The 49347-nt window shown below is 72.1% G+C and carries 59 protein-coding genes; 44 read left to right on the forward strand and 15 right to left on the reverse strand.

Features of this window, described 5'->3' with window-relative positions:
- Window positions 1–423: 423 nt before the first annotated feature.
- Entirely contained in the window at window positions 424–1527 is a 1104-nt protein-coding gene (locus ABT095_RS33565) for a replication-relaxation family protein (protein ID WP_350533344.1), read from the forward strand.
- Between the two features lie 290 nt (window positions 1528–1817).
- Here ABT095_RS33565 and ABT095_RS33570 read toward each other — a convergent pair whose 3' ends face one another.
- The 6 genes from ABT095_RS33570 to ABT095_RS33595 form a co-directional block, all read right to left on the reverse strand.
- Window positions 1818–2699: a hypothetical protein gene (locus tag ABT095_RS33570; RefSeq protein ID WP_350533345.1), complete on the reverse strand. Its 882-nt coding sequence runs from the start codon at window positions 2697–2699 to the stop codon at window positions 1818–1820.
- Window positions 2700–2876: 177 nt separating this feature from the next.
- A complete protein-coding gene (gene dnaB, locus ABT095_RS33575) occupies window positions 2877–4319 on the reverse strand; it encodes a replicative DNA helicase (RefSeq protein WP_350533346.1) in 1443 nt (480 codons plus the stop codon).
- Between the two features lie 91 nt (window positions 4320–4410).
- On the reverse strand, window positions 4411–5676 hold the full coding sequence (locus ABT095_RS33580) for a hypothetical protein (RefSeq protein ID WP_350533347.1): 1266 nt from the start codon (window positions 5674–5676) through the stop codon (window positions 4411–4413).
- Window positions 5677–6072: 396 nt separating this feature from the next.
- Window positions 6073–6336: a helix-turn-helix transcriptional regulator gene (locus ABT095_RS33585; protein ID WP_350533348.1), complete on the reverse strand. Its 264-nt coding sequence runs from the start codon at window positions 6334–6336 to the stop codon at window positions 6073–6075.
- A 41-nt stretch (window positions 6337–6377) separates the two neighbouring features.
- Window positions 6378–7256, reverse strand: a complete 879-nt coding sequence (locus ABT095_RS33590; RefSeq protein WP_350533349.1) for a GNAT family N-acetyltransferase — start codon at window positions 7254–7256, stop codon at window positions 6378–6380.
- Window positions 7257–8072 (reverse strand): GntR family transcriptional regulator, encoded by an 816-nt coding sequence (locus tag ABT095_RS33595; RefSeq protein WP_350533350.1) that lies wholly within the window; start codon window positions 8070–8072, stop codon window positions 7257–7259.
- A gap of 334 nt (window positions 8073–8406) precedes the next feature.
- Between ABT095_RS33595 and ABT095_RS33600 the strand changes: the two genes are divergently transcribed.
- From ABT095_RS33600 to ABT095_RS33780, 37 genes are all read left to right on the forward strand, one after another.
- Complete coding sequence (locus ABT095_RS33600; RefSeq protein ID WP_350533351.1) at window positions 8407–8892, forward strand: hypothetical protein; 486 nt, start codon at window positions 8407–8409, stop codon at window positions 8890–8892.
- On the forward strand, window positions 8889–9134 hold the full coding sequence (locus tag ABT095_RS33605) for a hypothetical protein (protein ID WP_350533352.1): 246 nt from the start codon (window positions 8889–8891) through the stop codon (window positions 9132–9134). The genes ABT095_RS33600 and ABT095_RS33605 overlap by 4 nt, the downstream gene beginning before the upstream one ends.
- Complete coding sequence (locus ABT095_RS33610; RefSeq protein ID WP_350533353.1) at window positions 9131–9463, forward strand: hypothetical protein; 333 nt, start codon at window positions 9131–9133, stop codon at window positions 9461–9463. Before ABT095_RS33605 ends, ABT095_RS33610 begins: the two co-directional genes overlap by 4 nt.
- Window positions 9460–9663, forward strand: a complete 204-nt coding sequence (locus ABT095_RS33615; RefSeq protein WP_350533354.1) for a hypothetical protein — start codon at window positions 9460–9462, stop codon at window positions 9661–9663. The genes ABT095_RS33610 and ABT095_RS33615 overlap by 4 nt, the downstream gene beginning before the upstream one ends.
- Window positions 9663–11066: a hypothetical protein gene (locus ABT095_RS33620; protein ID WP_350533355.1), complete on the forward strand. Its 1404-nt coding sequence runs from the start codon at window positions 9663–9665 to the stop codon at window positions 11064–11066. The genes ABT095_RS33615 and ABT095_RS33620 overlap by 1 nt, the downstream gene beginning before the upstream one ends.
- On the forward strand, window positions 11063–11458 hold the full coding sequence (locus tag ABT095_RS33625) for an RRQRL motif-containing zinc-binding protein (RefSeq protein ID WP_350533356.1): 396 nt from the start codon (window positions 11063–11065) through the stop codon (window positions 11456–11458). The genes ABT095_RS33620 and ABT095_RS33625 overlap by 4 nt, the downstream gene beginning before the upstream one ends.
- 97 nt (window positions 11459–11555) lie before the next feature.
- Window positions 11556–14204: a DNA translocase FtsK gene (locus ABT095_RS33630; protein WP_350533357.1), complete on the forward strand. Its 2649-nt coding sequence runs from the start codon at window positions 11556–11558 to the stop codon at window positions 14202–14204.
- A 208-nt stretch (window positions 14205–14412) separates the two neighbouring features.
- Window positions 14413–15429 (forward strand): hypothetical protein, encoded by a 1017-nt coding sequence (locus ABT095_RS33635; protein ID WP_350533358.1) that lies wholly within the window; start codon window positions 14413–14415, stop codon window positions 15427–15429.
- A 6-nt stretch (window positions 15430–15435) separates the two neighbouring features.
- Complete coding sequence (locus ABT095_RS33640; RefSeq protein ID WP_350533359.1) at window positions 15436–15690, forward strand: hypothetical protein; 255 nt, start codon at window positions 15436–15438, stop codon at window positions 15688–15690.
- 24 nt (window positions 15691–15714) lie between these two features.
- Entirely contained in the window at window positions 15715–16020 is a 306-nt protein-coding gene (locus ABT095_RS33645) for a hypothetical protein (RefSeq protein WP_350533360.1), read from the forward strand.
- A gap of 25 nt (window positions 16021–16045) precedes the next feature.
- Complete coding sequence (locus ABT095_RS33650; RefSeq protein WP_350533361.1) at window positions 16046–16237, forward strand: hypothetical protein; 192 nt, start codon at window positions 16046–16048, stop codon at window positions 16235–16237.
- Window positions 16238–16356: 119 nt separating this feature from the next.
- Window positions 16357–16566 carry a hypothetical protein gene (locus ABT095_RS33655; protein ID WP_350533362.1) on the forward strand — a complete coding sequence of 70 codons (210 nt, stop codon included), beginning with the start codon at window positions 16357–16359 and terminating at the stop codon, window positions 16564–16566.
- A 120-nt stretch (window positions 16567–16686) separates the two neighbouring features.
- Window positions 16687–16926 (forward strand): hypothetical protein, encoded by a 240-nt coding sequence (locus ABT095_RS33660; RefSeq protein ID WP_350533363.1) that lies wholly within the window; start codon window positions 16687–16689, stop codon window positions 16924–16926.
- 14 nt (window positions 16927–16940) lie between these two features.
- A complete protein-coding gene (locus tag ABT095_RS33665; protein ID WP_350533364.1) occupies window positions 16941–17153 on the forward strand; it encodes a hypothetical protein in 213 nt (70 codons plus the stop codon).
- A 103-nt stretch (window positions 17154–17256) separates the two neighbouring features.
- Entirely contained in the window at window positions 17257–17835 is a 579-nt protein-coding gene (locus ABT095_RS33670) for a hypothetical protein (RefSeq protein ID WP_350533365.1), read from the forward strand.
- A gap of 91 nt (window positions 17836–17926) precedes the next feature.
- Window positions 17927–18367: a DUF6251 family protein gene (locus tag ABT095_RS33675; RefSeq protein WP_350533366.1), complete on the forward strand. Its 441-nt coding sequence runs from the start codon at window positions 17927–17929 to the stop codon at window positions 18365–18367.
- Between the two features lie 91 nt (window positions 18368–18458).
- A complete protein-coding gene (locus ABT095_RS33680) occupies window positions 18459–19172 on the forward strand; it encodes a hypothetical protein (RefSeq protein ID WP_350533367.1) in 714 nt (237 codons plus the stop codon).
- A gap of 90 nt (window positions 19173–19262) precedes the next feature.
- Entirely contained in the window at window positions 19263–19799 is a 537-nt protein-coding gene (locus tag ABT095_RS33685) for a hypothetical protein (RefSeq protein WP_350533368.1), read from the forward strand.
- A gap of 77 nt (window positions 19800–19876) precedes the next feature.
- A complete protein-coding gene (locus ABT095_RS33690) occupies window positions 19877–20074 on the forward strand; it encodes a hypothetical protein (protein WP_350533369.1) in 198 nt (65 codons plus the stop codon).
- Window positions 20075–20277: 203 nt separating this feature from the next.
- Entirely contained in the window at window positions 20278–20859 is a 582-nt protein-coding gene (locus ABT095_RS33695; RefSeq protein WP_350533370.1) for a hypothetical protein, read from the forward strand.
- 73 nt (window positions 20860–20932) lie between these two features.
- Window positions 20933–21895 (forward strand): DUF6919 domain-containing protein, encoded by a 963-nt coding sequence (locus ABT095_RS33700; RefSeq protein WP_350533371.1) that lies wholly within the window; start codon window positions 20933–20935, stop codon window positions 21893–21895.
- A 99-nt stretch (window positions 21896–21994) separates the two neighbouring features.
- Window positions 21995–22696 carry a GGDEF domain-containing protein gene (locus ABT095_RS33705; RefSeq protein WP_350533372.1) on the forward strand — a complete coding sequence of 234 codons (702 nt, stop codon included), beginning with the start codon at window positions 21995–21997 and terminating at the stop codon, window positions 22694–22696.
- Window positions 22696–23520 carry an Lsr2 family DNA-binding protein gene (locus tag ABT095_RS33710; protein ID WP_350533373.1) on the forward strand — a complete coding sequence of 275 codons (825 nt, stop codon included), beginning with the start codon at window positions 22696–22698 and terminating at the stop codon, window positions 23518–23520. Before ABT095_RS33705 ends, ABT095_RS33710 begins: the two co-directional genes overlap by 1 nt.
- Before the next feature lie 16 nt (window positions 23521–23536).
- On the forward strand, window positions 23537–23890 hold the full coding sequence (locus ABT095_RS33715) for a hypothetical protein (protein WP_350533374.1): 354 nt from the start codon (window positions 23537–23539) through the stop codon (window positions 23888–23890).
- A gap of 10 nt (window positions 23891–23900) precedes the next feature.
- On the forward strand, window positions 23901–24254 hold the full coding sequence (locus tag ABT095_RS33720) for a hypothetical protein (protein WP_350533375.1): 354 nt from the start codon (window positions 23901–23903) through the stop codon (window positions 24252–24254).
- Between the two features lie 138 nt (window positions 24255–24392).
- Complete coding sequence (locus tag ABT095_RS33725; protein ID WP_350533376.1) at window positions 24393–24929, forward strand: hypothetical protein; 537 nt, start codon at window positions 24393–24395, stop codon at window positions 24927–24929.
- A gap of 9 nt (window positions 24930–24938) precedes the next feature.
- On the forward strand, window positions 24939–25499 hold the full coding sequence (locus ABT095_RS33730) for a hypothetical protein (protein ID WP_350533377.1): 561 nt from the start codon (window positions 24939–24941) through the stop codon (window positions 25497–25499).
- A 73-nt stretch (window positions 25500–25572) separates the two neighbouring features.
- A complete protein-coding gene (locus tag ABT095_RS33735) occupies window positions 25573–25803 on the forward strand; it encodes a hypothetical protein (protein ID WP_350533378.1) in 231 nt (76 codons plus the stop codon).
- 3 nt (window positions 25804–25806) lie between these two features.
- The gene (locus ABT095_RS38930) at window positions 25807–26457 is read left to right on the forward strand and encodes a hypothetical protein (RefSeq protein ID WP_502885113.1); all 651 of its coding nucleotides are present in this window, start codon (window positions 25807–25809) and stop codon (window positions 26455–26457) included.
- 125 nt (window positions 26458–26582) lie between these two features.
- The gene (locus ABT095_RS33745) at window positions 26583–27269 is read left to right on the forward strand and encodes a hypothetical protein (RefSeq protein ID WP_350533379.1); all 687 of its coding nucleotides are present in this window, start codon (window positions 26583–26585) and stop codon (window positions 27267–27269) included.
- A gap of 13 nt (window positions 27270–27282) precedes the next feature.
- Entirely contained in the window at window positions 27283–27765 is a 483-nt protein-coding gene (locus tag ABT095_RS33750) for a hypothetical protein (RefSeq protein ID WP_350533380.1), read from the forward strand.
- Window positions 27765–28058: a hypothetical protein gene (locus ABT095_RS33755; RefSeq protein ID WP_350533381.1), complete on the forward strand. Its 294-nt coding sequence runs from the start codon at window positions 27765–27767 to the stop codon at window positions 28056–28058. The genes ABT095_RS33750 and ABT095_RS33755 overlap by 1 nt, the downstream gene beginning before the upstream one ends.
- On the forward strand, window positions 28055–28486 hold the full coding sequence (locus tag ABT095_RS33760; protein WP_350533382.1) for a hypothetical protein: 432 nt from the start codon (window positions 28055–28057) through the stop codon (window positions 28484–28486). Before ABT095_RS33755 ends, ABT095_RS33760 begins: the two co-directional genes overlap by 4 nt.
- 38 nt (window positions 28487–28524) lie before the next feature.
- Complete coding sequence (locus ABT095_RS33765; protein ID WP_350533383.1) at window positions 28525–28824, forward strand: hypothetical protein; 300 nt, start codon at window positions 28525–28527, stop codon at window positions 28822–28824.
- Window positions 28817–29083, forward strand: a complete 267-nt coding sequence (locus ABT095_RS33770; RefSeq protein WP_350533384.1) for a hypothetical protein — start codon at window positions 28817–28819, stop codon at window positions 29081–29083. Before ABT095_RS33765 ends, ABT095_RS33770 begins: the two co-directional genes overlap by 8 nt.
- 758 nt (window positions 29084–29841) lie before the next feature.
- Complete coding sequence (locus ABT095_RS33775) at window positions 29842–30774, forward strand: ParA family protein (RefSeq protein ID WP_350533385.1); 933 nt, start codon at window positions 29842–29844, stop codon at window positions 30772–30774.
- Window positions 30775–30779: 5 nt separating this feature from the next.
- A complete protein-coding gene (locus ABT095_RS33780) occupies window positions 30780–31091 on the forward strand; it encodes a ParB family protein (protein ID WP_350533401.1) in 312 nt (103 codons plus the stop codon).
- A gap of 61 nt (window positions 31092–31152) precedes the next feature.
- Here the strand turns inward: ABT095_RS33780 and ABT095_RS33785 are convergent, their stop codons facing one another.
- Window positions 31153–31887, reverse strand: a complete 735-nt coding sequence (locus tag ABT095_RS33785; RefSeq protein ID WP_350533386.1) for a hypothetical protein — start codon at window positions 31885–31887, stop codon at window positions 31153–31155.
- Window positions 31888–32046: 159 nt separating this feature from the next.
- Here ABT095_RS33785 and ABT095_RS33790 point away from each other — a divergent pair, with 159 nt between their 5' ends.
- Both ABT095_RS33790 and ABT095_RS33795 read left to right on the forward strand, forming a co-directional pair.
- On the forward strand, window positions 32047–32433 hold the full coding sequence (locus tag ABT095_RS33790) for a hypothetical protein (RefSeq protein ID WP_350533387.1): 387 nt from the start codon (window positions 32047–32049) through the stop codon (window positions 32431–32433).
- 112 nt (window positions 32434–32545) lie between these two features.
- Window positions 32546–33403: a plasmid pRiA4b ORF-3 family protein gene (locus ABT095_RS33795; RefSeq protein ID WP_350533388.1), complete on the forward strand. Its 858-nt coding sequence runs from the start codon at window positions 32546–32548 to the stop codon at window positions 33401–33403.
- Between the two features lie 168 nt (window positions 33404–33571).
- Here the strand turns inward: ABT095_RS33795 and ABT095_RS33800 are convergent, their stop codons facing one another.
- Both ABT095_RS33800 and ABT095_RS33805 read right to left on the reverse strand, forming a co-directional pair.
- Window positions 33572–33853: a hypothetical protein gene (locus tag ABT095_RS33800; protein WP_350533389.1), complete on the reverse strand. Its 282-nt coding sequence runs from the start codon at window positions 33851–33853 to the stop codon at window positions 33572–33574.
- 634 nt (window positions 33854–34487) lie between these two features.
- Entirely contained in the window at window positions 34488–35024 is a 537-nt protein-coding gene (locus ABT095_RS33805) for a hypothetical protein (RefSeq protein WP_350533390.1), read from the reverse strand.
- A 138-nt stretch (window positions 35025–35162) separates the two neighbouring features.
- Here ABT095_RS33805 and ABT095_RS33810 point away from each other — a divergent pair, with 138 nt between their 5' ends.
- The gene (locus ABT095_RS33810; protein ID WP_350533391.1) at window positions 35163–36257 is read left to right on the forward strand and encodes a tyrosine-type recombinase/integrase; all 1095 of its coding nucleotides are present in this window, start codon (window positions 35163–35165) and stop codon (window positions 36255–36257) included.
- Window positions 36258–36332: 75 nt separating this feature from the next.
- On the opposite strand, the gene ABT095_RS33815 is transcribed toward ABT095_RS33810, so the two are convergent.
- The 5 genes from ABT095_RS33815 to ABT095_RS33835 form a co-directional block, all read right to left on the reverse strand.
- Window positions 36333–36737 (reverse strand): hypothetical protein, encoded by a 405-nt coding sequence (locus ABT095_RS33815; RefSeq protein ID WP_350533392.1) that lies wholly within the window; start codon window positions 36735–36737, stop codon window positions 36333–36335.
- Between the two features lie 317 nt (window positions 36738–37054).
- On the reverse strand, window positions 37055–37783 hold the full coding sequence (locus ABT095_RS33820) for an NUDIX domain-containing protein (RefSeq protein ID WP_350533393.1): 729 nt from the start codon (window positions 37781–37783) through the stop codon (window positions 37055–37057).
- Between the two features lie 38 nt (window positions 37784–37821).
- A complete protein-coding gene (locus ABT095_RS33825; RefSeq protein ID WP_350533394.1) occupies window positions 37822–38289 on the reverse strand; it encodes a hypothetical protein in 468 nt (155 codons plus the stop codon).
- Between the two features lie 174 nt (window positions 38290–38463).
- On the reverse strand, window positions 38464–39327 hold the full coding sequence (locus ABT095_RS33830; RefSeq protein WP_350533395.1) for a phosphoadenosine phosphosulfate reductase domain-containing protein: 864 nt from the start codon (window positions 39325–39327) through the stop codon (window positions 38464–38466).
- A gap of 104 nt (window positions 39328–39431) precedes the next feature.
- Entirely contained in the window at window positions 39432–39857 is a 426-nt protein-coding gene (locus tag ABT095_RS33835) for a RapZ C-terminal domain-containing protein (RefSeq protein ID WP_350533396.1), read from the reverse strand.
- A 289-nt stretch (window positions 39858–40146) separates the two neighbouring features.
- On the opposite strand from ABT095_RS33835, the gene ABT095_RS33840 reads away from it, so the two are divergent.
- Complete coding sequence (locus tag ABT095_RS33840; protein ID WP_350533397.1) at window positions 40147–40650, forward strand: nucleoside 2-deoxyribosyltransferase domain-containing protein; 504 nt, start codon at window positions 40147–40149, stop codon at window positions 40648–40650.
- Between the two features lie 144 nt (window positions 40651–40794).
- On the opposite strand, the gene mobF is transcribed toward ABT095_RS33840, so the two are convergent.
- Window positions 40795–45621 (reverse strand): MobF family relaxase, encoded by a 4827-nt coding sequence (gene mobF, locus ABT095_RS33845; protein ID WP_350533398.1) that lies wholly within the window; start codon window positions 45619–45621, stop codon window positions 40795–40797.
- 423 nt (window positions 45622–46044) lie between these two features.
- Here mobF and ABT095_RS33850 point away from each other — a divergent pair, with 423 nt between their 5' ends.
- A complete protein-coding gene (locus tag ABT095_RS33850; protein ID WP_350533399.1) occupies window positions 46045–48093 on the forward strand; it encodes a UvrD-helicase domain-containing protein in 2049 nt (682 codons plus the stop codon).
- Window positions 48094–48683: 590 nt separating this feature from the next.
- The gene (locus ABT095_RS33855) at window positions 48684–49073 is read left to right on the forward strand and encodes a hypothetical protein (protein WP_350533400.1); all 390 of its coding nucleotides are present in this window, start codon (window positions 48684–48686) and stop codon (window positions 49071–49073) included.
- Window positions 49074–49347: the final 274 nt, after the last annotated feature.

The raw sequence follows: 49347 nt of genomic DNA on the forward strand, positions 1-49347 counted from the left end.
GGGTGCCGGGATCCCGGCACCCGGTGATCGTGGCGTCCGGCGACAGCACCCAGGAGCTCGCGCATCCGGGTCGCCCGGCCCGGCCGGGTGACCCAGCACGGTGACCCTGTTGGGTCCAACAGGTCCACTCCGCAGCCGTCCGGCCGGGCTGGTCGGCACCCCACTGCGGGTCACGATCACATAACGGGCGGCTGCCGTCGATCCGAAGGCCTGTCAAGGGGCTTGGCTTCACTGTCCATCGGTGGACAAGGGGTTTCCGCTCCCACCTTCGAAGGCCGCACCCCTTGTCCGCCCGGCTGGTCGAGACGCTGGACAAGGGGTGCCGCCTGCGGAATGTCCAGCCGACGGTCAAGGGGTGCCATGCCCTCCTGCAGGTGCGCACCGCATCCGCCGTGCGCACCGTCAAGCAGGAAGACGCGCACCATGAACGACGTCGAACACACCACCGCCCCCGGCCCGGACCGCACCAGCGCACCGTCGGCCGGCGGCGCCGAACCCCTGGACAAGGGGCGTGGACAGAGCCCGCTGGCAAGGGTCGCCCCCAGGGTCACGACCGGTACCGCGCCGCTTGCCGCGGCGGGTGGCTCCGGCGCAGGCCACAGCGGGGGAGGCCGGGGCCGCACCGGTGGTGACTCCCCTTCACCCGAACCCGGCACTGGTCCGTCGGGCTCGGCTCGCAGGATCAGGGCTCAGGTCCTGGAGGTGCTGGCGGTGGTGCGGGTCGCTCGGTCGGAGGATCTGCGCCAGGTGCTGACCCCCGGGAGCGTGACGACGAGGTACGTGAGGCGCGCGTTGCTCGACCTGCTGACGGCTGGGTTGGTCGGCCGCGCGCAGGGAGGTCGCCAGGGGTTCGTGTGGCATCTGACACGGGCCGGGCTCGCGGCGGTCGACGCCGCCGGGGACAAACTGGACATCAGGCCGCGCGAGTCGACCGGCGCGAAGGTGGCCCGCTCCGGCGTCGTCGACCACGCCCTGGCCGTCACCGCCACGGTGACCGCGATGGCCTCGCACGGCGTGGGCGGTGTGCGGGACTGGCAGCTGGAGCGCGCCCACTCCTTCGACCGCGGGCGCACCCTGATCACGGATCTGGTGCTGCAGGCGCCGCACCTGACCCCGCCGCTCGAGCTGCTGGTGGAAGTCGACCGCGACACGATGCGCTCGGCGGCGATGGCCAGGAAGGTGCAGTTGTACGCCGACTACGCCGGCTCCCGCTTCCGCATCGGCGAGCGCGGCACCCAGGGCGACAGCAAGGCGTACTGGCGCACGGTCTACCGCCGCGACCAGTTCCCGCCGCTCCTGGTCGTCGTCGACGACGTCGACCAGGCCGGACTGATCCGCCGGGCCCGGCTGCTGCACAAGGTCGCGGGCCAGGTCGAACAGAGCCGCTGGCGCGGCTGCCAGCTGAACATCGCGGTCACCTCGCTGCAGCTGCTCGCCGAGCGCGGACCGCACGAGCCGGTGTGGCTGCGGATCGGCCCCGACCACAGCGGGGAGCGCGCCGGCCTGGCCGACCTCGCCGGACGGTAGGCCGGAACCGGTGCTGTCCGCGCGAACGGCGAGGCCGGCGGGAGCCTCGAGCCGCGCCCGGGCGTCACCGGGCAAGGCTGTTGGGCCCGTTAGGTCCAACAGGGGCGGGCGCGGTGTGGCGATAAACCTATTGTGGCCGTTACGGCTCCCGACGGGCGCACGGCACGTCGCCTGGGCGTACCGGCAGAACCGAAGGGCACAGACGGCTCCCTGACGGCCTGTGGGCCCTTCTGGCGTCGAATGACCCGCCGGAAGGGCTCACAGGGGCGTACAGGGCCGTTGCTGATCGTTCACGGGTGCCGCGCGGCCGGAGCGTGACCGGCGGTTCCGCCGACGGCCCGCAGGGTCGGGCAGGGGCTCGGCACCCGGCAGACCGGGCAGAGACCGTCTTCGGCCTGGTGCAGCGCGGTCACGTCGGCGACGGCCCCGGCCAGCAGGTTCCGCTCGGCGAGCAGTCCGGCGACCACCCCGGTGAGGACGCTCTCCACCGTCCACTGCCGGTCGTGCTGCTCCATCGGTCGGCGGGTGCCGGCGGTGAGCGCCGCCGAGATCGCGGCGCGCAGCTCGTTCGCCTGGCGTGGCTGGACTGCGGGCTCCAGGAGCTCGGCCAGCAATTCGTTCGCCGCGACCGTGCACGCGCCGGAGCTCGCGCCGGGGAAGCGGCGGCGCAGCAACGCCCACAGGTCGCGGCGCACTGCGGCGGGCCCACGGGCGGGGGCGTCCGGGTCCACGGCCCACGGCACCTGGTGGCCGGCGCGTTCGGGCGGGCTCCATCCGGGGTCGCGCGGGCCGGGGCGCCGGCCGAGACCCGGGTGCGCGGCCTCGAGGTCCTCCAGGCGGTGGATGACGGCCACCAGGTCGTCGCCGAGCCCGAGGCGGCGCCGGTTCCGGTGAGCGATGTGCGCGACATCGGCCCACCGGTCCTCGGCCCAGGCCCGGCCGACCTCGGTGCGCAGCGCGACCAGGTCGTCGTGCTCGGCGAGCAGCTGCTCCTGGTCCTCGGTCAGGCTGGCGGCCCAGCGGCGGCGGTCGTCCCGGCCAGGTGGGATCGGGCCGAGCGCCTGGCGGAGCCCGGCGAGGCGGATGTCCGTGATGCCGCGCAGCGCCCGGGCGACCTGGTCGGCGTCGGTGAGAGCGGCGGTCTGGTCGAAGGCAGTCGTATCGGGGGTCAACGGGTTCTCCTCCGGGCCGTAGTGGGCGGGGCAGGGGAGTTAGGCGGATCAACCGGACAGGGTGCTCGGTTCGAGTGCCCGTGGCACGAGCCGTGCTCGATGGGCGCTCAGGTCGAGCGCCCATCGAAGTGGCACCCAGGCGCCGGCTTCGGGTAGCGGACCCGCCGCCGTGTGGGGTCAGGAGTCCTTCGTCATGTCGACGAACCGCGAATAGTGCAGTTGTGCGGCACATGAGATCGTCGCCGTCGGCCCGTTGCGGTGCTTGGCCACGATCAGGTCGACCTCGCCCGCGCGGGGGGAGTCCTTCTCGTAGGCGTCCTCACGGTGCAGCAGGATCACGACGTCGGCGTCCTGCTCGACGGCTCCGGACTCGCGCAGGTCGCTGACCATCGGCTTCTTGTCGGTACGGGACTCGGGGCCGCGGTTGAGCTGCGACAGCGCGATGACCGGGACCTTGAGCTCCTTGGCGAGCAGCTTGAGGGCACGGCTGATCTTCGAGACCTCGACCTGGCGGGTCTCGGCGGACTTGCCGCCGTACTCCACCAGCTGCAGGTAGTCCACGATGATCAGCTTCAGGTCGGACTTCTGGGCGAGCTTGCGCGACTTGGTGCGGATCTCCATGGCGGTCAGCGTGGGCGAGTCGTCCAGGAACAGCGGCGCCTCGGAGATCTGCGGCATCACCCGGCCCATCCGGGTCCAGTCGTCCTCGGTCATGTGACCGGACCGCAGGTGGTGGAGCGCGATCTTGCCCTCTGCCGAGACGAGCCGCATCTGCAGTTCCTCCCGGCCCATCTCAAGGCTGAAAAACACGCTGGTCATGCCGTTGGCGATCGAGCAGGCACGGGCGAAATCGAGGGCAAGGGTGCTCTTGCCGATGGCTGGCCGGGCCGCGACGACGATCAGCTGGCCGGGCTGGAAGCCCCGGGTGAGGTTGTCCAGGTCCGCCAAGCCGGTCGGGACGCCGGTCAGGGGGTTGCCCTGCTGGCCGAGGGCTTCGACCTTGTCGGCCATCAGGTCCAGGCCGAAGCCGGCGGGCCGCATGGTGTCGCCGTTCTGCTGGACGGCGACCTCGAAGACCTTCGTCTGGGCGGCGTTCACGATCTCGTCGACGTCGCCCTCGGCGGCGTACCCCATGCCCGCGATGTCGGTGCCGGCGGACACCAGGCGTCGCAGGATGGCGCGCTCCTGGACGATCCCGGCGTAGTACTCGGCGTTGGCTGCGGTGGGGACCTTCTCCACCAGGGTGTGGAGGTAGCTGGCGCCGCCCACACGGGCCAGCTCGCCGCGCTTGGTGAGCTCGGCCGCGACGGTGATCGGGTCGGCGGGCTCGCCCGCCGCGTACAGGTCGAGGATCGCGGCGTAGATCGTCTCGTGAGCGGGCCGGTAGAAGTCGGGGCCCTTGAGGCCGAGGCCGACCACGTCACCGATGGCGTCCTTGGACAGCAGCATGCCGCCGAGGGTCGACTGCTCCGCCGGGACGTCCTGCGGGGGGACGCGCTCGAACTGGCTGTTGTCGGAGCGTCCCCGGCCCGGCCGTCCGGGGACGAGGTCTTCCGGATTCTCGTCCGGGACCCAAGGCAGCTCGTCTTCACTGACGGTCTGCGGAGGGGTTACGGTCATGGCGGATCTCCTGTTCCGGGAGGTTGACTGCTGCGGCGGCCGGGCCTTACCAGGGGCTCCCGGCCGCCGCGCTTCGTTGCGGTGGATGCGATCAGGCTGCAGTGAGCGCGGCCCGGGGGTGGCAGGCCGGGCAGAACACGTCCCGGCCGTCCTCGAGTTCCAGCAGACGCATCGCCGGGGAGCTGGGCTCCTCGCCCCGGTTGCACTTGCCGCACCAGTCCGGCAGGGAGGACCGCTGGCCGGGCACCGTGACGGCCGCGCGCCCGTAGTGCTTCTCCAGGTCGAGCCAGTTGACGACCTTGCCCAGGTCTGCGGCGACCGCGACCAGGCGGGCCGGGTCGGCCGGCTCGTCGGAGCGGGTCAGCATCGACTCCGCGGTGGCGCTGATCCTGGCCTTGAGGTCGGAGGTCACCGGGTGGCCGGAGGACCGCCGGGCCTTCACCCAGGCCTCAACCACGGTCAGAGCCTCAGCAGACAGGCCAGCCTGAGCCTTTGGAGGTGCCGGCTGGGTCTTGGTCGGCGCAGCCTTCTTCTCTCTCGTCTTCGTGGTGTCGGTCCCCGGCGACCTGCGCTGTGAGGCACGTGGTGCGGGAGAGGAGAGAGAGCTTCTTAGGGGGGCTTCTTTGAGGGGCTCGTTTTCGCAGGTCAGCGCGAGATCCGTTCCAGGAATCTGGACCACTGTTCCAGTTTCCTGGAAAACCGTTCCAGTTTTCTGGAACGCCGAGGCCTCCTGGTCCCCTTCGCAGGGCGTTCCAGTTTTCTGGAACGGCTGCCCGTCGGTGGTGACGAGCTGGACGCGGTCGACCCGTCGGCCGTCCTCGTCTTGAGAGCCGTAGGTGGTCAGATGGGTGGGGGCCTCCGGCGGCGTGGTGCGCCAGTCCGGGGTGTAGGCGTCGAGCTTGTCCCAGACGTTCCGCCAGCCCGAGTGCGTGGCCGGGGGCAGGTCCTTGACGACGAAGCCGCGCAGGATGCCGCAGGCGGCCTTCTCCTTGCCCTTGAGCTTGGCGGCCCCGGGGGCCTCGATCTGGTCGCTGGCCACGACCAGATCGAGCTGGTCCAGGGCGGCGAGGAACCCGTACATGGCGGAGACGCTGATCGCCTTGCCCTCCGGGCCGGGCAGCAGCCAGCACAGCTGGTCGATCGTCATCCGGCGCAGGCCGCCACGGGGCCGGCCCTTGCTGTGTTCCTTGATCATGGAACGGAGCAGCAAGTACAGGCGCAGCGCGGTGTGCGACAGGCCGTGCATCAGCAGGACGTAGTCACGGATCTGGGTGTAGGACCAGTAGTCGGTGATGTCGCCCTCGAACACGAACTCTTCAGAGCCGTCGGGATCGTCGTCCGACAGGAAGACGCTCATCGGATCATCGCCGACGCGTCGGTCTCGGTGGTGCGGAGGAAGTCGGCGTCCACGGACGGGGCGCCAGTGAGGTCGAACACACCGAGGCGGGTGTTCGGGTTGCGCTGAACCACTGCGGGGGCTCCCAGATAGGTGAGGGCAGTGGAGGGCACCATCGGGACGACACGCACGTGATCACTTCGGATGAACAGATGGCCGGGTGCTGTGGTCTCAGCCCTGGGGGGTCTGGCATCCTTGGCGGTGAGGCGCGGGGGAACTGCGCTCTTCACGTGTGCGTCGGTCCCGGTGGCAGCCACCACCTGGTTTCCAGCTACACACCGCTCTCGGGCTGCCAAGCCTCCGAGCGGACCAGCTAGTCGAAGGTCGGCCTGTTACAGCAGGTCGACCTTCGGTGTTTTACGGGCTCATCAGGTGCTGCTCCCATTCGGTTACTTCGGAGATGGGGACGCGTATACCGCGTCCGGTCCGGCCGGTGCGTGCGACACGCGGGCCGGTGCCGTCGGCGATCCAGTGGTAGACGGTCGCGGGCGTTACGGAGCATCGGGCGGCCAGTTCAGCCACCGTGATCCAGTTCGCCTCGGGTACGCCTGCCTCGTTCCTTGCTGATCTCTTCTTCATGACGACAGTAGTGGCACACGGCTGTGGATAACGTCTCGTCATACCGGAGGCGAGCCAGCCGACCCGATTAAAGGCTTATCGCACTATGGGGTCTGAGATGTGCTGGATGTCGTTTCTTCCGCCCAGTGCTCGATGGGCGGCCGGGGTGCGGAGGCCCAGGCCTGGTCGAACGGTGGGGGGAACATCTGAGCTTCGTCCGCAGCATTCGTGACGTACCTGACCGCCTCACGCAAGCGGTGGTTGAGACCACCGAGGTTCTCCTCGGTGGAGTCGTAGGCCCAGCGCAGGGCGCCGTTCGCCGGCGTTGACGTGGCGCCGAAGTTACTGCAGAGCGTGGCCACCCGATCTGACAGTGCCTTGACCTCGGCCTGGATCGCCGCGAGCTGCTCGTGGAAGTCGCTCGGCAGGGGCGTGAGGATGGTCGGCAACAGGTGGTCGGGGTGTAGGACAGTGCCCGCCCGCCGTTGCCCCAGCCATCCGCTAAGGCGGTGGCTCGGGGCTTCGGTCCGCACGTGATCGAAGCCCGCCTTCTGGTAGTACCGCTGCAGGCCCTTGTTGTTGCGCCACACGTCCAGGCGTAGCCATGACTTGCCTTCGGCGGCCGCGATCAGTGATGCCCAATCGAGGATTCGACCGCCCAGTCCGTTGCCGGCCTCGGACCTGCTGACGATCAGCTTGTAGATGTAGAAGGCGGACTGCGGATCGTCGTCCTCAGTCCAGAAGTCGAGGTCCGCGTCACCGCGGCTGACGGTGGCGGCCACCCGCCCTGCGTCGTTGAGGAAGACCCAGGCCATTCCCAGATTGATCTTCTGGAGCCAGCTTTGGATGGCGCGCTCCCCGAGGTCGGGATCTGACCACTGGTCGACCCCCATCTCGGCGAGCCACTGCTCGGCCTCGGTGCGCAGCTCCATCAGGGCCGGCACATCGTCAGGCGTGGCGAGACGGACTTGGTAGGTGCTCACTTAGACCTCCAGCTCGTAGACGAGGGTGGTGCGGTCGCCAGGTGCGACGGTGATCATGACGCGGACAGGCATGTCGTCGACGCCGTAGCCGATGCGGACGTGCTCCATGACCGGGGTGCCGACCGGAATCTCCAGTCGTTGGGCCTCGCCCGGAGACGGCATGCGGACCCGGATCTCGTCTCGGGTGCGTACCTGGGGGTGGCCCAGGTACGCCAGCGCCCCGCCGGGAAGGACCAGGTCCTCGACGTGGGTGAGGAGGGGTGTGTCCTTCGCCCACTCGGGGAACCAGGAGTCGCTGAGCTGCCAGGGGCGGTCGTCCACGGCGCGTCGCCTGGAGCGGCGGACGACCGGTGAGTTCACCGGGACGCCAAGCCATCCGGCCACGGTCGCTTCGGCCATCTCAAGGCTCGGTTTGATCTCCTGGTGCGGGATTCGGCCTTGGTCTGCGACTCCGCGCGCCCAGTCGTCCATACCGGTGTTGGGATCGTCGCGACGGTCCCGACGCTCGAAGGAGTGCAGGTTCCACACCAGTGGCTCGTCGTTGCGGACTGTCCGACCCAGGCGCCCCTTGCCAGCGGTGATGAGGCCCTCTTGCTCCAGCCGGGACAGCGCACTCCTGACAGTGGATCTGGCAACACCGTGACGGTCGGCGAGGAAAACTTCGCCCGGGACCTGGTCGCCCTTCCCCAGGACGCCTCGGTCGATCTGGCCGCGGATGTCGTCATAGACGACCTGCCACCGAGCCCGTGTTTCGGCTGCCACCGTGCACCTCTCCAGCTCTCTGTCTGATCTGTACGTACAGAAGATAGCGCGCATCTGACGATATGTCGCCACTGCACGTCAGGTGTGGCGGTGGCCAGGGTGGATCCAGCTGCCATCTGAGTGAGTTTCAGAAGTGGAAACCGGGCTCTACCTGCGGTTTCCGATGGAGCGTCAAATCTGTACGTACAGAAGGCTTGCAGCCTCGCGAGATCTGTACCTACAGTACCGACATAAGCCGAACCGGTCAGCCGGGAAGGCCCGAAAGGTCCCGAGTGGGCCTAGTTTGCAACGCCCGAAATTGCACAGCCCCGGGCTTCTGCAGTGCGTCTCGTCCACGCATGCACCCGGGGCTGCTCACGGACCATCAACCCTTCAGGAGCTGATCCGCGTGTCCATCCTGCCCTCTCCCAGCCAGCAGCAGCGACCCCGCCGTTCGTTCGGCGCGATCGTCGCGGCCGAGACCGTCGCCGACGCCAGCCTCTGGATCTCCCAGGTCAGCGGCACCGAGCGGACCCGCCGCCTGGGCCTGCTCGCCGACATGCTGCTCGCCGCGAACCCCGAGACCGGGGAGACGGACGAGCTGGTCCTGGTCGCCGAGCTGATCGACGAGCCCACGCAGCCCGAGGGCCTGGTCATCGACCAGGACGTCGCCGCGGACCTCGCGGTCGAGACCCTGGTTGCCGAGCTGGTCGATCCCCGCCGTCAGCGCGACTCCGACCGCGAGGTGCGGGTCTACCCCGAAGCCTGGTACACGAAGACGGCCGAGGGCCGGGCGGTCACCGCTGCCTCGCCGTTCCGCAACGGCCCGCGCTACGTCACCCGCTCCGCCCGCACCACCGAGCTGGCCGCGGCCGGGACGGCGGTGCGGCCGTGAAGACGCTGCGCTCCCTGCGCCTGGTGGCGCCGTTGCTGGTCCGCCGCGTCCACCTGGTCCTCGCGCTCGCCGGGATGATGTGGATGCTCGGCATCACCCTGCCGGTGCCGGTCCGCCTGGTCCTGGTCCCCGTCGTCCTCGGCCTCCTCTACCTCGAGGTTGTCGCCGAGACCGGCACCGCCCCGACCATCACGGTCGCCCGCCCCTCCCGCACCGCCGGCCCGGCGGGCGGTGCCCGATGAGCGCAGCCGACCTGAGCACCACGCTCGGGATCCTGGCCTGCATCCGCCCGCTGCACGCGGTGCTGGAGGCCAGCACCACCGACACCACCGACGTACGGATCACCGCCGCCGCCTCCGGGATCTACATCGAGGTCCTGCCCGGCGTCGGCGAGGAGACCGACCGGCTGCTGCAGGTCGACCGGATCGCGGCCGAGCTGGGCATCGTGCCCGGGCTCGCCGAGGTCGGCGGCCGGCACTACTACCAGGCCGAGACCGACCCCGAGACCGACTCCCCCGTCCAGGTCTTCGCACTCCTGGCGCCCGTCGCCGACGGGGGTGAGCAGCGGTGACCCCCCGTCAGCGCGCGCTGCGCATCGCGGAGGCCGCGATGGTCCGCTTGCACGGCGACCCGCAGACCTGGCCCCAGCGGGACCTGGAGGACCGGCGGGACCTGATGGTCCGCGTCGACAACGAGCTTCGCCTGATCGAACTGACCACCTGCACCTGCGCGGCCCCGGCCGTGCCCGGCCCGGAGAGGAAGGCCGCCTGATGACGACCACCATGCCGCCGCCGCAGCTGGGCGGCTTCACCCGGACCGACGCCCGCGTCATGTCGAAGTCCGCGGCCACCGAGGCGAAGGCCCGCGCCGACGCCGCCGCCGCCGAGGCCGTCGACAAGGTCCGCCGCAACCAGCACCAGGCGAACCTCGACCAGCTGGAGCTGGCCGAGGCCCAGGCCAAGGCGCAGATCGCGCAGGCCAAGGCGAACGTCCAGATCGAGCAGATCCAGGACGGCGCGAAGCAGAAGAAGGCCGGCGCCCGCCGGGAGGCGTGGGCGCGCCGACGCGCGGCGCTGACCGCGCACGCTCCGCTGATCCTCGCCTCGGTCCTGGTCGCCGCGCTGGTGGTCATCTCGGTGTACTTCGCGTGGGACGGCCAGGCGGCCGGCTTCCGCTCGAAGATGGGCGGCGCGGCGAACCTGGTGCCGATGGTCACCGAGGGCGTCACCTGGACCATGGCCGCGCTCGCCTTCTTCGCCCACGTCAAGGGGCGGGCCACCGGCAAGTACCGGCTGGTGACGGCGATCGCCGCGATCGTCGCGGCGGCGCTGAACTACCAGCACCACCGGGCCGAGGGCACCGGCGAGGTGTACGCGATCGCCTCGCTGTCCGGCGTCTTCGTCTGGGAGCTGTTCCTCAGCCTGCTGATGAAGGCGAAGGAAGGCCGGCCGATGGCGGAGGTCCGCGCGGACCTCGCCCGCACCATCGCCCACCCGGTGATGGCGTTCGTCGCCTGGCGGATCCGGGCCATCGCGCACGGCGCGATGTCGGCCGACGCCGCGTGGGCCGAGGCCTGGGACCAGTACCACGCCCCGACCCTCGGAGTGACGGCCCGTCGGGAGAAGCGCCGGCGCCGCAACCGGGCCCGGCTGCAGGACGCGATGCTCGCCGACGTCGGTCTGGCTCTGGCCGACGACGACACCGACGAAAGCGTCACCGAGCCGGACATGACGGAACTGAGCGTCTACACCGACGAGCAGCCCGAGCAGACCCGACGCTCGGCGCTGTGGCTGCCGGGCCTGGACGGCTGGGTGGAGCCGACGGCGAAGCCGACGATCACCCCCGACGTACACGCACCGAAACCGCAGGTCAGCAAGCAGATCCCCCCTGCTGAAAAGGCCGCCGAGAAGGGGTCTGAGAAGGCCCCTGTCCGTCGGCAGTCGCCGATCGCTCGCGCGGCGGCTCGGCACACCGCGAAGAAGGCGCAGAAGGACGCCGACGCCCTCGCCGCCAAGCGGGACGCCGCGCGGGCCCGGATCGCCGAGTTGCTGAACAAGGGCGAGAAGCCGTCCCCGACCGCTATCGGCAACGCCCACGGCCTGACCGACGACTGGGGCTCGAAGCAGATCAAGGCGGTCCTGGCCGACCCGACGGCGTACGGGGTGACCCGGTGAGCCGCTCGAAGTTCTGGGACCCGACGGGCGACCGGTTCGGCATGCCGACCTGGCCGCGCAAGATGGCGCCCGACGGCTACGCGACGCGCCGTCAGCTGAGGGCGATGGGCCTGCGTCCGGGCGGTCAGCCGGTGGCCGGCCAGCTCCTGTGGCGCTCGCGCAAGGCCCGCCGCTCCGGCGGCACCGGCGCCGCCTGGCTCTACCTGGTCGAGCTGGCGCTGCCGGTGCGGCCGATGACCCCGGGCAAGCAGGCCGGGCTGGACGCGGCGATGCGCAAGCGCCGCACCTGCCCCCAGTGCGACCGGGTCCGCGACTACTGCATCCCCAAGAGCCTCGGCATCTGCGTCGAGTGCCAGTTCGCCGACGAGGACGAGTACGCCTTCGCGGCCTGACCGACCAGCACCAGCACGTCTCACCCCACTTACGGCGGGGCCGACCGCCTGCCAGCTAACCCGGCCCCGCCCACTCCCCAGAAGGAGCAGCACCAGCATGACCGAGATCCTGGAAGGCCGTGTCCTTCCCTCCGCCGACCCCGACCTGATCCGGCACGCCGTGGAGCTCGTCGTCTCCACCCAGTTCGGCTCCCCGAGCATGGTCCAGCGCAAGCTGCGCCTGGGCTGGGCGCAGGTCCAGGACCTGTTCGAGCAGATGGAGGCCGCCGGCATCGTCGGCCCCGCCGAGGGCGGCAAGGCCCGCGAACTCCTCTTCCGCACCGACGAGATCGACGAGGCGCTGGAGGCCGTCGCCGGGAGCGCCGACGCGGACGTGCTGCCCTTCCCCGGCACCCGCACCCCGGTCGACGCCGTCCCCGCCGACCGCATCCCCGTCGACCTGTTCAAGACCGACCCGGCCCCGGCCGACGACGAGGACCAGGACGACGAGTACGACGAGTACGACGAGGACGAGGAGGAGGACGAGGAGGCGCTTGAGGGCGAGGTCTACCTCGCCGAGGAGTGGGAGCTCGAGGAGGACGCGGAGGGCGACGCGCCGTGGATCAACCCGGCGCTGCTCACCTCCGAGGGCCGCCGCGCCCGCGCCCGCTACCTGATGCGCCGGGGCCGCCGCAAGCTGCGCCGCTGGGTGAAGCGGCAGGCCAGCACCCGGGGCATCGTCCCGTCGGCCCGGCGCGGCACCCGCCGGATCCACACCTGGGTCATCGGCGCGGAGGGCCGCAACGCGCAGGCCGCGCTGCAGCACGCCAACATGCTCGCCATCGAGGCCAAGCGGTCCGGCCGCAACGCCCAGTTCGCGCTGATGAAGCGCGAGCAGAAGCGCAAGCTGGCCGAGCAGGCGCAGAAGGACTCGCGCCTGGCGGCCGTTCAGGCCGAGGCCGTGAAGAAGGCGGCGCAGAAGAAGATCGGCGCCCGCGCGGCGCTGGCCTGGGGGCCGTTCGCGGCGCTGGACCTCACCGCGTTCATCACCGAGGGCGGCCTGGGCCTGGCCGGCGGAGTGCTGGCGAGCATGGTCGTGCTGGCCAAGTTCGGCCGCACCCCGGACCTGGACGAGGCGGGCCTGGAGCAGCTGGAGCGCGAGGAGCTGGGCCTGGCCGACCGGTTCGAGGTCGGCATGACCCCCCGGATGTTCGAGCAGATGCTCCACCAGGCGCTGACCGAGGACCTGGGGATCGCGGTCCAGCACCTGCGCATCCGGCCGGAGCCGTGGGGGTTCGAGGTGGAGATCACCTTCCACCGCCAGACCCCGGCGAAGCTGTCCGAGGGCCTGGCCGACCTGGAGGCGTGCCTGCCGGGGGTGCGGACCAACTCGATCCTGCTGCAGCAGTCCGCGAAGGCCCGCAACGAGGCGGTCCTGCGCGTGCCCGGCAAGGACCCGTGGAAGGCGGTGCCGGAGCTGCCCTACCGGGCGCCGGGATCGGTGAGCACCGCGACCCTGCACACCGCGCAGATCGGCGCCGACATGTCCGGCCGGCCGCTGGCCCTGCCGGGCAAGCGCACCTCGGTCGGCGTGATCGGCAAGCCGCGCTCGGGGAAGTCGACGCTGATCCGCGCCGCCGTCGACGCACTGACCGCGTGCGAGGACCGGATTGTCGTCGGCATCGACCTCGGCTCCTACGGCGCCGGTTTCGGGCCGTACGTCAAGGACCTGCACGCGCTGGGCCGCACCGTGGGTGAGGCGCGCCGGATTCTTGAATGGGCGCTGGCGATCGGCGAGAACCGTCCGAAGCTGTTCAACAAGCTCGGCATGGGCCTGAACTGGGAGTCCTCCAAGAATCGCCCGGGAATCACCGTCATCATCGACGAATTCCCGGCGCTGGTGACCAAGGCCAAGCTGGAGGCGCAGGTCGCCCAGGCGGCGCGCAAGGGACAGGACGCCGAGGACCTGGAGCCGTTCCTGCGGCTGGACGAACTCGCGCAGCAGATCCACCTCACCTCCGCGAAGTCGGACGTGGTCCTGGTGGTCGGCTCGCAGGGGGTCACCAAGGACCGCGTCGGGCCGAACACCTGGCTGAGCGAGCTGCCGGCGCAGCTGATGTGCGCCTGCGACGTGGACGACATCAAGCTGATCGCGGGCGGCGGGGCGATGGCCCAGGGCTGGCGGCCGGACCGGCTGCTGCCCGCGATGGGCGACGCGGTCAACGACGCGAGCGTCACCTACGTGATGGCCGGCGGCGCCTACACCGAGCCGATCCCCTACCGGGCCAGCATCCTCAGCGACGAGGAGGCGGCCCGGCGCGCGGACGAGCGGCTGCGGGCCGGCCTGCCGCAGCTGGACGCCGAGTCGGCCGCGTTCGTGCGCGACGACCTGGCGGACCTGCGCGGCCACCTGGCCGACGACTACGGCGACCAGGACGAGGACGCGCTGCCCGCACTGATCGCCCTGATCCGCGAGGTGTTCGAGAAGGCCGGCGACCCGGCCGGGTTCACCGCCGTGGACCTCGCCGAGGCCCTGGGCGAGCAGGACGTGCGCTGGGAGCTCGAGGAGTTCGAGACGACCGCGGACGGGGAGCCGGTCACCGACCCGGTCGGCACCCGGGTGGTCGCGCTGCGCACCGCGATCAAGGCGGTGCTGGAGCCGCTCGGGCTGGCGTGGAAGACCGACTCCTTCCGCCCCGAGGGCGCCAAGGGGACGGTCAAGGGCTACCGGCTCAAGGACCTCAAGGAGATCACCGGCGAGGCCTGAGCGGCCCGGACCGGCCCCGGAACAGGGGAGAAACACGCAGGTCAGCGGGGCGGAACCGGCCCGGAACAGGCCGGAACACGCCCCGCTGACCAGGGAACACGTTCCGCCCGCCGACCCCGTGTTCCTCCCCTGTTCCGCCCCGCTGACCTGCGGCTTTGTCGCTGTTCCCTGCCCTGTTCCCGCCCGAAAGATCACGAAAGGTCCGATTATGCGAGACGACCGGCCGACCTACCCCGACCCGCTCAACGGGCGGCACCGGATCTTGTCCGAGCGTGCGTTCCGGTACCTGGAGGAGGACCTGGAGCTCGAGCTGGGCCTGTTCGCCAACCCGATGGACCGCTGGGTCCAACAGGTCCTCGCCTGCCCGGTCTGCGAGGTGGCCGAGGGCCTGGAGCTCACTTTGATCGAGTTCACCGAGGCCGAGGTGTGGGTGCGCTGCCCGGACCAGCACGAGTGGTCCGAACCGCGCCTGAACCGGGCTCACTTCGTCGAGTACAGCCGGTTCCGGTTCATGCCCGACCCCGACCCCGAGTCGGCCTGGCTGACCGAGGCCGGGTACGGCGAGGAGCCCCCGCCGCCGGTCGACAAGTGGGCCGAGGGCCGGGAGGCCGCCGTCTTCCTCACCAAATACTTCGCCAAGAAGGCGAAGCGGAAGATCAAGGCGCAGACCACCGGCCGGGCCAAGAAGGCGCTGCGGCGCACTCGCCGCAAGGCGAAGAAGGCGGTGATCGGCGGCGCCCGGGCGGCCGGCCGGGCGCTGCGCGGCAACCGCGAGCGCCCGGACCGGAGCGCCGGCCCCGAGGACGAGCTGCTCGACGACGACCAGGAGCTCGGCGGCGAGGAGGAGTTCGAGATCCCCTCGTACGCCAAGTACCGCAAGGCGATGGGCATCCCCGCGCCGACCAGGGGCGGCCCGCGGTGCCTGGTCTGCTCCGACAGCGGCCGGATCACCGCCCCCGGTGTCGACATCCCCTGCTCGGAGTGCCGCCCCGGCGCCGGGCGCAGCCGCAAGAACGCCTCGCGCACCACCCGGGTCAGCGGCCCGGGCGTGTACGCCGAGGGCGACCTCGACGCCTCGGTGGCCAACACCGGCGGCGGCCTGCCGCCGCTGGACCTCGCCGCCGCCAGGCCGCGCAGCGGCTACCGCATCGACGGCGTCCGCGCCGGCGGCCGGATCACCGGCCGGGTGCAGAGCACCACCGCCCCCACCAGCAGCAAGGAGTGATGACCCATGCCCGCCACCCCCCACCTGGCCCACCTCGCCGCCGCCGGCGCGCAGGCCGCCGCCCCGCAGCAGTTCCACATCTCCGTCGTGGTCTTCCTCGGCCTGATCGTCCTGCTCCTGGTCTGGAAGGCCGGCCACAAGTGGTGGCACGCGCTGCTCGCCCTCTTCCTGGGCCTGTCCCTGTCCGGAACGACGCTGGGCAACGCCGCCAACGGCCTGATGGGCGACATCGTCGGCGCGATCGGCTCCATCCACATCTGATCACCCGCCAGGAAAGGACCCGCCGTGATCGCCACCGCCGCCCGCGCGGACCACCACCGCCACTACGCCGACACCGCCCGCGTCACCAGCCGCGACGGCGAGATCGACTACATCGCCGTCGAGCGGTGCCTCAACGACGAGCCGGTCCAGGGCCTGACCGAGACCGAGCAGCGGTACGCGGCCGGCCTGCTGCACGCGCGCCAGACCCCGATCGCGGTCATCGCCCGCCGAGTCGGCGTCGGCGAGTCCCGGGTGAAGACCTGGCTCGGCCTGCACAAGAAGCCCGCCGCGCGCAGCCACAACCGCGGTGCCGCCGACCGGCGGCACTGACCAACCGATTTCAGAGGTCTCCTGATTGAGCGTCCGATTCGTCATCTCCGACCCGCCGCCGCCGACCTGGTGGGCCAAGAACAAGGTCGTGGTCAGCTCCATAGCCGGCGTGCTGCTCGGCCTGTGGTTCGGCGGAGGGTTCACCGGATCGCAGGCTGCCACCTGCCCCACCGTGAACCCCTCGCCGACGGCCACCAGCAGTCCGACCGGCCACTGACCAGCGGATACGAAAACTCTGCCAACTAAATGTTGGCCAACACTAGACAGGCCAACAATAAGTTGGCATTCTGAATGTGTCGGGCCCACCAGGGGTCGGCCACCAGGAAGGAAGACTCCGTGGACACCGCATCGCAGATCCCCGCCGCAGCCCAGATCAACCTGACCGTGTCCTGCTCCACCAAGGCCGGCTGGCGTCTGCGGGCCGAGCAGCACTACGAGGCCGCCGTGCGTCAGCACACCTCGGGAGACGTGAACCCCGAGTACACCCGCAACGAGATTCTGCTCGCCGAGCTCTGCCTCAAGCGCGCCGAGACCGCCCAGAGCTGACTGCGCCCCGGGGCGGCCGCCTCGCCGGCAAGCATCGTCGGCCGCCCCGGGCCTTCCGACCCGCTCCAAACCGGAGCAGGGGGGAGAACCCATCGTCCCTGAACCGAACAGGAGCACCAAGTGAGCGCCACTGACAAGGAAGCCGCCGCCCGGAAGAAGGGGGAGGCCAAGCAGCGCCTGGCCGAGGCGAAGGAGAAGCGGGAGAAGTCCAGGGACGCGGCGGACCGCGAGTTCTGGCTCGCCGTCAAGGCCGAGATCGACGCCGGGAACCTGCGCCAGACCGACGCGGTCGACGCGACCGGCTACGGCCGCGAGTACATCCGCAAGTCGCTCAAGGAACTGACCGACAGCACCGACTGAAAGGAGACCGTCCGGTGGACCTCACGCCGTACGAAGGCGAGTCCTGGCTTCACAAGCCCGGCAAGGACATGACCGAGGAGGAGCTGATCCGGGCCGCCGTGGCCCACGACGAGCAGGGCGAGTACCGGCACGCCGAGATCTACATGAACCTCCGCATCCGCCGCTTCATGGACCCGACCTGGGACCCGGACGGCATCCACGGAACCGAGGCACCGACCGCCTGCTGACGGCCCGCCGTGCCGCCCGACCCCGTCGCAGCCAGCGGGGGGCCCGGGCGGTGCGGGGGACCGGACAGTCCGGCCCGCTCCACCCGCCACACCAGGGGGTTCCGTGAGCACCACCACCCCGCCGGCCCCGGCGGCCGCGAAGAAGACGGCGGTCAAGAAGGCCACCGCCCCGGCCAAGAAGGCCACCGCGAAGAAGGCCGCGGCGAAGAAGACCACCGCCCCGGCCAGGACTCCCGCGAAGAAGGCCGCCGCACCAGCGCGGCCTGCGAAGAAGACGGTCCCGGCGCAGCGCACCAGCGCCAAGCCCGCCGCCAAGAAGAAGGCCCTGGCGAAGAAGACCCCGGCCAAGACCATCGGCGCCAGGGCGATGCGCGCGGCGAAGTTCGCCTGGGAGCACCCGGTCCTCGCGCTGGTCGGTACCACGGCCGTCGCCGGGACCGTGCTCTACCGGGGCGCCCTGCGCCCCGCCGGCAAGGTTCTGGCCTTCACCGGCCGGGGCCTGGCCGCCGCTGGCTCCTGGGCCTGGGACACCGGGACGGCGTACGTCATCCGACGCCGCCGCTCCGCCAAGCCCCTGACCGGCGGCAAGCACGCCCACTGCCAGCGATGCAAGGGCACCGGGACGCTCCCGCGTCACGACGCCCACGGCCGGTTCCTCGGCTCCATCACCTGCACGGGCTGACGGATCGCCGTGCTGCATCGGACCCACTCGGGCCGGTGCGGTGCGGGGGACCGGACAGACCGGCTCACCCCCGCCAGATCGGAGAACGCCAATGGCCGACCACTACGTCCCGGTGCCCTACCCCGGCCACCAGGTCCAGCCGGCCGCCGCCTACTACCCGGCCCAGAGCCCGTACGGCACCCAGCTGCAGGGCGTCGTCCAGCAGCCCGGCCAGATGCCGTACTACGCGGCCCCGCCGCAGATCATCGTCATGCAGCAGCCGCAGCAGGCCAGCGAGCTCGGCCCGATCACCCTGCGTCTGGTCCTCGCGGCCGGCGCCGGGGCCGGGGCGGTCGCCGCCCTGGTCATCCTCGGCCCGATGCTGATCAGCCTTCTGCAGACCCTGGCCATCACCGGCCTGGTCATCGCGGTCATCGCCGTGATGGTCATGCGCAGCTTCAACGAGTACAAGACCGGCCGCGAGGCCGGGGCGGCGGCCAAGGCCGGCGCCGCGCTCGCCAAGCGCCGCTCCCGCAGGACGCCCCGCGCCTGACGGATCGCCGTGCTGCACCGGACCCCGGAACTCCGGGGCCGCTGCGGCGCGGGGGACCGGACAGTCCGGCCCGCTCCAGAAGCGAGGAACCGTGACCCACCACCTCACCACCCGCACCTACCGCACCCGCTCCATGGCCGCCATCCTGCTGGACAGCGTGGGCGACGCCTTCGACGTCATCGGGGCCTGGCTCGCCGCGGCCGTCGTGCTCGCCCACTTCGTCCCGCTCGGCGGTCACCCCGACCTCACCAAGGTCAGCCTGGGGGTCGCCACCTTCGTCGCGATGGGGTGCCTGGGCACCGGCTACGCGCTGCGCGCCTTCCTGGGCGCGCTGGCCGACCTGGTCGCCCCCGAGCGCGACGCCTTCGACGAGCTCATCACCGCCAGCTTCAAGGCCCACGAGTTCGACAGCACCGATCTCGGCGTCTACGAGAAGGAGTTCGACAACGAGGACGGCTACGACCTGGAGGACACCGACTGGGCGATCGAGGCGGCGGTCGCCCTCGGGCAGCTGCGCATCGACCTCAAGCAGCCCGAAGCCGACCTGGACGGGCTCCTGGCCGGTGTGCGCGGCGGCCACCTGGTCCGCGAGATCCACGACGTCATCTACCTGGCCGCCGACCGGTACGCCGAGCGCGACGGCGACCAGTACGACGCCGACCAGGCACGCGAGTTGCGCGAGACGGCCTGCTACCTCGACATGGCCTCGCTCTCCCTCGGCGACAAGGCCACGTTCAAGGAGGAAGAGGCGCCGGCGCTCACCGCCACCGCGCAGTACAGCGGCGACGACGAGCTCACGTTCTGACTTCGCCCCGGGGCGACCGCTACAGCTGGCCGGCCTACCGGCCGCCCCGGGCTCTCCCATTCCGCAAGACGCGACAGGAAGGGCTTCATCATGACCGACACCGCCACCCGGGACCAGGAGGCCACCGCCCCGGCCTGGCTGCAGGCGGCCGAGCAGGAGTACGCCCGGCTCGGCGGCCCCGGCCGCCCCGGCCGAGAGGAGCTCCAGCGCCAGGCCGACGAGGTCAACAACCTGCTCGCCCGGCTCGGCATCACCCCCATCACCCCGGCCCGCCCCGGCGACGGCAAGCTGATCGCCGCTCAGCTCCTCGAGCACGACGCCGACCGCGAGCTCTGGGGCGTGGACGCAACCCACGACGGATGGAACGTCGTCCTGGAAGCCATGAACTGGGAGGACGAGCTCGACGTGAGCACCGGCCCGGTGCTCACGAACCTCGCCACCGTGGTCCACGTCCACCGCCACGGCGACCCCCAGTCCAAGCCCCGGCGCAGCCTGCACGACGAGGCCCTGCACATCGCCGACAGCCTCGCCGACGACCCGCACGCGCTCGGCAACCCCGTCGCCGAGCAACTGCGCGGCCTCACCCTCGCGGTGCTGCACCTGGCCGGCGCCGTCGTCGAGGACTGACCCCGGCCGGGAGAGAACGCCCAGCACAACCCACATCAGACCTATTGCCCCCAACAGGCCCAACCTTGGAGACAACCATGACCTTCAACGCAGGCGACCAGGTCCTGATCGTCAGCTGCGCGGACGACCCGCGCGCGGTCGGCCGGACCGGCGAGATCGTGGACGAGGTCCCTCCGGGCCCGCTCACCGAGGGCCGCTGGACCGTCCGCAAGGTCGGCTGGCTCATCGGCAACGTCCTGTGCCACACGCACGAGCTCGCCCACGCGGACCGCTGACCGCCCTCCGCTCGGCCCGCCCGTCTTCGCCGGCGGGCCGAGCCGCACTGACCGCCGGTCCCATTGCCCCCAACAGGTCCGCGTAGAGACCCCGCCATCTAGCCAACTAAATGTTGGCCAACTATAGACAGGCCAACAAAAAGTTGGCATATTGGGAGTGCGGGGCCGCCCGGCCCCCGCACCGCCGGGAGGGGAACACCGCGATGACCGACACGACCGCACGCCCCGCGCTCACCGTCACCACCGAGGTGATCCCCTCCTGGCGCACCGACCTGGCCGCCGACCCGGTCCGCCACTGGGCCGGCCCCGTCGCCGAGGCCGTCGAACGCCTCGCCGGGGCGCTGCCGCCGGTGCGGATCGTCATCACCGGCCGCGCGGCCGGCGCCTGGATCGCCACCCAGGCCGAGGCCCGGGCGGTGGGCGGCGCCTCGCTGCGCAGCCGCCTGGGCAAGGCGCTGGCCACCTGGCGCGGCGCGCGGGCCCACGACGCGCAGGCGATGACCCTCCTGGGCGAGGGCGACGAGGTCCTGGTCGTGCTCTTCGCCCCCGACCTGCTCGCCGCCGGCGAGACCAACCTGATCGAGACGCTGGGCCACGAGCTCGTCCACGCCGCCCAGCTGAACCGCCCCGGCCGCCGCCAGTCCCGGCTGGCCGACCTGCGGGGCAACTACGGCCTGCTCGAGCGCCCGATCGCCGACAGCTACCGCGCCGAGGCGGCGGTGTGCCTGGAGGAGGCGGAGGCCCACGAGCTGGAGCCCGCCATCCTGGCCGCCGTCCGCGCCTGACCGGCCGTCACGGGCCGCCCGGCAGCGGCCCCCGCCACACCAAGCCCGCGAACCACCTGGCCAGGAGGCCGACGTGTTCAAGCTGCACCTGATGATGTCCTCCGCGGACCGGCGCCGCTGGCGTTCGGTGCGCACCGCCGCCGACCTCGGCGAGCTGACCGCCCAGTGGCTGGAGGGCCGCCTCGCCTCCCGCCCCGGCTACGCCCCTGGCTACGGACCGGACAGCGAGACCACCGACAGCCCGGACCTGCTCGCGGCCCTTCTGCTGTGCAACCGGTCCGGGTTCGTCACCGAGTCGAGCCAGCCCGGCTTCGAGGGCATCGGTGCCGACGGCCGCTTCTGGAACCAGCGCGCCGCCGTCAGCGGCTTCACCAACGACCCCCACGTGCGCAACCTGCTGCGCGCCGTGGCCGAACACCACGGCCTGCTGATCAACGAGTACCGGTACACCTACGTCGGCCCGCGCTCGGAGGCGATCGTCGCCACCACACGCGACGGCGAGCCGTACACCGAGTTCGGCCGTGTGCTGAGCCCGTCGGACGTCCGACGGATCTGGTCCGGTGCCGGCCGCGAGGCCGTCCACGCGATGACCAGGGCCTGGCAGATCACCCTCGCCGACCCGAACTTCGGCGACTGGCACCTGCTGTGGCAGGCGCTGACCGAGGCCTTCACCGGCCCCTCGTCCTGCCCGCGCTGCGGCTGCACCCCCTACGAGCCCTGCCGCGACGGCTGCTACCTGACCACCCACGGCGCCGAGACGCTGTGCGGTGCCTGCGCCTACGGCCGCCCCGGCATCGACGCGCCCGACGACTTCGGCGACGACGACCAGGGCGACGAGGACGAGAGCGACTTCGACTTCGACGACGAGCCGCGCGAGTGCGGCCTGTGCGGCGCCCCGTACTACCACGCCGGCCGGTACTGCAGCTTCGGCTGCGAGGAGGCCGACGCCCCCGGCCCGGCCGCCCCCGCCGAGGAGCCCACCGCCCCGGCCCCGTACACGCACGACGACCCCTGGGCCTCCCCCACCTGGGGCTGAGCCCCCGTCATCTCGCAGCGCGGGGCGACCGCATCCCTACCAAGGCCCGGCCGCCCCGCCACCTCATCCCGCAATCCAGCAAGGAGAGGAACCACCACGATGGCACTCGCACCCGCCGAACTGATAGAGCGCGCCCACCGCCACCTCGAGGCCCACGCCAACACCTGGCGCTCCGAGCTGGACGAGGACGCCGGCCCCCGCGCCGCCTGGTACATCCACCACGACCTGGCCGCCCTGCTCCCGCTCTTCCAGGAGCTGCTCGCCGACCGGGACCGGCTCGTCGCCCGGCTGCAGATCGGCCGCCGCGACCCGCTCACCGGCCTGGCCACCCGCGAGGGCTGGACGGAGCGCGCCGAGCAGCTCCTCGCCGCCGGCCCCGCCACGGTCGTGTTCATCGACCTCGACGAGTTCAAGCCCGTCAACGACCGGCACGGCCACGCGGCAGGCGATGCGGTGCTGACCGTCATCGCCCGCCGCCTCGCCGACTGGTGCGGTGCGACCGGTGAAGCCGGACGCCTCGGCGGGGACGAGTTCGTCGCCGTGGTCCCCGACACCGGGGACGACCTCGCCGAGCGCGTGACGAAACTGCGTGACGTTCTCTCCAGGCCCGTCGACTTCGGTGGCCGCGTGCTGAGGGTCGGCGCGTCGGTCGGCGCAGCGAACGTCGCCGACCTTGTCGTGCCGACCCTGTCCGCCGCGCTCAAGGCCGCCGACACCGAGATGTACCGGGCCAAGCGGCGCGGCCGGCGGGGACGGCGCTGGCCCACCCCGCTCCACCTCGCTCCGCGCAGGGTCGCCTGATGCCCGCCGCCGAGCGGGACAAGTCGATCCCGACCCGCACCATCACCGCCGACGACCAGCGCGCCACCGCGCTGGTGTGCGCCGGCAACGCGGCCGACGCCGCCGACCTGCGCCTGCTCCTGGACGTCCTCGGCATCGTCCCCGGCGCCGCCCCCAACACCCCCAACAGGTCCATCAGGTCCAATGCCGCCGCCCGGCGGCCGGAACCCAAGGAAGTGCCCATGGCCACCAGCCCCTCCGCCTACACCGCCGTCGCGCTGTCGATGCACGGCGACGGCCACGACGCCCAGGAGATCGCCGACGTGCTGGGCATCCCGCTCGGCGATGTCCAGCAGCTCCTCGGCGCCGACCAGGCCGCCTCGACCACCCCGTCCGACGACCTGACCGTCCTCGACACCGCCACGCTCGTGACCCCGGCGGTGGAGAACGTCACCAGCGACCAGGTCCTCAACGAGCTCCTCGCCTGGGCCGCCACCCACCAGGACAAGGCGATCCGCGAGCACGGCACCTCCGTCCGCGCCAGCATCGCCGCTCTGCGCGGGAGGCACGAGCGCGACGACGAGCTGCGCGCCGCCCAGGTCCAGATCGACCGCCTGGAGGAGCAGCTGCAGGCCCTGCGCGGTCGGGTCGCCGAGCTCCAGCCCGAGCAGAACACCACCTCCCGCAAGAAGCAGCGGGACTACGACCCGAAGGTGGTGCGGGCCTGGGCCGCCGCCAACGACGTCGAGGTCGCCCCGGCCGGCGTCGTGCCGGGCCACGTGGTCGACGCCTGGCGCAAGGCCACCACCGCCCCGGCCGCCGGCGGCCACGGCCTCGCGGCCTGAGCCAGCGGCGCCCACCGTGCCGATCCGTCCGGAGAACCGCGCCCGGTACCCGGCCGACTGGCCGGAGATCTCCCGCGCGATCAAGGAACGCGGCGGCTGGCAGTGCGAATGCCTGGGCGAATGCGGCCGGGGAACCCACCCCGGCCGCTGCCCGAACCGCCACAACCAGCCCGCGTACGGCACCGGCTCCACCGTCGTGCTGACGACAGCTCACCTGAACCACACGCCCGAGGACTGCCGACCGGAGAACCTGCGAGCGATGTGCCAGGGCTGCCACCTGCACTACGACCGGGAGCACCACAAGGAAACCGCGGCGGCCACCCGCCGGGCCGCCCGTGAGGCGGCCGGCCAGCTCGCCTTCGATCTCTGAGGAGAAGTTCGTGTCCACAGCCCTCGACCCCACCGAGCTGGTCCGCCATGCGCAGCTCGCCCTCACGGCCGCGCAGGCCGCCGGCGCGGTCCTGGCCGACCACCCCGAGCTGCCGGTTCAGCGGATGCACGCCACTGGCGTCGACGCCGACGGGAACCCCGGGGCCTTCCTGGAGATCCAGCTGGACGACGACGCGGAGGCCGTCACGGAGTGGGCCGCCAAGACCGGCGCGACGGTCACCGTGGCCCCGTTCTTCCGCCGGGCCGAGCACATCGCCAGCGTCACCCTGCACGACGTCGCCGTGCACGTCACGGCCTTCGTCGACACGGACGACCCCGAGGACGACGACGACCTCTACTGCTGACCGGCGGACCGAACAGGCCGTCACCTTCACCACCCACCTCTCCGGCATTCGCCTTTTCGGCCCGTTGGACCCAATGCCCCTGTTGGGTCCAACGGGCCGGATTTCCCCGCCTCCGTTTCCGAGCCTGGAAGGGCATCCATGGACCTCCCCGCCATCACCACTCCCTTCGCCGTGAGCGTCAACTCGCTCGGCGAGCCCGTCGAAGAGCTCTGGCGCCCCGACCCGGCCAACCGGCAGGACCTGATCGACCACGCCTTCGAAATCCCCTACGGCCTGCCCGTCACCTGGCTCCAGAACGACCAGGGCGAGGAGATCGCCTTCATGGCGCTCGGCCACCACGGCCGCAGCTGGCGCCGCCTGGTCGCCACCGCCAACCGGCACATGCGCCGCGAGTACGGCTGGGCCAACCTCCTGGACGACACCACGCCCTGCGTGCTGACCAGCCTGCGCCGCCTCACCGAGACCTGGGTCGCCTTCGCGATCCCGCTCGACCACAGCGAGAACCTCGGCTGCCCGGACGAGGCGGTCTGGAACCTCACCTGGACCCAGGCCGACGACCCGAGCGCCGTCCCGGTCACCCTGCTCGACCTCACCGCCGCCCTGGACAACCCCGACCGCCTGCGCCGCCAGATCGCCCACCTCAAGGCCCAGCTCGACGCCCTGACCAGCCGGTAGGAGGACACGGTGGCGAACCCGAAGAAGGTTGGCCCGGCCCGCGAACTCCTCGAGGCCGGCCTGAGCAACAGCGCCATCGCCCGCCAGCTCCACATGGACAAGCGCGACGTCGCCCAGCTCCGCTCCGAGATGGGCCTGCCCAACATCCCCGCCCAGCCGCTGACAGTGGAGCAGAAGTGGCGCGAGCGCACGGCGCCGCTGCCCGGCGGCCACCTGGAGTGGACCGGCGAGCGCGCGACCGGTAGCGGCACCCCGGTCCTGCGGCACTCCGGCCAGGCCTACACCGCCGCCCGGATCGCCTACCGGATCCAGCACGGCACCGACCCGGTCGGCCACGCCGCCCCGGGCTGCGGCCGGCAGCACTGCGTCGCCCCCGAGCACATCGACGACACTGCCCGCCGCCAGCGCGACCGCGCCGCGCTGCGGATCGTCCTGGGCAGCCCGGATCGGCCCACCCACTGCCGCCACGGCCACGACCAGGCCGAGCACGGCCAGTTCCTCCCCGACGGTCGCGCGTACTGCACGCGGTGCGTCGCCGACCGCAAGCGGCAGACCACCGCCGTCTGCTGACCTCCGAACCCGACACCGCACACCCGCCAGACCTGTTAGACCCAACAGGACCAACCAGGAAGGACGTGCGCTTATGGCGCGCACCACCGCAGCCATCTACCCCCGCCACCCGGACAAGAGCCGCTGCCGGCACCGGCTGACCAGCCGCGGCAAGGCGACCGTCGACGAGTGCGCCGGCCGCGGCGACTACGCCGCCGACTGCTCCAACTGCGGCGAGACCCTGGACAACAGCCTGAAGGTCGTCCTGGAGATGGTGATCGGGCGTCACCTGCGCGAGCACACCGCCACGACCACGGAGGCCTGAGCGATGCCCTACTCCCCCGACACCGGCGACCTGCTGCCGCCCATCGTCACGATCTGCGGCAGCACTCGATTCTGGCAGCACATGGCCCAGGCGGCCCTGCAGGAGACCGCCGCCGGCCGCATGGTCCTGGCCCCCGGCGTCGACATGCGCCAGCAGCACGCGCTGTGGAGCGACCCGGCCACCGCCGAGGAGCTCAAGGCCAGGCTCGACGCCCTGCACCTGGCCAAGATCGGCACCGCCGACGAGGTCCTGGTCGTCACTGACGAGGAGCTCTACCTCGGCGAGTCGACCCGCAGGGAGGTGCTCTTCGCCGAGGCGATCGACGTCCCGGTCCGCTACTGGGTGGCCGGCCGCGGCCGGATCGGCGAGAGCACCATCCGCCCCACCCGAGCCGCCGCGCAGTGGAAGAGCACCTTCGGCCAGCTCGCCAAAGCGGCACCGGCCGGTGCGCGCCGCGTGGACCTGCTCGCCCTGGCCGCCGCCGACCTGGCGGTCGCCGAGCACGGCTTCACCGCGACACTCGCCGACCTGCAGCACGCCGCCCGAAAGCACCTCGGCGTCGGCGCCGACCTCCCGGCCGACCGGGCCGCGGCGGCGCTCGCCACCCGCACCGAGGGCACCTCGACCACCGGCTTCCTCCTCGACGAGGAGTAGCACCCTCGCCAGCGCACCAGCCGAGTTTCCGCAGACCAGACCCACCTGTCAGCCCAACCCGCAAAGATGGCCGTCGGGGGCCGCCTACTGGTGGCCCCCGACCACGTTCACGGAAGGTCGCACTCATGAGCGACAGCAGCCCCGGCATGACCACCGTCCTGCTCCCCGACACCGAGAGCTGGCTCTACCCGTTCACCGCCCTGGAGGAGCCGCTGCTCCTGCAGCTGCGCCCGCTGCCCGACGTCGACCCGGAGGAGCAGTGGCAGATCCCGCCGACGCTGGACGGCGCAGCCGTCTACGAGGCGTGGTCGCGGATCCTGGGCGCGCTGCCGACGGCGCTGCGCGAGCGGGCCTGGGCCAAGACGTACGACCCGCAGCCCGGCGAGCTCAAGCTCTACGCCCCCGACGGCAAGTACGAGCACGCCGCGCTCTACGCCGCCACGATCGCCCGGGCCGACGTCGACCAGCTCGCCAACCTTCTCGGCCACCTGCGCCAGGCGCTGGCCGGCGACCCCGGAGCCGGCGACCTCGAGCAGATCCTCGAGGACACCGCCGACTTCCGCAGCGGCCACCTCCGGGACGTGAGCGTCGAGGACGTCGTCCAGTCCGTCGCCGCAGCCGTCTCCGTGCTGCAGCAGCAGCCCGACGCGGACACCGGGCTCCTCCTGGCCGTGGTCGAGCCTGCCGAGCCCGGCGCCCGGATCGTCCTCACCGACGAGCAGGAGCAGGCCTACCAGCGCGTCATCCACCGCTTCATCGCCAACACCGCAACGTCCAACCTGGACGCCGCACTCACCCGCTACACCGTCTGAAAGGCCCACACCAGTGACCACCGCACCCGACCCCCGCTCGCTCACCCCGGACACCCTGCGCGAGGCCGTCATGGCCGGCACCAAGTTCTCCGGCGGCGACACCCGCCGCGCCGCGATGCACCTGCTGACGTACACCGGCTTGCTCGACCGCGGCGACGTTGCCCAGCACGTCCACCTGCGCTACGAGACCGACACCGACGGCCTGGAGGTGCTCGTCGGCCACGTCGACCTCGACGCGCTCGCCGAGGACAAGGGCATCTACCTGACCGGCGGCGACGAGCGGTTCCTCACCCTCGCCCGCTCCTACGCCTGCGGCGAGCCCGTGGTCCTGGGCGACTTCCTCAACGTCCTCGGCCACGCGCACGCCCGCCGCGCGATCGAGGCGTACATCATCAGCCTCGGCATGGAGGGCTGGTACCAGCTGCAGGACGGCGCCGCCCTCGAGGAGCACCGCGCCTTCACGGCCTCGCTCTTCGGCACCGGGAAAGAGGCCTGATGAACCTCACCGAACTCGAGGAGAAGTTCCCGGACCACGCCGCCACCTGGCGCGCGGCCGGGATCGACCTCTCCGACGACACCACCGACCGCGCGGTCCGCCTGCACCACCAGGGCGAGCCGATCGGCATCATCCGCGACAGCGACCGCTTCCCCGACCGGTTCGAGTACTGCGCGCTGATCACCGAGGTCTGGCCGGTGCCGTTCCCGGCCGGGTTCATGCCGGACGACCCGTTCAAGGCGCTGGCCAGCGAGCGCGAACGCTGGCTGCCGAAGGGAGAGAACCACCGGTGACCGCGGCATCCCTCCTCGCGCTCTACGCCCGCTGCCCGGCCTGCGACCTGGTCGGCCCGCCCGAGTCCGCCGACTACGCCGTCACCCCGGACAGCACCGTCGACTGGACCTCCCCCCGGGGACCGGAGATCCGGTGCGGGGAGTGCGGCCACCTGCACACCATCACCGAGGACGACGTCCTGGCCTTCGACGCCGAGCACGCCTGCACCCGCTGCCAGCACGCCACCGCCTGCCCGGCCTCCGCCGCCCGCGTCCAGTGCGGGGAGTGCGGCCTGGTCGGCTTCGGCCCCGCCAGCAGCAACGAGGTGCTCCGCGCGCTGACCACCGACACCGAACAGTTGCGCCGCCTCCAGCAGCGCCAGCAGATCCAGACCGTGAAGGCCCTGGCGGGTCTCACCGCCACCCGCACCGGACGGGCCGAGCGGTGAGCGCCCCGGCTACCGTGGCTGGCAGGAGGTACACCGCCATGAGCGTTCAGCCCGTACACCACCAGCCCGAGGACCGGGTGCCGCGCACCCCGGACGGCATCGCGGCAGCCCTGCGCGGCGACCGCAGGATGGCGTTCTACCGGGAGCTCGGCCAAGCCGAGATCGGCCAGGAGGTCGAGCAGGTGCTGATCACCTGGTGGTGCGAGGCGATGCTCGACACCGACCCGGAGCAGGACCGGATCATCGCGGCGGCCCGCGCCGGCACCCTGCCCACCAGCAGCATGGAGGAGGTCTTCCGGCGCCGCCGCGAGCGGGGCGGGGAGATGCCGGGTGAGTGAGGACGACCTGTGGCCGGTTGAAGCCTCCGACGCGGTACAGGACGCACTCGAGGACCCGGCTCTGTCCGCCGAGCTGTTCAGCGCGGTGGTCGCGCTCACGGTCGCAATCGCCGAAGACCCGTGGCTGGAGAACAGCACCGCTCGTGACAGCGCCGGCGACTGGCGAAGGCTGCCGATCCCGGGCGGGCGCGGACTGGTCGAGTACGTCATCGACGAGAAGAACCACGCAGTGCGGCTGACGAGGATCATCCCTCTCTGAGCCGAGCATGACGAACGCCCCCGGCAGGGAAAGTGCCGGGGGCGTTCGTCATGTCAGCGTACGGTCGCCGCCGGACGACAGCGGTACCGCAGGCGCGGAGCAAGCTATCGCGTGGGGCTGCCCTACGGCCTCCCCACGCGCTTCGGCCCGGCCCCAGGGGTGGCAGGGCTGCTGCGGGACCGAGGGCGGCCCCACAGCTCTATACGGCCCGATCCGTGCGGCCCGCGCCTGGGCCGAGAGGCCGCCGTGTGGGCCGCTGGTCCAGCGAGGCCGGCTCCGCCAGCTCCCGGTCCGCCGGGCCGTCCACGCTCTGCCCGCCGAACAACGCTCCGCTCCACGGGTCACGCGGGCCGGATCGAACCTCCTGTGGGTCGGTCCGGGGTCCGGTCCACAGCACTCGCCTTGTCTGATGATCTGTCACCGGCTCATCCTGCCCGACCGGACAAGGCCGGCGGTTCAGACCGCCATCCGGCCGGGTGCCGGGCGCCATCAGCGCGGCGTGAAGTCGTACTCGTCGTCGTCCCAGCCAGGCCGGCCCGCATCGTCGCTCAGCTCCAGGAGCAGCTCCTGGAGCTCGTCCTCGGTGAGCTCATCGTCCATGCCGCCATGATGGCCCGTCAGCGACCGATCTTCCGTCACGTAGCACGAGGCCGCGACGAAACGCCGAGAACGGTGGCATTGGCCCCGTTGACCCCGTTAGGTCCAATACCGTCGTGGGCGTCCGTCCAGCACGCCGCCCGAGACGAGGAGACCCGCCCGTGCCACCCAACCTGTCGACCCTGGTGCCCCTGCCCGGTCAACGCCAAGGCCTCGAGGTCGTGAGCGCCTGGGACCTGACGATCCCGTACCAGCAGTTCCGGCCCCAGCACCTGATCCCGCCGACCCTGGCGACGCAGTTGCCCGGAAAGCCGGCGCCCCACCGGGTCTACGTCGTCATCAACCAGAAAGGCGGCGCCGGCAAGACCACCACGGCCATGGAGCTCGCCGCGGTCTGGGTCTCGCTGGGCTACGTGGTCCGAGTCATCGACGCGGACCACCAGGCCTCGATCAGCAGCTGGCTGCAGCCGCTGTACCCGGAGGACCTCGCCCCGGGCGACCGGCGCGAGCTGACCGACGTGTTCTACGGCCGGTGCACGCTGGACCAGGCGACCTACTACACCCGCTACGAGAACCTCTACATCGTGCCTTCCACGGGGGAACTCGCCCTGGTCGACCTCGACCCCCGCGTGGGCAAGGACAACGCACTGCGGAAGGCCATCGCCGCGAGCCAGGCCCCGATCGACATCACCATCATCGACTCGCCCCCGGCGCTCGGGAAGCTGAGCGTGAACGGCCTGACCGCCGCCCACCAGGCGCTGGTACCACTCAAGGTCGGGGCCCTCGACACCCGGGGCCTGACCAAGCTGCGCGACACCATCCGGGCCGTCCAGGAGGACACGAACCCGGAGCTGGTCGTCCAGGCGGCCTTCCTGACCGCCTGGAAGAAGAGCGAGTACGCCCGGACCGTCGCCGAGCGGGTGCGCGCCGACTACCCCGAGGCCGCCTGCTTCACCGTCCGGGAATCCGTCAAGACCGCCGAGGCCCCCGACCACTTCAAGCCGGTGCGCGAGTTCGACCCCGCAGGCACCACCGCCGCCGACTACGACCAGGTGGGCCGCATCCTGCTGGCCCCCAAGGAGGTGACCGCGTGACCGGCATGCCCTTCGGCAACCCCAGCACCAGCGGGGTGCTGAACAAGCTGCTCGGCAGCTCCCTGCCCGAGCAGAGCGGGAAGAAGGAGAAGATCCCCGCGTACATCTCGGTGGAGGACCTGGACCGGCTGCGCAACACCGTGGTCGCCCTGCAGCGCAACCCCGAGGTCGCCGAGCCGCCGGTGTCGCTGAGCGCGTTCGTCGCCGCCGCCGTGATGCTCGCCGTCGAGGAGGCCGAGGAGACCTACAACCATGGCCGGCCGTTCCCGGCCCGGCCCAACGCGAAGCTCAAGACCGGCCCGCCGATCCAGAGCTGAGCACGTCAGAGCCTGTTGCCCCCGTTGGACCCAACGGGGGCAACAGGCTTGTTGGACCCGCTCAGAACAGCGGCGTCGGGCCTGGATCCGGCACCGCCTTCGGCACCTCGGCGTCCGCGCCGCGACCGGCTCGATCCACGGCAGCGCGCACCAGGTCGCCGGTCGTCAGGATCAGCGCCCGCAGCCGCTCCCGCTCCTCCAAGGCATCGGCCGGCGCAGCACGACGCCCCGCCGCGGCGAGCAGCGCCAGCGGCCCGGGCACCCCGTTGCGCTCGGCCTCGCGCAGCGCGGCCTCCGGACCGTCGCCCCACCTCAGCTCCCACGCGCGCAGCTGCTCGTACACCTCGGCGCTCGTCCAGTACGCCGCCCGCCGCACCGTCGTCGCCAGCTCCACGTCGACGGTGACGGCCAGGCGCTCGGGGAAGCCGCCTTCGCCGATCTGGCGGCCGTGCCGGCGCGGGCTGACGCCGAGCCGCCGCCCGGGCGCGTCGACCTCGCCCCTGGGCGGCTCCGGCCACTCCTGGTCCAGGCCGCGCGCCTTCAGCTCCGCCCGCAGCGCCCGGGCCATCACCAGGTCGCGGGTGCCGGCCAGCTTCCCGGCCGCCCGAAGCGTTGCGTGCCGCCGACGAATCTCGCGCCGCTCCGAAGCGGCCTGCCGCTTGCTCAGCCCGGCCAGGACCTCGCGGGCCTTGGCGAGCCAGGCCTCGTCCTTGGCCCGCTCCGCCTCGACCCGCGCGTTGAGCAAGGCGAGTGGCTCGGTGTCCACGCCCACGACGAACTGCGCCCCATCAGCCATGGGCCTGATCTAACTAGATATCCCGCCCGACAGGGCGGACCGGGTGACACCCGACCACCGCTTCGGGTGAGTCCCCCGCCAAACGCCCCGACAGCGGCAGACTGGACGTAGGCCCAGCACGACCAGGCCGGGCCGCTTTCCGAGAGACGGAGTCCGGGCATGACGACGACGGCGCACACCAGCGGCCCCGAGCTCGCCGACCGTCTGCTGCAGGACGTCGGCAACGAGTCGGTCATCGCCGCGGTGAAGCTGCTCGGCGCGCACCGGGACGGCTTCTGGCTCAGGGAGCTCCTGGACCCGGCCTCGCCCGCACACGCCGCCGTCAACGCCGTAGACGTCCTCGAGGGTGGCCAGCCGTGGATCGACTGGCACATCGTTGACGAGCTCCTGGAGAGCAGGAAGCTGAAGCAGTCCTCCAGCGAGCTGGCGGTGCTCGCCGTCGCGGCCTCCATCGCCGGACCACACCGCGTGAACCTGGCCCGGGTCCTTCGGGCTGTCGACGAAGACGAGCTCAGCCTGGTGGTCACCGCCCTCACCGAGGCGTAGACCGGGCTGGACCTATTGGGTCCAACAGGGGCAACAGCCCCGATGGTGCTTCCGTGACGCCTTGCCCCGCGTGACGGAACCACGCCGACCGCCGGAACGCTACGGTGCCCGGGTGAACGGGAGCGTGCACCAGTTGAAGGTGACTCTGCAGGAGGTCCAGCCGACCGTGTGGCGCCGGGTCCACGTGCCGTCGACCACCACGCTGTACGGCCTGCACGCGGTGCTCCAGGTCGCCATGGGCTGGGAGGACTACCACCTGTGGAGCTTTTGGATCCGAGGCCGCGAGTACGGCCCCGAGGAGCGCAGCCCCTGGGGCGTCACGCTCGGCCGGCTCCTTCCCGAAGCCGGCGCGACCGCCGGATACACCTACGACTTCGGCGACCACTGGCAACACACGGTCGAGGTCGAGAAGGTCCACCGCCCCGCACCACACACCGCGTACCCGCGCTGCTCCGCCGGCCGCAGGGCCTGCCCACCGGAAGACAGCGGCGGCCCCGAGGGCTACTACGACACCCTCAAGGTGCTGCGCTCCCGCAAGGGCTGGCGCTACTGGGAGCTGCGGGAGAACGGACTCGGGAAGTACGACCCGGCCGCCTTCGACCTCGACTTCGTCAACCGTGAGCTGTCCGACGACCCGAAGGACTGCCGCTATCAGCTTCCCGCCCCGTGGTCCGTGCCAGCCACCGAGCCCACGGCACCCACCGCTGGTCAAGGCGTTGACCAGCCGCAGGACGACCCAGCCGAGGACACCATCCCCGGCCCCGTCCATCCGCTGACCCTCGCCACCGACCAGGCCGCCCAGGCGGTCCGCGACGCGCTGCAGGCCGTGGACGTCGCGCGGGCGAACCTCGCCGAGGCCCTGCGCCAGGAGCAGGCGGCCACGGGGGTCTCCGCCAACGAGCTCGCCAAGCGCATGAACGGGGCCATGTCCCGCCCCCTGGTCCTCAAGGCCCTCGACCCGAACCCGTGACCCGGGCCGAGGGCGCCCGCCCGCAAGGAGAAAGATCTACCTAGATAAACCGGGCCTTCTCTGCTGAGAGGTTCTGTCACGCGGGGCAGCGCCGTGACATAAGTGCCGCTCCCCTCCTCCCGGACGTCCCTCGCCTGCGGCGGGGGCCGGCGCTGAAACCGGCAGGCGTCAGCCGGTACGGACGACGGTGTCGCAGGTTGGACAGATCCGGCCGGTCCAGCGGGGCGGGTACCAGCGTTGGCCGGGCCCGGACGGTTGCCAGTGCTCCAGCAGCATCGCGGCGGTGTCGCGCCCGCACACCGTGGTGGGGCCGGGATCGCCGGGGACGTCCGGATCGCTCGGCGCCGCGTGGACCTGGCGGACCGCTGACGGCTCCACCGGCTCTTCGCTCGCCAGGATCACCCGGGCGTCCGCGGGCTCCATCAACTCCAGGACCACGATGACGGCCATGGGTCCACGGTGCGCCGCGGTGGCCGCCGTCGCACCTGCAGCCGGGCCGGGCCGTAACTGTCCAAAACGGCGATTGGGACAGTTACCTATGAGGACAGTTATCGCCCCCTCCGGCGGTGCTGCAAGCACCACGGTCGTGGCGTCGTCCCGCTCGCCGCCCCGGCGACCGCGGTCCGCGTCTTCCGCATGCCTTGCTCGTTGAACCGGTATGAGTAGCACTCCTCCCGGCCCCACCGCTCCGGACACCGAACCGTGGCTCCGGGAAGCGTGGCCCCGGGCTGTCGCCCGGATGCCCGAGGCGGACCAACCGGTGCTGGCCCGCTTGCGGCCCCTGTTCACGCTGGGCAGCACCGTGGTACTCGAAGCGGCCGACCGGGAAGCGAGGACAGCCATCGAAGACAGCGACTGGAGCACCGGCCTGTACCCGCGCCTGGTCGCTGCCCTACAGGCGGAGGCCGGCGACGCCCACCCCGTCGCCGAACTTGGCACCACACTTCGGCGGCCCGGGCCGCCTCGCTGAGCATGGAAGGCCCAACACCGGGTTGGCTCGGTCGAACGCCCTTGGTGTGCACGGACTCGACGGGTTCGAGCGGCGCGGCCGGGGTGGTCAAGACGTTGACCACCCCGGCCAACATCAGCACCGGGCGCAGGGAGTGAACAGGCCGCAGGACTTGGTGAAGCTGTGCAGCCCGTCCGGGGCTTGGCAGGCGGCGCCGAGGTCACACTCCTGGGCGGCGTCATCGTGCTCGGTTGCCATGCCGGGGCAGATGACCAGCTGCTCGTGCGCCTCGTCGCGCTGGTGGTCGCACCAGCTGCAGGACAGCTCGGGCAGGGAGTGCTCGTAGCGGTCGGCGAAGGTGCAGAACTGGAGTGCCTCGGGGACGTGCAGCACGGCGAGCTCCCCGGGGCAGCCGGCCTTGCACTCGTAGCGGCCGTCCTCGTGGATGAACAGCGGGCCGCCGCAGGCCGGTCCGTTCGGCCAGGTCTTGTTGAGCTCGAGGTACCGCTGCATCAGGGAAGGCACGAGGGCCTGGACCGGATCGGGCAGCTGGGCCCAGAGCGCGGGCTGCTTCACGACGTCGCCGACGCTGCTGAACCGGTCGCGCTCCGGGAGCCGGGGACGTGGGCGGGGCATCTCCCCGCGCAGCCGCCTGAGTCTGGCCTGTCCCATGGTGCTGTCCTCCGGTCTCGACGACGTCGCGGTCGGCCGGTGAACGAGCTGGTGGGACGTGAGTGACTCGGGCTCGCCCGTGTGGGTGAACGCCCCTCCACCAGCGCATAACGTGAATTATGCGTTAGCGTTGCTGGCATGACTGAGGCTCAGCAGCTGCCCGCTCTCCGCCCCTCCCAGGCCCTCTCGCGGCCGACTGCGACGGTCGGCGAGGAGATCCTGAACTTCCTGCGCGCCGAGCTCGGCACCGTGCGGCTCGGGCGCAAGCGCACGGACCCGGTCCGCTGGCGGATCGAGCTCATGGCGGAGCTGTGCGACCGCGATACCTTTCAGGCCGTCATGTCCTGGCTCTCCTCCGGCAAGCGCCAGTCCCAGAACACCCGCCGGGCGTACTGCGACGACATCCGGTTCTGGGCCGCCTTCGCCGCCGAGCTCGGCACCGCCCCCTTCTCCCTGGGCTGCCTGGCCTACGAGGACGTCACCGCCTGGCGGCTGCTGCAGGAGGCCCGCGGCGGCTCCGACCGCTCGGTTGCCCGCCGGCTGTCCTCCCTGTCCTCGCTGCACGCCTACGCCGCCCGACGCGGCATCGCCTGCACCAACCCGGTCGACTCCGAGGACCACCGGCCCACCATCGACCGGCACGACACCTCCACCGCCACGCCGGTGCTGGAGGTCGACGAGCTGCAGGCCGTGGTGGAGGCCTCCGACGACGAGCGCGACGCCCTGGTCGTCACCCAGCTCTACACCCTGGCCGGCCGGGTCACCGAGATGTGCGCCCTCGACGTCGACAAGCGCGTGGTGCGCGGCCGGCGCGCCTTCCTCGACCTCAACCGCAAGGGCTCCAAGGACCGGCTGCTGCCGCTGTCCCCGACCGTCGACGAGCTCCTGGAGCTCCACGTCGGCGAGCGCACCACCGGCCCGCTGCTGCTCGACGCGTCCGGTCAACGCCTTGACCGGCACGACGTCGACCGGATGCTCACCCGGCTCGGCAAGCGCGCCGGCGTCCTGCCCGGCCGCGACGTCACCCCGCACGTCCTGCGGGCGAGCCGGATCACGCACATGATCGACGCGAAGGAACCGCTCGCCGAGATCCAGGCCTTCGCCGACCACTCCGACCCGGCCACCACGATCGGCTACTTCACCCGCCGCAAGGCCGGCGAGCGCAATGCCCGCCTGGTCGACGACACCGAGGCCCTGTTCACCCAGATCACCGCCCGCTGGGTCCACCGCTGATGAGCCGGCGGCCCTGGGCAGCAGTAGGCCCGTTGGACCCAACAGGTCCAACGGGCCTACTGGCGTTGGGACCGCTCAGTCCTGGAGCCACGCCTGGCCGGGGGCCGAGCGGGGGCCGCGCCAGTTCGGGAGGCTGTAGCGGGTGGCCAGCGTCCACGCGGTGCGGGTGGCGTCCTCCACCCAGGCGTAGCCGGCGGCCGGGATGCCGTGGGCGCCCCTGAGACTCTTGGTGATCTGCTCCTCGGTGATGTAGCCGTTGCCGCGGCCGAGGTACTTCAAGACGTAGACCGCCAGGTAGTCCACGTCTTTCGGGTAGGCCCGACCGGTGAGCACCGCGCGGAGCCGGAACGCGAACTTCTTGCCGATGGCCAGGGGTTCCTCGCCCCAGAAGTCCGTCTCGTCCGGGCTCGGGAGCATGTCGATCAGGTCGACCAGGTGGGCGAGGTCGGCATCGTCGGCCAGGGTGATGGTGTCGCGCACGGGATTCCCCTCCATGTGGTGGCCGCCCCTCGGCTGGCCATAGTCCAGTTCCTGCCCACAGCTGGAGAACGTCAGCCCCGCGCCCTGGGCAAGGTGGATGCGTCACGCCCGCCATCGCGTTACGGAACCGGACTCCCGGATAACTTCGGTTTATCTAGGTAGATGTGACCGAGGTCAGCTGACCGCCCGCCGCTGCCCTCCGGAGCGGGTGGCGTGGGGTCCGGGGAGGGTCATGAGGGTGGGGGCGGGTGCACGACGATCGGCTCGGCACCTGTGTGCGGTGCCGAGCCGATGGCTGTTGCTGGTGGGTCGTCGGGTTACTGCTGGGCGAGGTGGGCGAGGGCGCGGGCGATCAGGGGCCGGTGTGCGGCGTACAGGGTGCGGCCGGCGGCGGTGATGGCGGTCTCCAGGGCGGCCATCGAGCCCGCCGGGTACCAGGTGGCGTCCAGGGCGTCGTCGGCGGCCGTCGCGGCGACGGTGGCAGGCAGGACGAACAGGGCCGAGGTGCTCGCCACCCAGGCGTGGTCCGACTGGCGGTGGTCGTCCACCAGGTCCCGGCCCAGGATGACCGGCTGGTGGCTGCTCAGATCCACGCCGGTCTCCTCCCGCAGCTCGCGCACCAGCGCCTGCGGGGCGGTCTCGCCGTTGTCGTCCACCATTCCGCCGGGGATCGCCTCCTGGTGGATGTCGTCCCGGGTGATCAGCAGGATTCGCCGGTCCGGGCCGGTGCCCGCGATCACGATCGGGTCGGCGGCGGCGTTCTCCCCCCACTTGCCGAGGTTGCGGCCGGTGCGGCCGGTCCGGCCGAGGGGGTGCAGTGGCCAGCCCCGCCCGTCGAGCTCGAACGGCACGAGTGCGCGGGCCTGGCGCTGCTGCAAGTCGTGCACCTCGGTCGGCGTGGGGGCCGCCTCCGCCCAGCCGGGCACCTGGCGGGCCAGTGCCGAGGGCTGGAGCTCGGGCGGGGTGACGTCCGTGGGCGTGTACTGCGGCCAGCTCGTCGACCAGCTGCGTCGTCCGGCGGGGATGCTCTCGGTGATCTCGTTCATCGTGGATCTCCTGGTCTCGTGATGGGTTCGACAGGGGCTCAGCGGGCGGCGATCGCGGCGGCGACGGTCTCGAACAGGTGGTGGTAGCTCTGGTCGAGCGCGTACGCGCCGTTCATGCCGTGGTCGGCCAGGCCGTAGAAGGGCGCCTTGCCGACCTTCCCGGCGAGGCACTTGAGCGGCCGGCGCCTGTCCGCGACGTAGTGCGTGACCCCGGAGACGGCGAGCGCCGCCAGGACGTGGCGCGGCTTGAGGGCCAGGCCGAGCACCTTGTTGCCGACCGCGAGGGCCAGGCCCTGGGTGGCGACGTAGGAGGCGACGTGCGCCGCGCAGGCCTTCCGGCCCTCGGCGGAGGTGTGGGCGTGGCCCTGCGCGTCCGTGTCGCCGTCGTGCCAGCCCTTGTTCGCTGCCTGGTGCGTGGACTGCACCCAGTGGTCCGCGACAGCGGCCGAGACGCGCAGCAGGGCGTAGGTGGCGGCGAAGCGGACGGCAATGGTGTTGTTCGACATGATGGAGCTCTCTCTTCTCGTGGTTGCGGGTTGGGAGCTCCGGGGCGGCCGGTCAGCTTGCCGGCAGGACGGCCGCCCCGGGAGGTGCTGGTTCGAGAGTGCCGACGGGGCGTCAGGGCGTCTGCGTCATCCTTGGCAGAGCGGGCGTGACGCTGGTCTCAGCGGCGTGGGGGTTCAGGCCGCCAGGGCGAGGTTGCGGCGCAGGGCGCTGCCGTCGGAGACCATCGGCAGCGGTCCGAGGCGTTCGGCCTCCGCGACGATCTCGGCCATGGACAGGCCCATCTTGAAGGTGTGGCCGAGGCGCTGTTCGAGTGCCAGGTACTCGGCGGCTTTCGCCGGGCGGAGTCGGGCGGCGGTCACCAGGTCGGCGCGGGACGCCAGGATGCAGAAGCTGCACGACAGTCGGGTCATGCCGGAGTCGTACGCCGGGTGGTAGTCGACGCCGCTGTCCGCGATGCGCTGCCAGACGTCGCGGTCAGACCAGTCGAGGATCGGGTGCCAGGTCAGGACGGTGCGGCGTCCGCTCGTCGCTGCCGGGTCGATCGCCGTGGCCAGCCTCTTGGCCCTCGCCGACGATTCGGCGGCGCGCAGGCCGAGGCCGTTGACGACGAACGCGGGGCGGTCGAGGTCGAGTTCCGTGACCAGCTCGGTGATGAGCTTGCGCGCCGGTCCCCGCTTCTGGTCACTCGTACAGAATTTGGCTGATGACGAAGGCCAGGCCGGGGCGGTGCTGCCCTTCGCCCGGAGCGTGTGGTGCCGTTCCTCGATCTGCTGCAGCAGGCCGCCCTGTTCGCGGTGGCGGACCTCGAACCGCAGGCCGTAGTGCTCCGCCTGGCGGCGGGCGAGCTCCCGGGTGCCGGGCCACTCGACGTCGCCGAGGTCGCAGTGCAGGACGGTGATGCGGTCGCGGACTCCGGCCTTGTCGGCGAGCTCGACCGCCCAGTCGAGCATCGCCTGGGAGTCTTTGCCGGCGGAGGAGTTCAGCAGGATGACGTCGGCCGTCGAGAGGTCGACGCCGGCGGACATGGCTGCGGGCATAGAGGAGCTTCCCTTCTCGGGGTTGCGGGTTGGGAGCTCCGGGGCGGCCGGTCAGCTTGCCGGCAGGACGGCCGCCCCGGAAGTGTGCGCGGGGTGAGGCGGTCTCAGCGGTCGACGACCGCGAGCTCGATGTCGCGGTGCGCGACCTCGACGCTCAGGCCGAGCGCGGTCAGCGCGGCGGCGAGTTCCAGGGCCACCGAACCGGCGCGGTGGCGACCGCCGGCGCATCCCGAGGCGACCTTCACCTGGTACTGCGCGGCGCTCGGGCCGGTGCGGTAGGCGAGCACCGCGGCAACGGTGGCGGCCACCAGCTGCGGGATGCCGGGGGTGCTGCGCACCGCCTCGCGGACCTCCTCGTCCAGCGCGGTGAGGTAGCGCAGGGCCGGGTTGACGTGCGGGTCGCGGAAGTGGCGGCGCAGGTCGAGGGTGATGTCCTGGTCGGCGGGCGGGGCGTCGTGCAGGTAGCCGAAGGAGGTGATCACCACGTCCGGGGTGGTGGTCTCGGTCTCGGTGGTCGCGGTGTCCGACACGGCTGTGTCCCTTCCCCTTGGTTGGCCGGTCCGGTTGGCCCGACACATTCAGAATGCCAACTTTTAGTTGGCCTGTCTAGTGTTGGCCAACATTTAGTTGGCTACGTTGTTCGTGGCGCCCCGCCGGCCCTGTTGCCCCTGTCAGTCCCAACAGGCCTAACCCCCTCCCGCACCCCCAGGGCAGGACACCCCGGCGGGGCCACCGGCCGCCCGGGGAACGGGAAAAGAGGAAACGGGAAACCTCCGGGAAGCCCGGACACCGCGCGTCCTCGGCCTCCACCGTGGCGGTATGACAACCCGCTACTTCGAGGCGCCCGACTACTACGAGCCAGCGCCCGGCGACCCGCTCAGCGTCTTCCTGGCCGGCGGGATCACCGGCTGCCCCGACTGGCAGGCCCCGGCCGCCGAGGAGCTCCTGGACGTCGGCCTGACCGTGTTCAACCCGCGCCGCCGGGCGTTCCCGATCGACGACCCCGCCGAGGCTCCGCGCCAGATCGCCTGGGAGCACCACCACCTGCACCTGGCCGACGTGACCCTGTTCTGGTTCCCGGCCGACCAGGTCCAGCCGATCGCGCTGTTCGAGCTCGGCGCCGCTCTCGGCGAGGACCGGCACATCGTGGTCGGAGCCGCACCCGGCTACCCAAGGCGCCTGGACATCGAGCACCAGGTCGCCCTCGCCGGGAGCACGAGAACGGTGCACGCCTCGATCGCGGACGTGCTCGACGAGGTGATCGCGCACGCGGCCCGCGCCGCCATGGTGCCGATCCCCCCGCCTGCGGCAGACGCGGACTGAAGCCCGGCGTCGTCCGGCGCGTACGGCGGCCCGCCCGGGAGCGTCCTGTCCGCGCCGGATGATGCCGGGCCGGGCCTGGGGTCCGGGGCGCGGCAAGCGGCCCCGGCACCACAGGGATCAGCCGGCTGTCCTTCCGCCGGACCGTCAGCGGCCGAGGCTCGGCCCGCGGTGGCTCGGCGGCTCGGGCCCCCGGTAGTGCTGCTGCTGGCGGTACTGCTCCTGCAGGCGCTGCTGCTCCTGGCGGCGCTGCTCCTGGATCCGGGCGCGGTGCTCCTGGCGGCGGGTGTCCTCGGCCGCCTTGCGCCCCGGCGACATCTGCTTGCGCAGCCGGGCCTCCTCGACCAGGCCCTCGGCGCGCTGGCGGTGGCCGGCGGCGCTCGCGGTGTGCCGCTCGACCTCGGAGACGGCGTGCCGGTAGGTGTTGAGGTCCGCGCGGTTCGCGTGACGGGTGATCCGGGCGCGGTGGTCCTCGGGGGTCTCGTCGCGCTGGATCTGGGACCGGCCGCGCAGCTTCCAGGCCTCGCGCTCGGCTTCCCGGGCGGCGTTCAGCAGCTCGTTGCGCTGCCGGTCGAGCCGGTCGATCAGCGCGCGGCGCTCGGTGAGCCGCTCCCCGATGGCGTCGGCCACCTCGTGCATGCCCGGCGAGCGGAAGGTGAGCTTGGTGAACCGCTTGGCGGCCTTCTGCTGGACCAGTTCCTGGATCCGGTACTCGCGGCGCTGCTCCTCCCACAGAGCCAGGCCCTGCTTGTTGATCTCGTCGGCCTGCCGGGTGAGCTCGTCGGCGCGCTGCAGCTGCTGCTCGGACTGCTGCAGGTAGCCGGTCAGTTCGGCGACGAGCGCGGCGGCCGGGGCCCGGTCGGTGCCGAGCACCGGGCTGAGAGCGTCAACGGTGCGCTGGGCTGCGGCAGCGAGCTTCTCCGCCGCAGCCGCCTTCTCCAGCGCGGTGTCGTGCGCGCGCTTGATGGCGATGACGTGCCCGTGCTCGCGCTGACGCCAGGACGGGATCGCGGCGTCGGCGGCCAGGCCGGCCACCCGCTGCTCGGCCTCGGCCTTGCGCACGGCCTCTTGCGCCGCCAGCTCGGCGGCGACCTTCTCGGCGAGGTCGGCCAGGACGGCCGGGTCGATGGCCGGTGCGGCCGGCGCCGGGACTGCCTGCGGCCGGACCTGGGCCGGTGCGACGGCGGCTTCGACCGGGCCGACCGCCGGGGCCGGCCGCTCGGTGGCCTGCTCCTGGGCCTGGTGGCGGGCACGGTGACGCTCGGCCGCGCGGGCGAGCTGCGCGGCCCGCCCGCTGCGCTGCGCCTGGTCCTGGTCGCGGTGCTCGAGCGGGACGGCGGCCGGGCGCTCGGCGAGAGCGGTGGCCGTCGCCTGCTGCCGGGCGGCGCGGATCCGCTCGGCACCGGGCGCCGCCTCGCGGTGGCGGGCGGCGCGCTGCTCGGCGGCGCGGGCCAGCTGGCCCAGACGCCCACCGCGGTGCGGCTGCTGTTCGTCGCGCTCGACCTGGTCGGCTGCGGCCCTGGCGGTGGCGCGGTGGGTGCCGGTGGTCGCGGTGGTCCGCCGAGCCCGGGCCTGGCGGACCCGCTCGTCGGCGAGCTCCTCGGGGCGGGGCCGGTCGGCGCTCTGCCGGTCCTGGTCCTCCTCGACCAGGAGGTCGATGTCCTGGCGCCCGGCCGGTTCCCCGGCCTCGGGCCGGGCGGTGCGGGTGCGCCAGGGCTCCAGCACCACGGCCGCCTCCGGCCGCCGGAGCGAGGCCTGCGGCTGCGCCTGGAGCTCGCGGTCCTCCCCGTACGGGAGCGGCGCGGCCGGCTCCACGGTGGCGAGCAGTACGGCGGGCTCGGCGGTGCGCAGGGCGAGGCCTCCGCCGCCGCCGGGGCCGTCCGGTTCGGGGCCGCGCGGGGTGCGGGGCGGGCGGCCAGGGCCTGCGCCGCCGGTCCCGTCACCGCTGTTGGGGGTGTTGGGTCCAACGGGTCCGCGTCCGGCGACCCGGCCGGAGATCATGCCTTCGGCGCTGTCCGCGTCCAGCGACTTGCCGTACGCGGCCACCGCGCGCAGCAGCAGCTGGCCGGGACTGGCCGGGTCGCCGAGCCGGGCGCGGGCGCCCTCGTCCTCGACGCTCTGCAGGGGCAGCCACAGGTCCGAGCGTTCCTTGCCGCGGGTGATCGCCGGGTACAGGGTGAAGGCGTCGGCGCCGGTTCCGTTGACCAGCGCGCGCGTCGCGGTCAGGCCCTGGGCGGCGGTGACGGTCATCGCGTAGGCGTGGGTGAGCGCGCCCTCGGCGATCTGCTCGCGGGTCAGCCAGGCCTGCTCGGTGACGAGCTGGTCGGGTCCGGCGGCGCGCTGCCACTGCACCAGTGCGCCGCGCTGGTCGACGGTCAGGACGACGCCGCGGTAGCCGTTGAGGATGTCGGGCTCGCTGCCTGCGGTGCGCCGGGAGCGGCGGTCGTTGACCTTCGTGCGGACCAGGTCGCCGACCGCGATGTCGAGCACGCGCCCGTCGGCCAGGGCGAAGGCGGTCTCGGCGCCGAGCTCGCTGGCAGCGCGGCGGATCTGGCGCGCCCCGGCGTTGAGTGCGTCGACGTCCGTGTTGCGTCCGGCGAGCAGCAGCAGGTTGCGCAGGTTCTCGTGCGGATCCGTCCAGCGGTGGCGTTCGGTGCTCCACGCGGTGAGCATCGCGGCGGTGGTCTGCTCGCCGGTCTCGGTGGCGTGGACGTGGCCGGCGTCGGCGAGCTGGGCGAGCGCGGTGGAGCGCCCGCCGGTGCGCCACACGGTCAGCGCGTCGCGCTCGACGGCGGCGCGCTGGCGGCGGTTCTCCTTTAGCGCCAGACCCTGGACGGTGCGGTGGATCTCGGCGAAGCCGCCGCCGATGCCGATCGGCTGGAGCTGCTGCTCGTCGCCGACCAGGACGAGCTTGGTGCCGGTTTCGGCGGTGTGGACGAGGAGCTTGGCGAGCGTGCGGTCGTCGGACATCGCCGCTTCGTCGAGGACCAGGACGTCGATTCCGGCGAGGCCTTCGCCGTCCTGGATGCGCAGCAGCCAGGACGCCACGGTGGTGGAGGTGATGCCGGATTCGGCCTGCAGGTTCTGCGCGGCGACCGCCATCATGGCGCCGCCGGCCACGGTCAGTCCGGCCTGCTCCCAGACCTGCCGGGCGGCGGCGAGCATCGTCGTCTTGCCCGCACCTGCCAGGCCCTGGACGGTGTCGACGCCGTGTCCGGCGGTCAGCAGTCGCAGCACCGCCGCGCGCTGCTCGCCGCTCAGCTGCAGCTGCTTCTCGGCCTCGAAGGCGGCCACCTGGCGGGCCGCCTCGGTCGGGTCCACGATGGCGGCATGGTCGGCGATCCGCTGCGCGGGCAGCGTGGTGATGACCTGCTCGGCGGCCAGCACGTCCACCGTGGTGTACCGGGCCGCGTTGGTGTGGTGGGAGGCGTGCAGGTCCGCCAGCGCGACCGCGTACCCGGCTTCGGTGAGGACCTGGTCGGTGAGCGTCTCCAGCTCCAGGTGCCCGTACAGGCCGGGCGGCAGCGCCCGGGCGACCTCGGCCAAGGCCTGCGCCCTGGAGAAGTCCTTGCGCTTGCTGGTGACGCCGGTCTCGGGGTCGAAGACCTGCGCGGCGAGCACGCCGAGGTCGGGCAGATCGAGGCCTTCGCCGGGTCCGGCCGGCCCCGGGAACGCGGCGGCCAGGACCTGCCGAAGGCGCTCCTCACCGCCGCGGCCGTGCCGGTCGGCGAGCACCTTGACGGCGTTGGCGTGCCACTTGGCGAGGACGTCGACCTCGGCGATGTCCTGCTTGGCCTCGCGCTGCTGGGCGGCCAGGACGCGGCGCTGCGCGGTGCTCAGCTCGGCCCCGCCGGCGTCAAGAATCTGCCGGTTGCGGCGCGAGAAGGAGCCGCGCAGCTCGGTGGGGACGGCTGCGATCTCCCACTCGCGGTTCGCCGGGTTGTACTCCCACTCGACGCCCAGGCGCTCGGTCAGCGCGGTGCGGAACAGTGCCTTCTGCAGCTCGTTCGCGGCGTGGGAGTGGCGGCGAAGGTCTCGCCCGCCGGACGCCGGGGAGCGCCACTTCCCGTCCTCGCACTTCACCATCCGGGCGATGACGACGTGCGCGTGCAGGTGCGGATCGCCCACCGAGCCCTCGACCGGGCGGGCGCTCTTGTGGGTCATGATCCAGCCGAGGAAGCCGGAGGAGGCGACGCGATCGGCGATCTCGCCGTCGCCCTGGTGGCCGCTGACGCCGTAGGAGCACCACGTCTCCAGCGCGCCCACGGCCTGCCGGACGGAGGAGAGGAACTCCTCCTCGACGATGTCCCGAACCTCCGCCGAGGCGAGTCCCCACGCGGTCGAGACGGACTTCGGCAGCGTGAATCCGATGTCGTCTCCGGCGACGTCGACGCGCTCCCGATCGCTCGCGTGCCGCCACGCCGAGGACAGCGCGGCGGGCCGGTAGACGCTCTCCAGCTCGATCCCGGCCGCGGTCGCCAGCTGCGCGAGAGCGGTCACCGGGGCGCGGTGCTCGCCGCCGTCGCGCAGGTTCATCCGCTCGAGTCGGGCCAGGCGCTCGCGCAGATCCTTGGTCGGCATCAGGGCTGCCGGCGACGCCGCACCGGCCCGCTCAGCGGCCGTCTGGAGGGCGGCGAGCAGCGGCGCCGCGCCGAGCTTTCCGGCGTCGGCGACCCGCCATACCGGGTTCGTCAGCTGCTCCCTGGTGGCCGGGTGCTGGCCCGACATCAGCGCGCGGGCGGCGTGCGGATCGACCCGCTCGCCGGCTACCAGGCCGACCTCGGCCAGGCCGGCGCCGATCCACTCCAGGGGCCGCGCCTTGCCGTCGAGCCGGTATTCGACGGCCGCGCTCGCGCCGTGGTCGGAATGCTGCTCGCCGGGTCCGGGGGCTTTCTGGTGTTCGCGGTCGCAGCCGTCGCCCTCGATCAGGCGGTATTCGATCTGCGCCTCGGAGCGGATCGCCGTGACAGCCACGACCGAATCCCCTCCCCCGCGCCCCGTGGCCGCCCCCGTGACGGCCTGACAAACGACTGCGCCCCACCTCGCCCAGTGCCTTCGCGCTGACGCCGTCAGCGGCTGTGTATCGGAGATACCCAGGCACATGTTTGATGATTTGGCTTGATCGTTTGGGTTGAGTATGAGTGGTTGGTTGATGTGGTTCAAGTTGCTTGTGGTGTGTGTTGATGTGATGTGGTGTCGGTTTGGTTGGTATGTCTGAGTTTGTTGTGATGTTGGCTGGTGAATTGGCTGGTGGGCTTGATGATGCGACGGGCGGGGGCGTGGAGTCGGGCGAGCGGGAGGGCCGGGAAAGGCCGGCGGGGGCGGGCGAGAATTCGTTCGGGGGAAATGCCGCGAGTGGGCTTGTGATCTAGCTCCGCGTTTCGTCACAGTGCTCTTGTGACGGAACTTGAGGGGACCACGGGAACCTGCGCCCGACCGACATGCGGCAAGCCGCTGCCGCCCAGAGCGAAGACCGGCCGGGCGAAGCTCTACTGCAGCCAGGCCTGCCGGCAGGCGATGCTCCGGGCGCGCCAGCGCGAGATCGAAGGCCCGGCGCTGCGCGACCAGGCCGCCGCGCTGCTGAACGAGATCGACCCGCTCGCCACCGCCGAGCAGCTGCACCTGATGGCTCTCGACGAGCAGCAGCTCGCCGTGTTCCTCAAGCACGCGCGCGCGGTGCGCACCGGCCTGGTCGGGATGTATGCGGCGCTCGGCGTCGAGCTGCGCCAGCCCGACCTGACGACGACCCGCGAGCAGCTGCGCGAACCGGCCCGGCCGACGCCCGCCACGTCGACGCGCAAGGCGGCTCCGGCGCCCGGCCCCGGCCAGCAGACGGTGCCCGCCGAGATCCTGGAGGCGTTCGAGAAGCCGGCCGCCGCGCAGCGCGCCGCGGCCCCGGCGCGCAAGGTCGGCGGGCTCACCCCGACCGCCGAGCAGGCCGCCATCATCGACGCGTGCGTCGACGGCGGGGACCTGGTCGTCGAAGCCGGTGCCGGCACCGGCAAGACCTCCACCCTGCGGATGATCGCCTCCGCGATGCCCGGGCGGCGCGGCCTGTACATCGCCTTCGGCAAGGACATCGCCGCCGAAGCGAAGCGGACCTTCCCCGCCTCCATCGACTGCCGCACCGCGCACTCCCTCGCCTACCGGGCCACGCCCGACGGGCTCAAGGCCCGGCTGAACGGTCCGCGGGTGCCGGCCGAGCGGTCGGCGGAGGTGCTGCGCATCCTGGAGCCGCTGCGGGTGCACGCCGAGCTGCTGCTCACTCCGGCCGTCCAGGCCCGGCTCGCCATCGAGGCGGTGCAGCAGTTCTGCTACTCGGACGACCCGGTGGTCGGCCTGCACCACGTGCGCCCGCCGAAGGGGCTGACCGGCAACCAGGAGCGGCTGCTGCGCGAGGCGGTGCTGCCGTACGCGCGGGCCGCCTGGGATGACGTCACCTCGCCGCGCGGCCAGCTGCACTACGCCCACGACCACTACCTCAAGGCGTGGGCGCTGACCGGACCGAAGCTGAAGGCCGACTACGTGCTGCTGGACGAGGCGCAGGACGCCAACCCAGTCATCGCGCAGATCGTCCAGGCGCAGGACCACGCGCAGCGGATCGCGGTCGGCGACAGCAACCAGGCGATCTTCGGATGGCGTGGCGCGGTGGACGCGCTCGCCCAGTGGCCCGCGCGGCAGCGCCTGCAGCTGACCACGTCCTGGCGGTTCGGGCCGCAGGTCGCCGAGGAGGCCAACAAGTGGCTGGCGCTGCTCGGCTCGCGGATGCGGCTGACCGGCTCCGGCCCGGCGAGCCGGGTCGTCGACGGCGGCCTGGAGCGCCCGCACGCGCTGCTGTGCCGCACCAACGGCGAGGCGATCCGCCGGGCGATGCTCGTACTGGCCGACAACCGCCGCCCGGCGCTGGCCGGTGGCGGCGGCGCCATCAAGGCGCTGGCCGAGGCGGCGATCACCCTGCAGAAGGGCAAGGGCTGCTCGCACCCGGAGCTGCTCGCCTTCGCCAGCTGGGACCAGCTGCGCTCCTACGTGAACACCGAGAAGTCCGCCGGCGAGCTGCGCACCTTCGTCCGGCTGATCGACTCGCACGGGCCGCAGGAGATCCTCAAGGCCGTCGGCCGGCTGGTGAGCGAGAGCAGCGCGGACGTCACGATCTCCACCGCGCACAAGGCCAAGGGCCGCGAGTGGGAAACCGTCCAGGTCTGTGACGACTTCGACGAGCCGAAGCCGGACGAGAAGACCGGCCAGGCGTCGCCGCCGAGGCGGGAGGACCAGATGCTCGCCTACGTCACGGTCACCCGGGCGAAGAGGACCCTCGACCGCTCCGGCCTGGCGTGGATCGACAACTACGGCGGCGGCCGGCCCACCGCCGCCCGCACCCGCCCGCACGCCGCGCGGCGCCCGACCGCGCTCGAAGACTGGTCGCCGGACCTCGAGCTGGACGGCTGAACCGGCCGCACCGCACCGCCCGCGCCCCCGTTAGGCCCAACAGGTCCGACGGGGGCGCCGACGTATCACGGCCCCCCTTGTCCGCCGTCTGATCCACCCCTTGTCCCGCAGGTCAGCCCCGCGTGACGTCCAGGCGTGACAACCCCGGACAGCACGTGTCGGCAGCGGCGTTCGGAAGGCCGGAACGGCACGATGTCGCCATGGTGACCTACGCCCGCTGTACCGACGGTTGCGTGCCCGGGGACGGGCTTTCCGTGTCCAGGACGCTCTGCAGCCGCTGCTTCAACGAGCTCTGCGCGCGTTGCCGGAAGGCCCCGGTGCAGAAGCTCGGAGACTTCTGCGGGCAGTGCCCACCATGGCGCTCGGACGATGACGAGCGGATGGAGTGCGGGCACTTCGAACCGGGAGACTGCGATCTCGAGTGCACCGCCTTCTAGTCCCTGGCGCCCGGCGCTGCGGCTCGGGAACGCGCTTGGCTTGTGCCCACGACGAGGACCAGCGCGAGGGCGCGCTGCTGCCGACATCCGTGCCTCCGGGAGCGGCGGATTCGGGAGGCATCAACCACCCGCCTGCCTGGGCAGGATGCCCGCATGACTTTCACCTGGAAGATCCCGCCGTGGCAACGGAACGAGAACTGCACGCACATGGCGGTGACGCTCACGCACGTCGGCGGCGGGGAGATCGCGCTCACCACGGAGAGCGTGCGCGGCGACAACGCCACCGAGGCGCTCGCCGATCTGCTCATGGGCCCTGGCGGCGCGAACGGCACGGCGTTGTCGCCCGGCCTGGTAGGCGTGGTGGTCCGACGCGGCATCGACGTGATGTGGATGGCCCAGCCGCCCATCCAGGTGGTGGCGCGGGGCGCAGATGAGTGGGAGATCGGTGTCGCTGGTGACGATCCGGCTGACGTGACGGCGTTCTCCACGGAGGAGACGCTCGACCTGCTCGGCCGCCTGCAAGCCGCCTACAGCACCAAGTAGCCGCCGAGTCTGGGCCCCGGGCCCGCGTCCGCGTATCGCGGACGCGGGCCCGTTTCATGGCGCTCCGGGCGGCACGTCACTCCGCATCCCATGACCCCGCCCCGCCACGTTGGACCTGTCGGTCCCATTGGGTCCAACAACTCCAGGGGGCAAGGGGGGAGGGTTTCTTTCCCCGGTTCTTTTGAAAGGACGCCACGATCACCGGGTGCCGGTCCGCAAGGTCACCGACCTGGGGCGCCCCCGGGCGGTCGCGGGCTGGCTGATCGGGGTGGCC

Origin of the sequence: Kitasatospora sp. NPDC002227 (assembly GCF_040296285.1) — a bacterium.
GTDB lineage: Bacteria > Actinomycetota > Actinomycetes > Streptomycetales > Streptomycetaceae > Kitasatospora.

What these genes read in the sequence shown, in the direction of transcription:
- ABT095_RS33565 (WP_350533344.1), top strand. Translation starts at nt 424, where the DNA reads ATGAACGACGTCGAACACACCACCGCCCCCGGCCCGGACCGCACCAGC.
- dnaB (WP_350533346.1), bottom strand. Translation starts at nt 4,319, where the DNA reads ATGACCGTAACCCCTCCGCAGACCGTCAGTGAAGACGAGCTGCCTTGG.
- ABT095_RS33580 (WP_350533347.1), bottom strand. Translation starts at nt 5,676, where the DNA reads ATGAGCGTCTTCCTGTCGGACGACGATCCCGACGGCTCTGAAGAGTTC.
- ABT095_RS33585 (WP_350533348.1), bottom strand. Translation starts at nt 6,336, where the DNA reads ATGACGAGACGTTATCCACAGCCGTGTGCCACTACTGTCGTCATGAAG.
- ABT095_RS33595 (WP_350533350.1), bottom strand. Translation starts at nt 8,072, where the DNA reads ATGCGCGCTATCTTCTGTACGTACAGATCAGACAGAGAGCTGGAGAGG.
- ABT095_RS33610 (WP_350533353.1), top strand. Translation starts at nt 9,131, where the DNA reads ATGAGCGCAGCCGACCTGAGCACCACGCTCGGGATCCTGGCCTGCATC.
- ABT095_RS33620 (WP_350533355.1), top strand. Translation starts at nt 9,663, where the DNA reads ATGACGACCACCATGCCGCCGCCGCAGCTGGGCGGCTTCACCCGGACC.
- ABT095_RS33630 (WP_350533357.1), top strand. Translation starts at nt 11,556, where the DNA reads ATGACCGAGATCCTGGAAGGCCGTGTCCTTCCCTCCGCCGACCCCGAC.
- ABT095_RS33635 (WP_350533358.1), top strand. Translation starts at nt 14,413, where the DNA reads ATGCGAGACGACCGGCCGACCTACCCCGACCCGCTCAACGGGCGGCAC.
- ABT095_RS33640 (WP_350533359.1), top strand. Translation starts at nt 15,436, where the DNA reads ATGCCCGCCACCCCCCACCTGGCCCACCTCGCCGCCGCCGGCGCGCAG.
- ABT095_RS33675 (WP_350533366.1), top strand. Translation starts at nt 17,927, where the DNA reads ATGGCCGACCACTACGTCCCGGTGCCCTACCCCGGCCACCAGGTCCAG.
- ABT095_RS33685 (WP_350533368.1), top strand. Translation starts at nt 19,263, where the DNA reads ATGACCGACACCGCCACCCGGGACCAGGAGGCCACCGCCCCGGCCTGG.
- ABT095_RS33690 (WP_350533369.1), top strand. Translation starts at nt 19,877, where the DNA reads ATGACCTTCAACGCAGGCGACCAGGTCCTGATCGTCAGCTGCGCGGAC.
- ABT095_RS33695 (WP_350533370.1), top strand. Translation starts at nt 20,278, where the DNA reads ATGACCGACACGACCGCACGCCCCGCGCTCACCGTCACCACCGAGGTG.
- ABT095_RS33705 (WP_350533372.1), top strand. Translation starts at nt 21,995, where the DNA reads ATGGCACTCGCACCCGCCGAACTGATAGAGCGCGCCCACCGCCACCTC.
- ABT095_RS33710 (WP_350533373.1), top strand. Translation starts at nt 22,696, where the DNA reads ATGCCCGCCGCCGAGCGGGACAAGTCGATCCCGACCCGCACCATCACC.
- ABT095_RS33725 (WP_350533376.1), top strand. Translation starts at nt 24,393, where the DNA reads ATGGACCTCCCCGCCATCACCACTCCCTTCGCCGTGAGCGTCAACTCG.
- ABT095_RS33735 (WP_350533378.1), top strand. Translation starts at nt 25,573, where the DNA reads ATGGCGCGCACCACCGCAGCCATCTACCCCCGCCACCCGGACAAGAGC.
- ABT095_RS38930 (WP_502885113.1), top strand. Translation starts at nt 25,807, where the DNA reads ATGCCCTACTCCCCCGACACCGGCGACCTGCTGCCGCCCATCGTCACG.
- ABT095_RS33745 (WP_350533379.1), top strand. Translation starts at nt 26,583, where the DNA reads ATGAGCGACAGCAGCCCCGGCATGACCACCGTCCTGCTCCCCGACACC.
- ABT095_RS33755 (WP_350533381.1), top strand. Translation starts at nt 27,765, where the DNA reads ATGAACCTCACCGAACTCGAGGAGAAGTTCCCGGACCACGCCGCCACC.
- ABT095_RS33765 (WP_350533383.1), top strand. Translation starts at nt 28,525, where the DNA reads ATGAGCGTTCAGCCCGTACACCACCAGCCCGAGGACCGGGTGCCGCGC.
- ABT095_RS33780 (WP_350533401.1), top strand. Translation starts at nt 30,780, where the DNA reads ATGCCCTTCGGCAACCCCAGCACCAGCGGGGTGCTGAACAAGCTGCTC.
- ABT095_RS33785 (WP_350533386.1), bottom strand. Translation starts at nt 31,887, where the DNA reads ATGGCTGATGGGGCGCAGTTCGTCGTGGGCGTGGACACCGAGCCACTC.
- ABT095_RS33790 (WP_350533387.1), top strand. Translation starts at nt 32,047, where the DNA reads ATGACGACGACGGCGCACACCAGCGGCCCCGAGCTCGCCGACCGTCTG.
- ABT095_RS33800 (WP_350533389.1), bottom strand. Translation starts at nt 33,853, where the DNA reads ATGGCCGTCATCGTGGTCCTGGAGTTGATGGAGCCCGCGGACGCCCGG.
- ABT095_RS33805 (WP_350533390.1), bottom strand. Translation starts at nt 35,024, where the DNA reads ATGGGACAGGCCAGACTCAGGCGGCTGCGCGGGGAGATGCCCCGCCCA.
- ABT095_RS33810 (WP_350533391.1), top strand. Translation starts at nt 35,163, where the DNA reads ATGACTGAGGCTCAGCAGCTGCCCGCTCTCCGCCCCTCCCAGGCCCTC.
- ABT095_RS33820 (WP_350533393.1), bottom strand. Translation starts at nt 37,783, where the DNA reads ATGAACGAGATCACCGAGAGCATCCCCGCCGGACGACGCAGCTGGTCG.
- ABT095_RS33825 (WP_350533394.1), bottom strand. Translation starts at nt 38,289, where the DNA reads ATGTCGAACAACACCATTGCCGTCCGCTTCGCCGCCACCTACGCCCTG.
- ABT095_RS33830 (WP_350533395.1), bottom strand. Translation starts at nt 39,327, where the DNA reads ATGCCCGCAGCCATGTCCGCCGGCGTCGACCTCTCGACGGCCGACGTC.
- ABT095_RS33840 (WP_350533397.1), top strand. Translation starts at nt 40,147, where the DNA reads ATGACAACCCGCTACTTCGAGGCGCCCGACTACTACGAGCCAGCGCCC.
- ABT095_RS33855 (WP_350533400.1), top strand. Translation starts at nt 48,684, where the DNA reads ATGACTTTCACCTGGAAGATCCCGCCGTGGCAACGGAACGAGAACTGC.